Annotated in this window: 45 protein-coding genes and 1 pseudogene (2 of these 46 running past the window's edge); 36 read left to right on the forward strand and 10 right to left on the reverse strand. The window is 73.6% G+C overall.

Annotation, left to right across the window (positions count from 1 at the left end):
• From EV699_RS12695 to EV699_RS12705, 3 genes are all read left to right on the forward strand, one after another.
• Window positions 1-1124 carry the 3' portion of a phospholipase D-like domain-containing protein gene (locus EV699_RS12695; protein WP_132543267.1) on the forward strand. The gene continues 109 nt to the left of window position 1, outside the view, so the window shows 1124 of its 1233 coding nt (coding positions 110-1233); the start codon falls outside the window, past its left edge; the stop codon is at window positions 1122-1124.
• A 396-nt stretch (window positions 1125-1520) separates the two neighbouring features.
• Window positions 1521-2174, forward strand: a complete 654-nt coding sequence (locus EV699_RS12700) for a class I SAM-dependent methyltransferase (protein ID WP_132543269.1) — start codon at window positions 1521-1523, stop codon at window positions 2172-2174.
• 112 nt (window positions 2175-2286) lie between these two features.
• Complete coding sequence (locus tag EV699_RS12705; RefSeq protein ID WP_132543271.1) at window positions 2287-2589, forward strand: EthD family reductase; 303 nt, start codon at window positions 2287-2289, stop codon at window positions 2587-2589.
• Window positions 2590-2622: 33 nt separating this feature from the next.
• Here the strand turns inward: EV699_RS12705 and EV699_RS12710 are convergent, their stop codons facing one another.
• From EV699_RS12710 to EV699_RS12730, 6 genes and pseudogenes are all read right to left on the reverse strand, one after another.
• A complete protein-coding gene (locus tag EV699_RS12710; RefSeq protein ID WP_132543273.1) occupies window positions 2623-3465 on the reverse strand; it encodes a hypothetical protein in 843 nt (280 codons plus the stop codon).
• Between the two features lie 264 nt (window positions 3466-3729).
• Window positions 3730-4638, reverse strand: a complete 909-nt coding sequence (locus EV699_RS12715; protein WP_165904131.1) for a sulfotransferase domain-containing protein — start codon at window positions 4636-4638, stop codon at window positions 3730-3732.
• 93 nt (window positions 4639-4731) lie between these two features.
• Window positions 4732-4890 (reverse strand): annotated as a pseudogene (locus tag EV699_RS20230) (tautomerase family protein); the annotation flags it as partial.
• A 55-nt stretch (window positions 4891-4945) separates the two neighbouring features.
• Window positions 4946-5359: a VOC family protein gene (locus EV699_RS12720; protein ID WP_132543277.1), complete on the reverse strand. Its 414-nt coding sequence runs from the start codon at window positions 5357-5359 to the stop codon at window positions 4946-4948.
• A 106-nt stretch (window positions 5360-5465) separates the two neighbouring features.
• Window positions 5466-7463 carry a transglycosylase SLT domain-containing protein gene (locus tag EV699_RS12725; RefSeq protein ID WP_132543279.1) on the reverse strand — a complete coding sequence of 666 codons (1998 nt, stop codon included), beginning with the start codon at window positions 7461-7463 and terminating at the stop codon, window positions 5466-5468.
• A 4-nt stretch (window positions 7464-7467) separates the two neighbouring features.
• Window positions 7468-8145 (reverse strand): transglycosylase SLT domain-containing protein, encoded by a 678-nt coding sequence (locus EV699_RS12730; protein ID WP_132543281.1) that lies wholly within the window; start codon window positions 8143-8145, stop codon window positions 7468-7470.
• Between the two features lie 203 nt (window positions 8146-8348).
• On the opposite strand from EV699_RS12730, the gene pap reads away from it, so the two are divergent.
• On the forward strand, window positions 8349-9890 hold the full coding sequence (pap, locus tag EV699_RS12735; protein ID WP_132543283.1) for a polyphosphate:AMP phosphotransferase: 1542 nt from the start codon (window positions 8349-8351) through the stop codon (window positions 9888-9890).
• A 37-nt stretch (window positions 9891-9927) separates the two neighbouring features.
• Window positions 9928-12120 carry a polyphosphate kinase 1 gene (gene ppk1 / locus EV699_RS12740; RefSeq protein WP_132543285.1) on the forward strand — a complete coding sequence of 731 codons (2193 nt, stop codon included), beginning with the start codon at window positions 9928-9930 and terminating at the stop codon, window positions 12118-12120.
• 68 nt (window positions 12121-12188) lie between these two features.
• Here the strand turns inward: ppk1 and EV699_RS12745 are convergent, their stop codons facing one another.
• Window positions 12189-12857, reverse strand: a complete 669-nt coding sequence (locus EV699_RS12745) for a Bax inhibitor-1/YccA family protein (RefSeq protein ID WP_132543287.1) — start codon at window positions 12855-12857, stop codon at window positions 12189-12191.
• A 91-nt stretch (window positions 12858-12948) separates the two neighbouring features.
• Window positions 12949-14655, reverse strand: coding sequence for a 2-isopropylmalate synthase (gene leuA, locus EV699_RS12750; protein WP_132543289.1), 1707 nt, complete (start codon window positions 14653-14655; stop codon window positions 12949-12951).
• A gap of 348 nt (window positions 14656-15003) precedes the next feature.
• Between leuA and EV699_RS12755 the strand changes: the two genes are divergently transcribed.
• A complete protein-coding gene (locus EV699_RS12755) occupies window positions 15004-15606 on the forward strand; it encodes a hypothetical protein (protein WP_132543291.1) in 603 nt (200 codons plus the stop codon).
• 11 nt (window positions 15607-15617) lie between these two features.
• Here EV699_RS12755 and EV699_RS12760 read toward each other — a convergent pair whose 3' ends face one another.
• Window positions 15618-16256, reverse strand: coding sequence for a protein-methionine-sulfoxide reductase heme-binding subunit MsrQ (locus tag EV699_RS12760; RefSeq protein WP_132543293.1), 639 nt, complete (start codon window positions 16254-16256; stop codon window positions 15618-15620).
• 149 nt (window positions 16257-16405) lie between these two features.
• Between EV699_RS12760 and EV699_RS12765 the strand changes: the two genes are divergently transcribed.
• Window positions 16406-18916 carry a mechanosensitive ion channel family protein gene (locus EV699_RS12765; RefSeq protein WP_132543295.1) on the forward strand — a complete coding sequence of 837 codons (2511 nt, stop codon included), beginning with the start codon at window positions 16406-16408 and terminating at the stop codon, window positions 18914-18916.
• A gap of 86 nt (window positions 18917-19002) precedes the next feature.
• Window positions 19003-19257, forward strand: coding sequence for a CDGSH iron-sulfur domain-containing protein (locus EV699_RS12770; RefSeq protein ID WP_132543298.1), 255 nt, complete (start codon window positions 19003-19005; stop codon window positions 19255-19257).
• Window positions 19258-19267: 10 nt separating this feature from the next.
• Here the strand turns inward: EV699_RS12770 and EV699_RS12775 are convergent, their stop codons facing one another.
• The gene (locus tag EV699_RS12775) at window positions 19268-19714 is read right to left on the reverse strand and encodes a YiiD C-terminal domain-containing protein (protein WP_132543300.1); all 447 of its coding nucleotides are present in this window, start codon (window positions 19712-19714) and stop codon (window positions 19268-19270) included.
• A gap of 122 nt (window positions 19715-19836) precedes the next feature.
• Here EV699_RS12775 and EV699_RS12780 point away from each other — a divergent pair, with 122 nt between their 5' ends.
• The 28 genes from EV699_RS12780 to EV699_RS20235 form a co-directional block, all read left to right on the forward strand.
• Window positions 19837-20442, forward strand: a complete 606-nt coding sequence (locus EV699_RS12780) for a nitroreductase family protein (protein ID WP_132543302.1) — start codon at window positions 19837-19839, stop codon at window positions 20440-20442.
• A gap of 24 nt (window positions 20443-20466) precedes the next feature.
• Window positions 20467-21510: a hypothetical protein gene (locus EV699_RS12785; RefSeq protein ID WP_132543304.1), complete on the forward strand. Its 1044-nt coding sequence runs from the start codon at window positions 20467-20469 to the stop codon at window positions 21508-21510.
• Window positions 21500-22735, forward strand: a complete 1236-nt coding sequence (locus tag EV699_RS12790; protein ID WP_132543306.1) for an OmpA family protein — start codon at window positions 21500-21502, stop codon at window positions 22733-22735. Before EV699_RS12785 ends, EV699_RS12790 begins: the two co-directional genes overlap by 11 nt.
• A 192-nt stretch (window positions 22736-22927) precedes the next feature.
• The gene (locus EV699_RS12795; protein ID WP_132543314.1) at window positions 22928-24343 is read left to right on the forward strand and encodes an undecaprenyl-phosphate glucose phosphotransferase; all 1416 of its coding nucleotides are present in this window, start codon (window positions 22928-22930) and stop codon (window positions 24341-24343) included.
• Between the two features lie 82 nt (window positions 24344-24425).
• Window positions 24426-25466, forward strand: coding sequence for a phosphoribulokinase (locus EV699_RS12800; protein ID WP_243662657.1), 1041 nt, complete (start codon window positions 24426-24428; stop codon window positions 25464-25466).
• The gene (locus EV699_RS12805; protein ID WP_132543317.1) at window positions 25463-25699 is read left to right on the forward strand and encodes a hypothetical protein; all 237 of its coding nucleotides are present in this window, start codon (window positions 25463-25465) and stop codon (window positions 25697-25699) included. Before EV699_RS12800 ends, EV699_RS12805 begins: the two co-directional genes overlap by 4 nt.
• Before the next feature lie 156 nt (window positions 25700-25855).
• The gene (locus EV699_RS12810; RefSeq protein WP_132543319.1) at window positions 25856-26452 is read left to right on the forward strand and encodes a Pvc16 family protein; all 597 of its coding nucleotides are present in this window, start codon (window positions 25856-25858) and stop codon (window positions 26450-26452) included.
• Window positions 26449-27219 (forward strand): hypothetical protein, encoded by a 771-nt coding sequence (locus EV699_RS12815; RefSeq protein ID WP_132543321.1) that lies wholly within the window; start codon window positions 26449-26451, stop codon window positions 27217-27219. The genes EV699_RS12810 and EV699_RS12815 overlap by 4 nt, the downstream gene beginning before the upstream one ends.
• Before the next feature lie 34 nt (window positions 27220-27253).
• A complete protein-coding gene (locus tag EV699_RS12820; protein WP_132543323.1) occupies window positions 27254-29140 on the forward strand; it encodes a phage tail sheath family protein in 1887 nt (628 codons plus the stop codon).
• A gap of 12 nt (window positions 29141-29152) precedes the next feature.
• Window positions 29153-29602: a phage tail protein gene (locus tag EV699_RS12825; RefSeq protein WP_132543325.1), complete on the forward strand. Its 450-nt coding sequence runs from the start codon at window positions 29153-29155 to the stop codon at window positions 29600-29602.
• A gap of 93 nt (window positions 29603-29695) precedes the next feature.
• Complete coding sequence (locus EV699_RS12830) at window positions 29696-31690, forward strand: phage tail sheath family protein (protein ID WP_132543327.1); 1995 nt, start codon at window positions 29696-29698, stop codon at window positions 31688-31690.
• A gap of 3 nt (window positions 31691-31693) precedes the next feature.
• Window positions 31694-32332, forward strand: coding sequence for a phage tail protein (locus EV699_RS12835; protein WP_243662658.1), 639 nt, complete (start codon window positions 31694-31696; stop codon window positions 32330-32332).
• Between the two features lie 119 nt (window positions 32333-32451).
• Window positions 32452-33828 (forward strand): CIS tube protein, encoded by a 1377-nt coding sequence (locus tag EV699_RS12840; RefSeq protein ID WP_132543329.1) that lies wholly within the window; start codon window positions 32452-32454, stop codon window positions 33826-33828.
• Window positions 33828-34004: a hypothetical protein gene (locus EV699_RS19970; RefSeq protein WP_165904128.1), complete on the forward strand. Its 177-nt coding sequence runs from the start codon at window positions 33828-33830 to the stop codon at window positions 34002-34004. The genes EV699_RS12840 and EV699_RS19970 overlap by 1 nt, the downstream gene beginning before the upstream one ends.
• A complete protein-coding gene (locus tag EV699_RS12845; protein ID WP_132543331.1) occupies window positions 33997-35082 on the forward strand; it encodes a phage late control D family protein in 1086 nt (361 codons plus the stop codon). The genes EV699_RS19970 and EV699_RS12845 overlap by 8 nt, the downstream gene beginning before the upstream one ends.
• Window positions 35079-35744 carry a phage baseplate assembly protein V gene (locus EV699_RS12850; RefSeq protein ID WP_132543333.1) on the forward strand — a complete coding sequence of 222 codons (666 nt, stop codon included), beginning with the start codon at window positions 35079-35081 and terminating at the stop codon, window positions 35742-35744. The genes EV699_RS12845 and EV699_RS12850 overlap by 4 nt, the downstream gene beginning before the upstream one ends.
• On the forward strand, window positions 35741-37411 hold the full coding sequence (locus tag EV699_RS12855; RefSeq protein WP_165904129.1) for a hypothetical protein: 1671 nt from the start codon (window positions 35741-35743) through the stop codon (window positions 37409-37411). Before EV699_RS12850 ends, EV699_RS12855 begins: the two co-directional genes overlap by 4 nt.
• Complete coding sequence (locus EV699_RS12860; RefSeq protein ID WP_132543337.1) at window positions 37408-37794, forward strand: GPW/gp25 family protein; 387 nt, start codon at window positions 37408-37410, stop codon at window positions 37792-37794. The genes EV699_RS12855 and EV699_RS12860 overlap by 4 nt, the downstream gene beginning before the upstream one ends.
• A gap of 7 nt (window positions 37795-37801) precedes the next feature.
• Window positions 37802-39985 carry a putative baseplate assembly protein gene (locus EV699_RS12865; protein ID WP_132543339.1) on the forward strand — a complete coding sequence of 728 codons (2184 nt, stop codon included), beginning with the start codon at window positions 37802-37804 and terminating at the stop codon, window positions 39983-39985.
• A gap of 6 nt (window positions 39986-39991) precedes the next feature.
• Window positions 39992-42169, forward strand: a complete 2178-nt coding sequence (locus EV699_RS12870) for a phage tail protein (protein ID WP_132543341.1) — start codon at window positions 39992-39994, stop codon at window positions 42167-42169.
• On the forward strand, window positions 42159-43766 hold the full coding sequence (locus tag EV699_RS12875; protein ID WP_132543343.1) for a hypothetical protein: 1608 nt from the start codon (window positions 42159-42161) through the stop codon (window positions 43764-43766). The genes EV699_RS12870 and EV699_RS12875 overlap by 11 nt, the downstream gene beginning before the upstream one ends.
• On the forward strand, window positions 43759-45735 hold the full coding sequence (locus tag EV699_RS12880; RefSeq protein WP_132543345.1) for an ATP-binding protein: 1977 nt from the start codon (window positions 43759-43761) through the stop codon (window positions 45733-45735). Before EV699_RS12875 ends, EV699_RS12880 begins: the two co-directional genes overlap by 8 nt.
• Before the next feature lie 16 nt (window positions 45736-45751).
• On the forward strand, window positions 45752-47314 hold the full coding sequence (locus EV699_RS12885) for a hypothetical protein (RefSeq protein ID WP_132543347.1): 1563 nt from the start codon (window positions 45752-45754) through the stop codon (window positions 47312-47314).
• 80 nt (window positions 47315-47394) lie between these two features.
• Entirely contained in the window at window positions 47395-48699 is a 1305-nt protein-coding gene (locus EV699_RS12890) for a hypothetical protein (RefSeq protein WP_132543349.1), read from the forward strand.
• The gene (locus EV699_RS12895; protein WP_132543351.1) at window positions 48696-52706 is read left to right on the forward strand and encodes a serine/threonine-protein kinase; all 4011 of its coding nucleotides are present in this window, start codon (window positions 48696-48698) and stop codon (window positions 52704-52706) included. The genes EV699_RS12890 and EV699_RS12895 overlap by 4 nt, the downstream gene beginning before the upstream one ends.
• Window positions 52707-52880: 174 nt before the next feature.
• Window positions 52881-54362, forward strand: coding sequence for an eCIS core domain-containing protein (locus tag EV699_RS12900; protein WP_132543353.1), 1482 nt, complete (start codon window positions 52881-52883; stop codon window positions 54360-54362).
• Between the two features lie 31 nt (window positions 54363-54393).
• Complete coding sequence (locus EV699_RS12905; RefSeq protein ID WP_165904130.1) at window positions 54394-56628, forward strand: eCIS core domain-containing protein; 2235 nt, start codon at window positions 54394-54396, stop codon at window positions 56626-56628.
• Window positions 56625-57671, forward strand: partial view of an eCIS core domain-containing protein gene (locus EV699_RS20235; protein ID WP_243662659.1) — the beginning only. It continues 3408 nt past the right edge of the window; the window shows 1047 of its 4455 coding nt (coding positions 1-1047); its start codon is at window positions 56625-56627; the stop codon falls past the right edge of the window. The genes EV699_RS12905 and EV699_RS20235 overlap by 4 nt, the downstream gene beginning before the upstream one ends.

Genomic DNA, 57671 nt, shown 5'->3' on the forward strand with positions numbered 1-57671 from the left:
CACTACTGCAGGCCCACCAACGACTCGGGCAGGGTGCGGTTCAAGTGGTTCTCGACGTGTCGGCACGAGTAAGCCGCCTGGGTTACGGTGAGCATAAGGCAGTTGATATCCTGACTCAGGCTGGCGTTATGGTGCGTCAACATGTTGGCTTGCGCATTGGTGCGTTGATTTGTGATGAATCTGGTTGGAGTTTCGCCACTTCTCCAAGCTTAGTAGAGGCCGACCCAACTGCTGACAGCGAGGCCTTCAATGCCATAGCCCTGACGTCTGCACAAGTCATGATATTGCGTGCGGAACTTCCGTCTACAGGCAAAGGCGATAATCCTTCTCCCGCAATGAAATATCCAGTGGTTGGTTGTGATTTCGTGGGCGAGGACACGCTGAAAATAGTCAAGCGGGCACTCGAAATTGCGCCACCCCAACAGTTTGATTTGGCGCGCCAGACACAAGTGTATGCCGCGCTTATTCAGTTTGTGGAACTGACTTTCGAGGGTTTCAATATTCAGAGTCGCCGGATCCAGTTGCCTAAGACGTTGCCGTTGATCGCCAGCCAGAACAAAGCATTGAAAAATCGCGTGACTGCTTCGCTCAAAGTGCTGGACAAGATTGAGAAACCCAAGGCGCTTCAGGATATCACCGAACAGATGGAAGAGTTGCGTCAAGCTTATCTGGTACCTGTGGGGCAGGCTGGTCGCGTAATGCTGAAATCAAAGCGGCAGAATTTTGAGAGTGAGCTAGCAAAAATCGAAGAACGTTTGACTGAATGCAAAGAAGTCCTGAAGAAAGATTTGCAGGACGCTTTAAGCAAAGTCATCGATGCCATTATTCCCGATTTATCGCGAGCCGTGTTGGTTGATCAGCCACCGCGCTTTCGCGGCTTATTTTCTGACACGGAGGAATCGGCTGCCATCTATGTAAGAGAAGAATTGGCCAAGTCGTTTCCTACTGCTGAAGAATTGATTTCCGGGATGAAGATTCACAAGTTCTACAAAGACGTCACCTATGAAACACTCAAGAACAAGGAATTTAGTGATCGTGTAATGAAGGAAATCCCTAAATCCTTATTGGATGGTTCGCTGTTGCAGGAAGGTGTGGCGGCCCAAGCCGGGGTGGCAACGTCGTGATCGATTTCTGACGAACTACAATATGGTTTCGAGCATGTACTGGTGCCTGATATGGGCAGCGTCACCCTAGCTTCGGTACGCTATTCTAATCGCGCCTTGGCTGGCTCGGAGAGTGGTGCTTATCACGTGCGTTTCCAAACGGCTTATCAGTGCAGTAGGTTAAGTTTTATTTCATTCAGCCTAACCTACCGCATCCATATTAGGAATCATAAACCGGTTATTTCTTGGTCGTGAATCTTGCGTGGCACAATTATCAAAAGCGGTAAACATTGGGCTGCGCTTGCGAAGCCCAGCCTACGAACTTCGGACGCCAATACACATAATTTGCGAGATTCCCTTTTTTGTAAGGATGTTCCGTCCGACAACACCGCCGAACACCACCATCAGGCCCCACACATGAGCACCGCGTCCCCCGAGATGCAGGCGTACTACGCCGCACGCGTGCCGTATTACGACGCCGTTTACCTCAAGCCGGAGCGGCGCCGGGACATCGAATTCCTCGCCGGGCACCTGCCGTCGCGGTTCGCGGCACGGGAGGTCATCGAGGTGGCCTGCGGTACCGGGTACTGGACGCAGCACCTTGCGCCCCGGGTCGCGCGCATGGTCGCGACGGACGGGACCGCCGAGCCTCTGGCGTTCGCGCGCCTGCGCCCGGGGAGCGCAGGCGTCACGTATCGCCAGGCCGATGCCTACGCCCTGCCACCCGACCTCGGCCTGTTCGACGGCGCCTTCGCGGGGCTTTGGTTCTCGCACGTCCCCCTCGCGGCGCGCACCCCGTTCCTCGTCGGCCTGCATCGGCACCTGCGCCCGCGGGCGCGCGTCATCCTGATCGATAACAACGACATCCAGCTGCGCGACTTCCCGATCACGGAGACCGACGCGGACGGCAACACCTACCAGCACCGGACCTTGCGCGACGGCTCGGTGCATCGGGTGCTCAAGAACTTCCCGGGCGAGCGTGCACTGCGCGACCTCGTCGCCCCCTTCGCGGACGCGGTGGACTACCGGGGCCTGGAGAACTTCTGGCTCCTCGAATACGAGTTGCGCTGAAGTATCGGGCGGGCGCCGCCGCTGCCACGTGCCGACACGCCCGGGCGCGGCTACCTTGTGCAGGCACCGGGCCGCTGCGCCCGGTTCCGACCCCCTGCAACGAGGCGACACCATGGCGACCCTGCTCGCGCTGTACGCGCAACCCACCGACCCGGCGGCCTTCGACGCCTACTACTTCAGCACCCACGTGCCGATCGCCAGGCGCGTGCCGGGGCTCCTGTCGTACCGCGTCGGCCGCAACCCGGGGACGATCGCCGGCACGCCGTGCTACCTGGTCGCGGCGCTCGAATTCGCCTCGCTCGAGGCGATCCAGGCGGCGCTGGTCTCGCCCGAGGGCCAGGCCGCCGCGGCCGACCTCGGCAACTTCGCCACCGGCGGGGTGACGCTGCTGAGCTTCGACGAGCAGCCGGTGTGAAGGGGGCGGGCGGCGCGGACGCCGCCCGCTGCGTCAGGCGTGCCGCGTGCCGCCGCGGCGATGCTGCGCGACACCGAGGTAGGCGAGCCCGGAGGCGAACAGCAGCCCGGTCGCCGGCACCGGGATCGCCATCACGTTGGCGGTGATGCGCACCGAGTCGAGGCGGATGCTCGCGTAGCCGCCGTTCTCCTGCAGCTCGATGATCGGCTGCGTCTCGTAGATGTCGATCCGGTACGTGGGGCAGCCGGGGGTGTCGCAGTTCGGGTCCTCGTAGTACTCCTCGTAGCCGACCAGCACGTCCTGGTAGCCGACGATGACCTCGTACGCCGATGGTTCGCTCTGCGCGTCGATGCCGCCGCTCAGCAGCGGCGCGAGTGCGCCGGCGACGGTGAAGATCTCGTTGAAGAAGATCAGGCCGCCGCCGAATTCCAGGGGGTCGAAGCCGTCGACGAAGGCGCGGGCGTTGGCAGGGCCGAAGGTCGACACGGTGCCCGACCCGGCCAGCGTGATGTTGTAGCCGGTGATCATGTAGCCGGGCTGTGCCTGGAAGGCGAAGCCGGCGTTGAAGCGGCCGGTGCTCGGCTGGTAGTCATCGAACAGGCCGTGCGTCGGGTCGTCGATGCTCATCTGGTTGTTGAACAGGATCTCCATCCCGTTCGCCACCGGCTGGAGGGTGAGGCTGCCGACCGGGATGTGGGTGTACTGGATGCTGCCGAACGGGTTGTGGCCGTCGTCGGCGATGACGAAGGAGAAGGTGTCGCTGTCGTACTGCACCACGACGTTGCCGGTGCTGACCGATGTCGGCAGCGCGTGGGCGGAGAGCGTCGCGGTCGACGCGAAAAGGGCGCACAGCAGGCGTAGCGAAGCGTTCTTCATTGTTGTTATCTCCTCTCGGATTCCCTGGAATGCCCGGCACCGATGGCGGATCGGTGGCACGGACGTCGTCGCTGCGGCGGACGGCGCCCCCGATGCGGTTCGGGACATACCTTCCGCCGTCATGCCGCCGACGGCGACGGGCAGGCCCGCGTCGCGGTCGACAGTCCATTGCCGGGCGACGGGGCCCCTCACGCCCCGTGCCGCCCGTCGTCGGTCCGGCGTGCGGGCGGCATCATCCCGGCCGGCAGCCGGTGCGCGCCGCCTTCAGTCGAGCCCCTGACCCGTCGCGAGCCAGTGGGCGCATTCGGGGCCGAGTTCGCGGCGGGCCCGCGCTTCGTATTCGGCCACGTCCGCGACGCTGAGGCTGTCGTTCCAGCGGCCGTTGACGCCCTGGTGGATGAACACCTGGGCGCCGGCGTCCCAGAAGGCGCCGCCGAGCGGCACGCTCCTGGTCGCGTTGCGCTTCATCCAGTCGAACGAGCAGCACTCGAGAATCGCCGGCCAGTGCGCGGGGTCGACCGGGATGTCGAGGAAGCCGGCGATCCGGCGCATCTGCCCGGGCAGGTCGTACTTGAGCGCCGCGTAGTGCACGAACAGCACGTTGGGCAGCTCGCGGATCGCCCACCAGCTGCGGACGTTGTCCCAGAACGGCCAGAACGGGTGGCCGTCGCGGTCGAGCCAGTCGCGCCAGTACTGGCGGATGTCGGACGGGGGCGGTTCGATCGGCGGGCCGATGCGCCCCGGGGTGTCGTTGAGCGCCTCGTACCACAGGCGGTTGGCGTTGGCGTGGTGGTTGTACAGGCTCCAGACCACGTCGCGGCCATCGCGGCCGATGTACACGTACTTCGCCCTGGGCGAGAACACCAGTGCATCGACGGGGAGGTGTGTCTTCAGGAAGCGCCGGTGCGTCTGCGCCTCGACCAGCGGCAGCTTCACCGCCTTGGGCGGCACGCGCAGGTCGAGCCAGGGCGACATGTCGGCGACGGCGAGTTCGGGGTCGGGCCCGAGCAGCATCTGCGCGATGATCTGCTGCATCCAGGTCGTCCCCGACTTGGCGTAGGTGGCGATGACGATGTCGTCGTCGCGGAAGCGGAAGTCGTTCCAGATCGTCGAGTCGAAATGGTGGTTGTGCAGCTCGCGCGTCTTGCGCGGCCAGGCGATGGTTTCGGTCATGAGGCCTCCGGTGGCGCCGTCGGGGTTGGCGGGCGTTGGCGACGCCGCGGCCATGTCCTGCTGGCGCTTCCAGTCGTCGCTCAGGAGCCCGGCGTAGCCCCAGTCGGCCTCGTCGATCTCCTGGATCACCACGTGGGTGTGCTCGGGGCGCTTGCCGAGGATGCGCACCAGCGCGTCGGTGACCTCGCGGACCAGTTGCGCCTTCTGCTCGCGCGAGGCGCCGCGGGTGATCTGGATGTTCACGTACGGCATGGCGCGCTCCGCGTCGCTGCGGGCAGTGCGCTCCGGCGCTGGCGGCGCGGCGCGCTCATGCGCGCTCGACCGTCAGGCCGACCTCCTGCCCGTACGACAGCTCCAGCGTGTGGCCGTCGGGGTCGCGCAGGAACGCCCAGTAGCCGACCGGATAGGCCGAGTCGGTCGGGCCGCTGATCAGGCTGCCTTCGCTGCGGGCCTCGGCGCACAGGCGGTCGACCTCCTCGCGGCTGCGACAGCCGACGCCGAGATGCGCGAACGGCCGCAGCACCGTGGTGACCGCGTCCGCCTCGATGAGGACGATCACGAACGGCCGGGTCTTGTCCGACAGCCAGACGACGCGCCTGCCCGATTCGGCGTCGGTACGGCTGTGCACCACCTGCATCGCCGCGTAGCGCGCGTAGAAGGCGAGGCTCCTGTCGATGTCACTCGCCTGCAGGGCGACATGCGTGAGTCCGATGTCATTCATGGGAAACCCCCTGTACCCAGGCGGGATGCCGGCGCCGCCGCGGGCGGGCGGCGTCCCGGCGCCGCCGTATCGTGGAACACGCCGGCGGGAAAGTCGATGCGACGGCTCAGAGCGGTTCGTCGGGCGTCGTCGCGGCGGGGGGCGGGGGGGCGGGCGCCGGGGCGACGCGGGTGAACGCGGCCATCGAGCGCGGCTGCAGGCCGAGGCGCGCCTCGTAGATGCCCATGTACTCCCACACCCGCTTCACGTACTGGCGGGTTTCGCCGAAGGGGAGCGTCTCGACCCAGACGTCGGCGTCCTGCTCGCCGTTCACCGGCAGCCAGCCGTCGACCCGCCGCGGACCGGCGTTGTAGGCCGCCGTCGCCAGCACCGGGTTGCCGCCGTAGCGGTCCTGCAACTGGCGCAGATAGATGGCGCCGAGCAGCAGGTTGCTGCGCGGGTCGAGCAGGGTGCCGGGGCCGCGGTAGCTGAGGCCGGCGCGCCCGGCGAGCTGCTTGGCGGTGTCGGGCAGCAGCTGCAGCAGGCCGAGCGCGCCGGCGCCGGAGCGGGCGTCGGGCTGGAACACGCTCTCCTGGCGGGCGACCGCGAACACCCAGGCGGGGGCGATGTTGGCGGTGCGCGCCGCCTCGTCGACCGCCGGCAGGTACGGGGTCGGGAAGCGCAGCGTGAGGTCGTCCCACTCGCCGGCGCGGGCCAGGTAGACGATGGTCTGGCCGTACCAGCTCCACTCGGCGGCGAGCTGCGCGGCGGCCACCTGGCGTTTGGCGTCGCTGCCGCGCAGCGCCCAGTCCCACTCGCTGCGGGCTTCGGGCAGGCGCCCGAGCAGCAGCAACTCGCGCGCGCGCAGGATCGGCGGCTGCGCGGCGAGCGCGCGCATCTCCTCCTCGGCGGGCGCCAGCGGGCGGTTGACGATGCGGAACACCGCCCCCAGGCGCAGCGAGGCGAGGAAGCCGTGGTAGTCGCGCAGCGTCGACAGGTCGCGGTAGATCGAGTTGGCGTCGTCGCGCCGGCCGATGCCTTCGAGCGCGCGGGCGCGCCAGTAGCGCCACACCGGCTGGGCGCGCTGCTCGGACGGCTGGCGGTCGAGCGCGCGCAGCGTGCCGAGCCAGTCGCCGCGGCGCAGCAGCACGCGCACCCGCCACTCGCGCACGCTGTCGTCCTCGAGCGCGGGGTCGAGCGCATCGAGCCGCGCCAGCGCGGCGGGGTGGTCGCGCGCGGCGATGTGGATCGCCAGCTTGCGCCTGAGCGGCGCCAGCCGGTCGGCCGGCACGGTGCGCCGCTGCGCGATGGCGTCGAGCGCCGGCAGCGCCTCGACCGAATCGCGGTCGATCCAGCGGTCGAGCGTGGCGGCGACGATCTCGGCGATGCGCTCGGACCCCACCACCTGCAGCGCGGGCTCGCGCAGGATCATCGCCGGCGCCTGGTCGACCGCGAGCCAGATGCGCGCCCAGTCCTGGTCGGCGGCGTCGAGGAAGGGCAGGGTCTGGCGCGCGGCGGCGGCCTGGCGCGCCTGCATCGCCGCGCTGAAGCGCTGCCAGGCGATGCCAGCCGGCAGCCCGCGCGCGGCCCAGCTCTGGGCGACGCCGAGGCAGAGCTCCGGCAGGGGCTGGCCGCGCACCCACAGGACGTCGAAGCCCTGCAGCGCCGCGGCCAGGCGGTCGCGCTGCAAGAGCGCGGCGCGGTAGGCGCATTCGGGTTCCGCCTCCGGGCCCGGTGCGTAGTCCTGGATGATGTCGTCCCAGCGTCCCTGTGCGGCCAGTTCGGTCACCCAGCGCGTGCGCAGGCGCGCCGCGAACGGGGTGTCGGGGTAGCTGGCGAGGAACTGGCGCACGTCGTCGGCGCTGGCGGTCGCGAGCTTGTCGATGAACTCGCGCAGGCGCAGGTAGGGCAGCAGCGGGTAGTCGCGCAGGCGGGCCTTGAGCGCCTGCAGGCGCGCCGCGTCGCCGGCCTTGAGCGCGGCTTCGGCGTCGAGGAAGGCCTGGCGCTGCACCTTCAGCGTCGCCTCGGTGGGCGGCGTGCTGGCAAGGGCGGGGCCGGTGCAGGCGAGCAGCACGCCCAGCAGCCAGGCGTGCAGGCGCGGCGCCCGGGCGGCGCGCGGCGGCATGGGCTCAGTACTGGCCGCGGTAGCGGTCGTAGTAGCCGAGCACGCGGGAGACGTAGGTCTGGGTCTCGGGAATCGGCGGAATCGTATAGCCACTATTCACCACGCGGTTCTCGCCGGCGTTGTACGCGGCCAGCGCGAGCGAGAGCTGCTGGAACTGATCGAGGAGCTGGCGCAGGTAGCGTGCGCCGCCATGCAGGTTCGCCAGCGGGTCGAAGGCGTTGCTGACGCCGAAGCGCTCGGCGGTGGCCGGCATCAGCTGCATCAGGCCCATCGCACCGGCGCGCGACACGGCGAGCGGATCGTAGGCCGATTCGGCGCTGATCACCGCATGCAGCAGCGCCGGCTCCAGGCGGTAGGCCTGCGCCACGGCGACGATGTCGGCCGCGTACTGGCGGCGACGCGCCTCGCTGATCACGCGCGCCGGCTGGCGGTCGCCGTAGCTGATGCCGGGCGGGAACTGGTCGGTGGCGGGGACGACCGCGGTGCGGGTATCGGATCGCGACGGCGCCGGTGACGGCGCCACGTAGCTCGGCGTGGCCATGGTCAGCCTGAAGCGCGGGTCATTCGGTATGTTGCTGATGTGGAGCACACCCTTCTGGTCGACGAAGGTGTAGATGTCGGCCAGACTTGGCGTGCTCGCGCCCAGACAACATAACAACGCGGCGACGCTACGTCGTTGCATGCGGAGCTTCCTTACGATAAGGGCGCGACCGCCGCTGACGGACGACGAGGCAGGGTGGCGCGGCGCGGGTCTCGGCAATGCCGCCCGCTGCCGGGCGGCCCGCAGGACACTATAGGATGCCCGCAGGCGGAGCAAGCCGGGAGCGGACGTGCGCCGCCGCCCGGGGCGGTCATGGAAACGTCATTACTGGGGAGGATCATGCGGTGTTCCGAACGGCGGAGTTGAACCGGACGCTTGCGCGCGACGACTACGAGCGCCAGGTGGCGGTGTTGCGCGAGGAACTCCTCGGCCTGCAGAGCGAGCTGCAGCGTGCCGACTTCCCGGTGGTGGTGGTGTTCGCGGGTGTCGACGCGGCGGGCAAGAGCGAGACGGTGAACAAGCTCAACGAGTGGCTCGACACGCGCTGGCTGACGGTGCGCGCCTTCGACCGCCCGTCCGACGAGGAGCTCGAACGCCCGTTCTACTGGCGCTTCTGGCGCGAACTGGCGCCGCGCGGGCGCATCGGCCTGTACCTGAGCGCGTGGTATTCGCAGCCGATCCTCGACTACGTGTACGGCACGGCTGCCGCCGAGCGGCTCGACGAGCATCTCGAACGCATCCAGAACTTCGAGCGCGCGCTCGCCGACGACGGGGCGCTGGTGCTGAAGTTCTGGATGCACCTGTCGAAGGATGCGCAGAAGAAGCGCCTGAAGAAGCTGGAGAACGATCCGCTGCAGGCCTGGCGGGTGACGGCGCGCGACTGGGAGCACTGGCGCCTGTACGAGCGCTTCATCGCCGCCGCCGAGCGCACGCTGCTGCGCACCGGCACCAGCGCGACGCCGTGGAAGATCGTCGAGGGCTGGGACGAGCGCTACCGCGCGGTCAGCGTCGGCGTGATCCTGCGCGACGCGATCCGCCGGCGCCTGCAGGAGCGGCGCATGCTGAAGGCGGTGACCGACGGCGTGACCGACGACACGCTGCAACTGATGGTCGAGCGCAGCATGCTGCCGGGACAGCCGACGGTGCTGTCGGCGCTCGACCTCGGCCGGACCATCGACCGCGATGTCTACCGCGAGCAACTGCTGCAGCAGCAGGGGCGGCTCAACCAGCTGCAGCGCAAGGCCAGGGCGCGCGGGGTGACGACCCTCCTGGTGTTCGAGGGCTGGGACGCCGCCGGCAAGGGCGGGGCGATCCGCCGCGTGACCGCGGCGATCGACGCCCGCGACTACCAGGTGGTGCAGATCGCCAAGCCCAGCGACGAGGAACTGGCGCACCACTACCTGTGGCGGTTCTGGCGGCAGCTGAGCCGGGCCGGACGGATGACGATCTTCGACCGCTCGTGGTACGGGCGCGTGCTGGTGGAGCGCGTCGAGGGCTTCGCCGCACCCCACGAATGGCGTCGCGCCTATGCCGAGATCAATGACTTCGAGGACCACCTGATCGAGCATGGCATCGTGCTGCTGAAGTTCTGGCTGCACGTGAGCCCGGAGGAGCAGCTGCGCCGCTTCGAGGAGCGCCGCACCATTCCCTACAAGGCGTGGAAGCTCACCGAGGAGGACTGGCGCAACCGCGACCGCTGGGCCGATTACGAACTGGCGGTCAACGACATGGTCGAGCACACCAGCACGCGGCGCGCGCCCTGGGTCCTGGTCGAGTCCAACGACAAGAACCACGCGCGCATCAAGGTGCTGAAGACCCTCTGCGATCGCCTGGAGAAGGCCGTGAAGAACGGCGGCAACGACAAGCCCAACGGCAAGACCAAATAACCGCGCCCCGGCGCGGCACCCCCTGAGGAGTCCGAGTATGAATGAACCGGTGAAACTGCCCCTGTCGCTCGACGGCGCGAAGGGGCAGGCCGCGGCGCCCGCCCGCGCCGAGATCGACCTGAATTCGCCCGAGTTCTACCTCAACCGCGAGCTGACCTGGCTCGAATTCAACCGCCGCGTGCTGCACGAGGCACAGGACGCGCGCACGCCGCTGCTGGAGCGTGTGAAGTTCCTCGCCATCGTCAGCTCCAACCTCGACGAGTTCTTCATGAAGCGCATCGGCGGCCTCAAGCAGCAGATCGGCGCCGGCGTGAAGACCCTGACGGTCGACGGCCGCAGTGCCCGGCAGCAGCTCACTGAGACTTACGCCACCGTGCGCGCGCTGGTCGAGGAGATGAACGTGCTCGCGCTGGAGCTGCACAAGCTGCTGAAGGAGCACGAGATCTACGTGCGCAGCTACAAGCGGCTGAACCCGGCGCAGCAGGCGGAGCTGCGCGATTACTACATCCGCAACATCTTCCCGCTGGTGACGCCACAGGCGATGGACCCGGCGCACCCCTTCCCGTTCATCTCCAACCTGTCGCTGAACCTGCTGGTGTGCGTGCGCTACCCGAACGACGAGCAGAACTCGCTCGCGCGGGTCAAGGTGCCGATCGGCATGGGCATCCCGCGCTTCCTGATGCTCGCCGAGGGGACCTTCTTCGTGCCGCTCGAAGACGTCATGGCGAACAACCTCGACCTGCTGTTCCCGGGCATGGAGATCGTCTCCTGCGAGCTGTTCCGCGTCACCCGCAACGCCGTGGTCGAGCGCGCCGAGGAGCAGGCCGAGGACCTGCTGGTGCTGATCGAGTCCGAGCTGCGCGACCGCAAGTTCGCGCCGATCGTGCGCCTCGAGGTGGTGGCCAACATGGACCCGGTGCACCGCGGCATGCTCGCCGCCGAACTCGGGCTCGACGAGGCCAACGACGTCTTCGAGGTCGGCGGCATGATGGCGATGCGCGATCTCTTCCAGGTGGCCGGCCTCGACCGCCCCGAGCTGCACGACGTCCCGCACGCGCCCCTCGACCACCCTAAGCTCGCCGGCGCGCTCAACGTGTTCCACGCGATCCGCGATGCCGGCACGATCCTGCTGCAGCACCCGTATGAATCCTTCGCGACCTCGGTGGAACGCTTCGTGCGCGAGGCCAGCCGCGACCCCAAGGTCCTGGCGATCAAGATGACGCTGTACCGCACCTCGGCGGACAGCAAGATCATCGAGTACCTGCTCGACGCCGCACGCAACGGCAAGCAGGTGGCGGTGGTGGTGGAACTGAAGGCGCGCTTCGACGAGGCGGCCAACATCCGCTGGGCGAGCCGCCTGGAAGTCGCCGGCATCCACGTCAACTACGGCGTGGTCGGCCTGAAGACGCACAGCAAGGTGGTGTTCGTGGTGCGCCGCGACTACTCCGGGCTGCGCCGCTACGCGCACATCGGCACCGGCAACTACCACCCGGGTACCGCGCGGCTCTACACCGACCTCGGCATCCTCACCTGCGACGACGTGATCGGCGAGGATCTGACCGAGTTCTTCAACTATCTCACCACCGGCTTCACGCCCAAGCGCAACTACCGCAAGCTGCTGCCGGCGCCGAAGCTGCTGAAGTCGTCCCTGCTCGAGAAGATCGAGCGCGAGATCAAGCTGCACGCCGGCAAGGGCGGCGGCCTGATCCAGTTCAAGATGAACGCGCTCGAGGATGCCGACATCACCGCCGCGCTGTACCGCGCCTCCCAGGCCGGCGTGCGCGTCGACCTGATCGTGCGCGACACCTGCCGGCTGCGCCCCGGGCTGCCCGGCCTGTCCGACAACGTGCGGGTGGTGAGCATCGTCGGGCGCTTCCTCGAGCACGCGCGCATCTTCTACTTCCGCAACGGCGGCCACGAGGAGTACTTCATCGGCTCGGCCGACGCGATGAAGCGCAACCTCGAAAGCCGCGTCGAGGTCGTGACGCCGGTCGAGCACGCCGAGGCCCGCGCCGAGCTGCGCGCGATCCTCGACACGCAGCTGAACGACCAGCGCAGCGCCTGGGAAATGCAGGCCGACGGCAGCTACGTGCAGCGGCAGCCGAAGGCCGGCGCCGAGGCGCGCGGCTCGCACGAACTGCTGGTCGAGGCCGCCGAGAGGCGCCTGCGCGAGGCGAACCGGCTGAAGAAACGCCGCCCCAAGGGCATCGCCCGCCGCCCGGGCCACTGAGCCGGGCAACGAAAAGCCCCGCGAACGCGGGGCTTTTTTGATGGGGGGGGGAGCGCCGTGGGGCGAGGTCAGTCGTCGCCGCTCAGCACGCCGAGCAACTGCAACAGGCTCGTGAACAGGTTCAGGATGTCCAGGAACAGCGCCACCGTCGCCATGATGTAGTTGGTCTCGCCGCCGTTCACGATGCTGCTGGTGTCATAGAGGATGAACCCCGACATCAGCAGCACCACCAGCCCGGACACCGCGAGCTGCAGCCCCGGCATCTCGAAGAAGAACGCGGCGAGGCTCAGCACCAGCGCGGTGATCAGGCCGACGAACAGGAAGCCGCCCATGAAGCTGAAGTCGCGCCGGGTGGTGAGCACGTAGGCCGACAGCGCGAGGAAGATCGTGCCGGTCAGGCCGGCCGTCATCAGCACCAGTTCGGCACCGTTGGGCAGGGCCAGATAGGCCGACAGCATCGGGCCGATCGAGAAGCCGGCGAAGCCCGTGAAGCCGAACACCGACACCAGGCCCCAGGCGCTGTTACGCAGTTTCATCGTCAGGAACAGCATGCCGAGCATGCCGACCAGCGTGACCAGGAAGCCGAGCGGCGGCGCTCCGACCGAGACGGCCACGGCGGCCATCGCAGCGCTGAACAGCAGCGTCATCGACAGCAGCGCGTAGGTGTTGCGCAGGACCTTGTGCGTCGCCAGCGTTTCGCGCGCCGGGGAGACGATCACGGGTTGGGTGCGGATCATCGCGGGGGTACCTCCTTCAAAGTATCTGACGAGCGCATCGACCATAGCAGATGGCAGAAGGTTCCCCGCGATGATCGCGCGCCGCTTCGCATCACGCCGTCGCCACCGCCGCCGTGGCACGGCTCAGGCAGGCGTTCACCGCGCTCACCACCGCCTTCAGCGAGGCGGTGACGATGTTGGCGTCGAGCCCGACGCCGAACACGCTGGTGCCGTCGACCTGCACTTCCACGTAGGCGGCGGCCTGCGCGTCGGCGCCGCGCCCGGTGGCGTGCTCGTGGTAGTCGACCAGTTGCACCGCGAGCCCGCAGTCCTGCTCCAGCGCGGCGACGAAGGCGGCGATCGGGCCGTTGCCGCGGCCGCGGATGGTGCGCTCGCGCCCGTCGTAGCGGATCACCGCGAGCAGTTCGTCGGCCGGCTCCACGCCGTGCGCCGGCACGTCGCTGTGCTCGATCAGCGCGAGCGGCGCGCCGCCGTCGAGGCGGTACTCGCGCCGGAACGCCTCCCAGATCTCCGCCGCCGACAGCTCCTTGCCGGTGCTGTCGGTGATGCGCTGGACCACCTGGCTGAAGGCCATCTGCAGGCGCCGCGGCAACTGCAGGCCGTAGTCCTGCTCCAGCAGCCAGGCCACGCCGCCCTTGCCACTCTGCGAGTTGACGCGGATCACCGCCTCGTAGGTGCAGCCGAGATCGGCCGGGTCGACCGGCAGGTAGGGCACGTCCCAGCGCTCGTCGCCCTGGGCCTGGCGCGTCGACTGCGCGGTGAAGCCCTTGCGGATCGCGTCCTGGTGCGAGCCCGAGAAGGCGGTGAACACGAGGTCGCCCGCGTAGGGGTGGCGCGGATGCACCGGCAGCTGGTTGCAGTACTCGACGGTGCGCACGACGTCCTTCATCGCCGAGAAGTCGAGCCCGGGGTGGATGCCCTGCGAATACAGGTTGAGGGCGAGGGTGACGAGATCGACGTTGCCGGTGCGCTCGCCGTTGCCGAACAGGCAGCCCTCGACGCGATCGGCGCCGGCCATCAGCGCGAGCTCGGCGGCGGCGACGGCGGTGCCGCGGTCGTTGTGCGGGTGCACGCTGATGATCACGCTGTCGCGGCGCGAGATGCGGCGGCAGAACCACTCGATCTGGTCGGCGTAGACGTTCGGCGTCGCCATCTCGACCGTCGCCGGCAGGTTGAGGATCACCGGGCGTCCGGGCGTCGGCTGCCAGACGTCGAGCACCGCCTCGCAGATCTCCAGCGCGAAGTCGGGCTCGGTGAAGCTGAAGGTTTCCGGCGAGTACTCGAAGGTCCACTCGGTCTCGGGCTGCTCCGCCGCGCATTCGGCGAAGAGCTTCGCCCCCTTGACGGCGAGCGCGATGGTGCCGGCGCGGTCGAGCCCGAACACGGTCTCGCGGAAGATCTTCGAGGTGGCGTTGTAGAGGTGCGGGATCGCCCGCTTCACCCCGCGCAGGGATTCGAAGGTGCGGCGGATGAGGTCCTCGCGCGACTGCGTGAGCACCTGGATCGCGACGTCGTCCGGTACGCAGCCGCCCTCGATCAGGCTGCGCACGAAGTCGAAATCGGTCTGCGAGGCCGAGGGGAAGGCCACCTCGATCTCCTTGAACCCCATGCGCACCAGCAGATCGAAGAAGCGGCGCTTGCGCGCCACGTCCATCGGCTCGATCAGCGACTGGTTGCCGTCGCGCAGATCGGAGGTGCACCAGCGCGGCGGCCGGGTGATGGCACGGTTCGGCCATTGCCGGTCGGGGAGCGTGACGGGGGCGAACGGGCGGTACTTGCGGGCAGGTTGCTGCAACATGGTGCGTGATCTCTCGTCGTATCGTGGAAGGCCGGGAACTGCCGATACGGCGTGGCTACGGTCGCCGGGCTGCCGTCAGGCCCGACGACCGCGACGCAGTCGCAGCGTTTCGTCGAAGCGGCAGGCGTAGGCGAAGCGATCGGGGCGTATGCTGGGGAAAGGCGAAGGCATGGGGAGCAGCTCGACTGTCGATGACCGGTTGAACGACGTTTGCCCGACCCCCTCACGGGGCCGGGTGACTCAGTCGCAGGTTGTCGACAATCAGCTGGAAGATCATGTATCGGAGAACAACACAGCGCGCGCGGGGCTGTCAACCCGCGCATCGACATCTGTCGGGAGCGAACACGCATGCACACGGGTATCGGTCGGATTCTGGGCGCGCTGGTCTTGTCGGCGGCCACGGCCACGGCGGGCGCGGCGCCGATCCCGCGCGCGGACTACACCGCGCTGATGCGCATCGACGGGCTCGCGCAGCCGGTGCGCGTCTCGCACCGCCAGGGCATCGTGCGCACCGAGGCCACGGTGCAGGGGCGCCAGCTGGTGGGCCTGCTCGACCTGCGCTCGGGGGCGATCACCGTGCTCGGCGCCGAGGGCGGGCTCAAGCTCGCCACCACGCTGCCACCGGGCAGCATGCCGCAGGGGCTGCCGGTGCTCGACGTGCGCCGCGTCGACACCTCGGACGTGCTCGGCCGCGCCAGCGTGCTCGGGCGCGACTGCACGGTGTACCGGGTGCGGGAGCGCGGGCGCGACCTCGGCACCGCCTGTCTCGATCGCCTCGACATCCCGCTCGCCTTCGATGCCGTCGTGGACGGCCGTCGTGCGCGCGGCGAGGCGATCTCGCTCGCCACCACCGCACAGGCGCCGGCGTTGTTCGAGGTGCCGAGCGACTACCAGCCGCTGCGCCTGCCGGCCGGGCTGCCGGCGATCCCGGGGCTGACCGCGCCGCGCTGACCGGGTGCTGCTCACGCCGACGCGGCGCGTGCGCGGGCGGCGGCGTTCAGGCGCGGCACCAGCACGCGCCGGTACACGCGCCAGCCGAGCAGCAGCAGCAGCGCCGCCGCGTAGAGCAGGGGTTCGCGCAGGTCCGCTTTCACCAGCCACAGGTAGTGGAGCACGCCGAGCACGCCGATCGCGTACACCGCGCGGTGCAGCCGCTGCCAGTGGCGCCCGAGGCGCTTGATCATGCGCCGCGTCGAGGTCGCCGCGAGCGGGATCAGCAGCACGAAGGCCGTGAAGCCGACGGTGATGTAGGGGCGCTTGGCGACGTCCTCGGCGAGCCCGCCGAGGTCGAGCTCGAGATCCAGCACGAAATAGGTGGTGGCGTGCAGGCAGGCATAGAAGAAGGTGTACAGCCCCAGCATGCGCCGCAACTGCAGCGGCCACTGCCAGCCGCTGATGCCGCGCAGCGGGCTCGCCGTCAGCGTGAGCAGCAGCAGGCGCAGGGTCCAGTCGCCGGTGAAGTGGGTGATCGTCTCGACCGGGTTCGCGCCGAGCCCGCCGCCGAGCGCGCGGGCCGAGAGCCACGCGAGTGGCGCGAGCCCGGCGAGGAACGCCGTGGTCTTGATGAGGTCTGTCGTGCGGGTGCGTTCGCGGGGTGTCATCGTCGGCGGTCGTGGTGGAAGCGATGCCCGACGATACGGTGGTGGCGGGCGTACGGATGCGGGCGCGGGCATCGTCACCCCCTTCGACTGTGCTAGCGTAGCGCGCTTGCGCGCCCCGTGCGCTACCCGTTTTTACGAGTCCGTTCAACATGCTGCAAAAACTCATGCGCGTCGTCGCGCAACTCGCGCTGGTGCTCGCCCTGAGCGGTGGCGCACTGGCCCTGGCCCAGAACGAGTCGCCGCCGCCGGCCCGCCCGGTGGCCGAACTGCTCAACGAATGGAAGGGCGCGCTCGACCAGATCGGCCGCCGGCTCGCCAGCGGCCAGCTCGAAGTGCCCGATCTCGACAAGCTGCGCGCCGATGCCGAGCGGGTGCGCACCGCGGTGCAGGCGGCCCGCCCGGACGCGCAGGCCAAGGCGGCCGCCGCGCAGCAGCTCTTGGAAGCGATGGGGCCGGCGCCGGCCGAGGGCCAGCCGGCCGAGGCCAAGGACGTCGCCAAGCAGCGCCAGCAGTTGCAGGCCGATCTCGCCGCCGCCGAGGGGCGGGCGAAGCAGCTCGAAGTGACCGAGGCGCGTGCCAACGCGGCGGTGACCGACATCGCCAAGGCGATCCGCGACCGCGTGGCGCAGAGCCTGCTCGCGCAGGGGCCGTCGCTGTTCGAGGCCGACGTCTGGAAGCTCGGCAGCCAGCAGATCGTCGCCGGCCTGCAGGCGCTGGCGGTGCAGCCGCTGGAGCGCTGGCGCGGCGGTGACGTCGGCGCGCAGGCGCGGGCGTCGAGCGGCGTGCTGGTGCTGATGTTCCTGGCGCTGGTGGCCGGCGGGTGGACGCGCGGCTGGCTGCTGCGCCGCTACGGCCGCGACCCGCTGGTCACCGACGCGGGCTACGCGCGGCGCAGCGTGGCGACGATCGCCGAGGGCTGCGGCCGGGCGCTGCTGCCGAGCCTGGCGATCGTCGCCGTCGCCGCCACCTGCCGTATCGTCGGCCTGGTCGACGATGCGACGATGCCGGCGCTCTACGGCGTGGCCGCCGGCGCGATCTTCTTCCTGCTGGTGACCGGCCTCGACCGCGCCGCGCTCGCCCCCGACCTGCCGGCGTGGCGGCTGCTGCGGATCAGCGATCGCGCGGCGCGGCGTCTGAGCTGGCGCGTCAACCTGAACGCGGCGGTGATCGCGCCGCTGCTGTTCCTGTCGATGGCGGCACCGGTGCTCGACCTCGGCGACGAGAGCCGCGCGATCCTGGTGTTCATCGGCAGCCTCGCGGTGGGGCTCGCGCTGCTCACGGTGATCCAGCGCCGCGCCTGGGAGGTGGCGGCGCCGGCGGAGGCCGGCGAGGCGTCGGCCGCTGCCGCGACGCCGCCCAAGGAAGCGGCGGAGAAGCGCGGCCTGCTGGCGCCGCTGTGGGTGCTGCTGCGGGCGCTGGTCGGGATCGGCGCGGTGGCGAGCCCGCTGATCGCCCTGTTCGGCTATCCCAACCTCGCGCGCTACCTGATCGAGAACCTGGTGCTCACCGGCATCGGCGTCGGCCTGCTGCTGGTGCTGCGGCGGGTGCTCGCCGAACTGATCGATCGCGCGCTGATCCTGCGCGGCCGCCCGGGGCCGCTGGCACGCGCCTTCGCGCTCACCGAGCAGAGCGCGCAGATGGTCGACTTCTGGCTGATGCTGCTGATCGACACGGTGCTCACCGGCGTCGGCGCCATCCTCGCGCTGCTGCAGTGGGGCGTGCGCTGGGCCGACATCGCCAACGGCCTGTACAGCCTGCTGTTCGGCTTCAAGGTCGGCGGCGTCACGCTGTCGCTGATCGACCTGCTCACCGCGATCACGCTGTTCAGCCTCGTGCTCGCGGCGAGCCGCATGGCGCAGCGCGTGCTCGAGGAGCGCGTGCTGCCGCACACGCGGCTCGACGTGGGGCTGCGCAATTCGTTCAAGAGCGCGGTCGGCTACGTCGGCCTGGTGATCGCGCTGGTGGTGGCGGTGACCACGCTCGGCATCGACCTGTCGCGGATCGCGCTGCTCGCCGGTGCGCTGTCGGTGGGCATCGGCTTCGGCCTGCAGAACATCGTCAGCAATTTCGTCTCCGGGCTGATCCTGCTCGCCGAGCGCCCGATCAAGGTCGGCGACTCGGTGGTCGTGGCCGGCAGCGAAGGCGTGGTACGGCGCATCAACGTGCGCGCCACCGAGCTCGAAACCGCGCAGCGCGCGACGGTGATCATCCCCAACTCCACGCTGCTGTCGCAGGCGGTGCTCAACTGGACGCACAAGGACACCTTCGGGCGCGTCGAGGTGCAGGTCGGCGTCGCCTACGAGGCCGACCCCGAGCAGGTGCGCCGCATCCTGCTGGAATGCGCCACCAATCACCCGGAGGTCAGCCGCTGGCCGCAGCCCTCGGTGCTGTTCAAGGCCTTCGGACCGAGCTCGATGGATTTCGAGCTGCGTGCCTACCTGGCGAACGTCGACCTCAAGGGCGTGGTCGGCAGCGACCTGCGCTTCGCCATCGTGCGCGCGTTCCGCGAGGCCGGCATCGAGATCCCGTTCAACCAGAGCGAGGTGCGCCTGCGCGACCTCGACCGCCTCGGCGAACTGCTCGCCACCGTGCGCGGTGCCGATGCCGAGCCGGCGGCGGCGCCGACCATCGTGATGCCGCGCGAGGCGCGCGGCGGCTGAGTGGCGGGCCGGCCCGCGCGTGCTAGCGTGGACAGGGGCGCGTCGCGCGCCCCCGCCATCCGCAGCACGCCCGGAGAGCCACCGCCATGAGCCTGTTCGACCGCCAGAGCCCGTACATCCTCGACCTCGAACCCGGCAGCCGGGTGTTCATCTGCCAGTGCGGGCACACCGGCAACCCGCCGTTCTGCGACGGCACCCACAAGCGCCACCCGGGTTTCGCGCCGTCGGCGCAGGTGGTGCCGGCCGACGGCAAGCTGTTCGTCTGCGGCTGCGGCCACAGCGCCCGTCGCCCGCTCTGCGACGGCACCCACAAGAAGCTGCGCAAGCCGCCCGCGGCGTGAGCGCCCCCGGCTAGGCCGCCCGCCACGCCACGTAGCGCCCGCGCAGGCGTACCGCCGGCGCCTCCGCGGCGTGGATCACGGCTTCGAGTTCCCAGCGCGCCCGGCCCTTGCGCCGGAAGGCGTCGACGAAGGCCGCGACCGCGTCCGCCGCCGGTCGTGCGCAGACGGCGACGATGTCGCCGCTCACCGGGCGCAGGTAGTCGAGTTCGCTGTGGGCGATGACGACCTGCGCGTGCTCGCCAGCGTCGAGCAGCGTCAGGTGCGTCAGCGACCAGCCCGACAGGGTGATGATCGAGGCGAGGGCGCCCGCGAAGGCCGTGCCCTTGTCGTTGGTGTTCGGCGCGAGCGGCGCGCGCAGGGCGAGCCCGGCGTCGTCGTAGCGGTCGAGGCGCACGCCCATCGCCTGGGTGAGCGGGATGTGACGGGCGAAGAAGGCGTCGAGGTCGTGGTCGGGCATGCTGCTCACGGGCGGTGGCGGGGACGCGCGGCACGCTTTCGCCGTGCCGCACAAAGATGGTAAACGGGAAGGGTTCTTATTGCCGCCCGCCGTTTCCGTGCCCCCCCGACCGAGGCCTGCCGATGTTCGAAAAGCCCGCCACCACCACCGTCCCGATCGCCGAACTGCTGGCACGCCGCTGGAGCCCACGGGCGCTCGACCCGCAGCGCCCGGTCGCGCGCGAGCACCTGCTCGCGCTGCTCGAAGCCGCGCGCTGGGCGCCCTCGTGCTTCGGCGACCAGCCCTGGCACTACGTGATCTGGGACCGTTTCCGCGACGCCGAACGCTGGGCGCAGGCCTTCGCCACGCTCACCGAGGGCAACCGCGGCTGGGCGGGCCGGGCGCCGCTGCTGCTGCTCGCGGTGGCGGCGACGACCTTCCGCCACAACGGCAAGCCGAACCCCTGGGGGCCTTACGACACCGGCGCGGCCAGCCTGTCGCTGTGCCTGCAGGCCAGCGCGCTGGGGCTGGTGGCGCACCAGATGGGCGGCTTCGACCGCGCCGCGATCGCCACCGTCGCCGGCCTGCCGGACGGCTTCCTGCCGCAGGCGATGATCGCCGTCGGCCACCCCGGCGCGCTCGAGCTGCTGGACGCAACGCAGCAGGCGAAGGAGCGCGCCCCGCGCACGCGCCTGCCGCTCGACCAGATCGCCTTCGAGGCGGGCTGGGGCACGGGCGTGTCCGCCTGAGCGCTGCCGACCGGAACCGCTGCAATGGCCGTCACCGCTGCCGCCGATCCCGTCGATGACGTGATCCGCTACCTGTTCCGCGCGCTGCTGTTCCTGCTGCTGCTGGCGGTGCTCGCCGGCCTGCTGTGGCCGGCGCTGGTGGCCGCGTTCCGCGCGAGCCCCTATCTCAACGGGCTGATCCTCGTGCTGTTCGCGTTCGGCGCGACGTTCGCGCTGCGCTGCCTGTTCGGGCTGCGGCGCGAGACCCGGGCGCTCGCCCGGGTCGCCGCGCTCGCCGGCGAGGTGCGCGCCGGCACGCGGCCACGCGCCGAGGCCGACGAACTGATGACGGCGGCGAGCCTCGGTGCCGTCGGTGCCTTCCTGGTCAGCGTGCGGCGGGTGCTGCGCACGGGCGACGCGGCCGGCACCTTGCCCTACCTGCTCGATTCGCTCGCCGCCCGCGGCGAGGATCGCCGGGCGCTGGTGCGCTACCTCAGCGCGGCGCTGGTGCTGATCGGCCTGATCGGGACCTTCTACGGCCTGCTGGTCACCATCGATGGCGTGCGCGGGGTGCTCGGCGGGCTCGCCGGCGGCGAGGGCGCGGCCTGGCTCGATGCCTTGCGCGAACGCCTCGCCACCCCTCTCGCAGGCATGGGCACGGGTTTTGCTACTTCCTTGTTCGGTCTGGTGTGCTCGGCGGCGCTGGGTTTCCTGGAGCTGCAGCTCTTCCATGCGCAGAACCAGGTCAACAGCCGCCTGGAATCGCTCGTCGTCGTCGACCTGGTGCCCTTGTGGCAGGGACCGGCGGCGCTCGCCGGCAGCGGCGGCGAAGCCGCGCCGCGCTATCTGGTGGCGCTGGCCGAGGCCATCGTGGAGCGCCTCGACCGCGTCGCTGCACTGCTCGAGAGCAATGCCCGGCGCGACGACGCCGGGCGCGTGATCGCCCAGGTCGGGCAGCTCGAGGCGCGCGTCAACGCGCTGTCGCAGGGCGTGCAGGACATCGAGCGCGAGCGCACCGCGGAGCTGCGCCACCAGCTCAAGGTGATTTCGCAGTACCTGGCGCGCGGCGGCGGCGGCGATGCGCCGTAGGCTCGACGCGCCCGGCGGCTACGATGTCTGGCCGGCCTTCACCGATGCGTTGTCGGGGCTGGTCGTCGTGCTGGTGTTCCTGATCACGGTATTCGTGATCGGCGAAACCCTGCTGTCGCGCGAGGTGAGCGGCAAGAACGTCACGATCGACGCGCTCGAGGCGAGCGTCGCGCGCCTGGAAGCGCTGCTCGGCGGCGCCGAGCAGCGCGCGCGCGGCCTCGAAGGGCGCGTGGGCGAACTCGAGGAAGGCATCGCCGAGCGCGACCTGGCCACCGCCGACCTGCGCGCGGAACTCGGCGCCGCCGAAGCGCAGCGCCTGCGCCTCGCCGCGGACCTGGAGCGCATGCGCCGCGAGCTCGAGGCCAACCGTGCGGGGCGCGAGCGCGAGGCGGCGGCGGCGAGCGAACGCGCACAGGGGCTGGAGGCCGCTCTCGCGCAGGCGCAGACCGAGCGGCAGCGCGAGGGCGGCGCCGCGGCGGCGCAGGTGGAGGCGCTGGGTGCCCGCGCCGAGCGGCTCGCCGCCGACGTGGAGCGCCTGGAACGAGCGCTGGCCCTGCGCGGCGACGAACTCGCGCAGGCACGTGCGGCTGGCACCGACGCCGAAAGGCGCGCGCAGGGGCTGCAGGCCACGCTCGACGCGCAGGCGACCGAACTCGCCGCGCGTGCCGCGCGCATCGATGCCCAGCGCGAGGAACTGGCGACGCGCGCCACGCGCATCGAGGAACTCGATCAACAGATCAAGGCCCGCCTGGTCGAGCGGGTGGAGGAACTCGAACGCTACCGCAGCGACTTCTTCGGCCGGCTGCGGGCGCTGTTCGAGGGCAACCCCGACATCAAGGTCGTCGGGGACCGCTTCGTGTTCCAGTCGGAGGTGCTGTTCGGCTCGGGCGAAGCGGCGCTGTCCGACAGCGGCAAGGCGGATCTCGACAAGTTCGTCGCCGTGTACCGTCAGCTCGCGGCGAACCTGCCGGCTGACCTGCCGGTGATCATCGAGGTGCAGGGGCACACCGACCGCGTGCCGATCCGCGCCGCGCGCTTCCGCTCGAACTGGGAGCTGTCCTCGGCCCGGGCGCAGGACGTCGTGGACTATCTGATCCGCCAGGGTGTACCCCCGGAACGGCTCGCCGCGGTGGGCATGGGCGAACACCATCCGATCGAGGCGGGCGACTCGCCCGAGGCCCTGCGGCGCAACCGCCGCATCGAACTCAAGATCACCAGCCGCTGAGCCGCCGGCGCACGGTCGAAAACGATTGTGGCAACAGGCCGAATCGTACACCCGCGCCGGTAGCCGTAAGGCGATGTTGACGATACCTTCCACTGGCCTCCGGAGGAGGCAGGGTAGCCGGCGAGTGCCGGCGCGTGGGGTGGGCAAGCGGCTTGCACCACGAGGAAGCCCGCAGAATCAGGTCGGAGTCTCATGGCAAAAAAAGGCATTCTTCAAGAGCATTCCACCGCCGTCGCCTTTGCGATGCGGGTGCTCGATCTCGGTGCGATCCTGCTCTCGGCGTGGATCGCGCAACTGCTCTTCGCGCCCGATGACGACGCGCAGGGCCGGCTGCTGCGCGCCGGGGTGATGGCGCTGCTGATCGCCTTCATCGTGTTCGATCACGCACAGGTCTATCGGGCGTGGCGCGGATCGAAGCTCACCGAAGAGCTGCGCACGCTGCTCAAGGCCTGGGCCTTGACCTTCGCGGTGCTCGCCGGCGTGCTGCTGCTGACGTCGCACGGCGGCAGTGACCACTACCCGCGCAAATGGCTGGTGGCGTGGTGGTGCCTGGGGATGGGGGCCTGCGTCGCCATGCGCATGCTGCTGCGCCTGGCGCTGCGCGCCATCCGCGCGAGCGGACGGAACACGCGCACCGTGGTGGTGGCGATCGCGAACGATTTCGGCCATTCGGTGGTGGAGCGGGCGCAGGCGGCGAAATGGGCCGGTTTGCGTGTCATGGGCTACTTCGACGACCGCGAATCGGTGCCGGGCGAAGCGATTGCCGGCGTCGAATGCCTGGGCAGCCTGGAGGGCCTGGCGCCTTACGTGGAGGCCCACAACATCGACCAGGTGTGGATCGCGCTGCCGTTCCGCGCCGAAGACCGCATGCGCTACATCGTCGACGCACTGCGCCATTCCACCACCGACATCCGCCTGCTGCCGGACATCAACGGCTTCAACCTCCTCAACCACTCGATCGGCGAGGTCATCGATCTGCCGGTGATCAACCTGTCGTCGACGCCGATGGTCGGCATCAACCGTCTGGTGAAGGGACTGGAGGACCGGTTCCTCGCGGCGCTGATCCTGCTGCTGATCAGCCCGCTGATGCTCGTGATCGCCGCCGGCATCAAGCTCACCTCGCCGGGGCCGGTGTTCTTCCGCCAGGAGCGACTCGGTTATGACGGGCATCCGTTCCGCGTGTGGAAGTTCCGCAGCATGAAGGTGCACACCGAGAACGGCGGCCAGGTCACCCAGGCCACGCGCTCCGACCCGCGCATCACGCCGTTCGGCGCCTTCCTGCGGCGCACCAGCCTCGATGAGCTGCCGCAGTTCTTCAACGTGCTCGACGGCAGCATGTCGATCGTCGGCCCGCGGCCGCACGCGGTGGCGCACAACGAGCAGTTCAAGGACCGGGTCGACCGCTACATGCGCCGGCACAAGGTCAAGCCGGGCATCACCGGGCTGGCGCAGGTCGAGGGATACCGCGGCGAGACCGACACGCTGGAAAAGATGGAGCTGCGGGTCAAGAAGGATCTCGAATACATCGAGAACTGGTCGCTCGGGCTCGACCTCAAGATCATTTTCCTGACCATCTTCAAGGGCTTCATCAACCGCAACGCGTATTGAGCGGGGCCGGCCCCGCGCGCTTGATCCGCCCGCCGCGTGCTGCGCACACTGTCCGCAGATCCCGTCCCGCGGAGCCCGCCCCATGATGTCCCCCCCTCCCGACGTGACGCCGGGCGTGCGCTTGCGTTCGCCCCCCTTGCGCAGCCTGCTGGGACGCGGCGGCCCGCCGATCATCATCGGCGTGGCCGGCGACAGCGGCAGCGGCAAGAGCACCTACACCAACGGCCTGCGCCGCATGCTCGGCGACGACATCGTCGGCACCATCGCGATGGACGGCTACCACAAGGAGGATCGAGCGACCCGGATCGTCAGCGGGCGCTCGCCGCTCGATCCGGAGATGAACCACCTCGCGCTGCTGCGCGAGCACCTCGAAGCCCTGCGCCGCGGCGAAACCGTGGGCATTCCGCGCTACGACCACTCCAGCGGCACCTTCCTGCGGCCGCAGCCGTTCAGGGCGCCGCCGATCCTGGTGCTCGAGGGCCTGCACGCGCTGTACCCCGAGTTCGCGCCGCTCCTCGACTACACGGTGTTCGTCGATCCCGCGCGCGACATCAAGTGGCGCTGGAAGATCGCGCGCGACACGCAGTACCGCGGCCACGAGGTGCACCCCCTCGCCGAGGAGATGCGCCGGCGCGAATCGGCCTACCGGCGCTGGATCGAGTTCCAGAAGACCGACGCCAACGTGGTCATCAAGATCCATGCGAGCAAGCTCGCGTACCTGGCCAATCACGAGTACTGGGGCAAGCCGCCGGCGGACGCCTACCACATGGAGCTGATCTTCCAGCCCATGCATGCGCCGCTGCCGAACCTGCGCCTGTCGTTCAACCTGGCGCGCATGCTCGGCGAGGATCCACTGCCGTTCGCGCTGTGCGTCGTGCCGCGCAGCTACTGGGGGCGGCGCGCCAACGCCATCCACCTCGACGGGCTGATGCCGGCGCGCGCCGTGGGCGTGCTGCAGCGCCAGATCATGCGCTTCACCGGCATCACCATCGACCCCGCCGACCTCGTCGGCGTGCGCAAGCACGAGCGCATGCCGGCGATCCTGTTCACCCAGCTGCTGGTCACCTGGCCGATCCTCGAGCACGTGGCCTATCTGCTGCAGAGCCGCATCGACGCGGCATGAGCGCCGACCGCCGTGCGCTGGCCGCCGCCGCGCTGCTCACGCTGGCGATGGCGGTGCTGATGATCTGGCTGGTGAACGTGGCATGGGCCCGGCTGCCGTCCTGGCTGATGCTGCCGCTGTGCCTGCTCCTCGCCGTCGCCCTGATCGGGACGCCGATCTACGCGCTGCTGAAGTGGTCCGAGGCGCGGCTGGCGCGACGGCAGCGTGACCAGCAGGTGCCGCCGCGACGCTGAGTGCATCGCGCGAGCCCGCCGTCACCGCCTTTGACATTCTGCATATCAGGTCTACGGTTGGGCATGCCCGGTGCGCGCCGGCCGTGCGCCTGCGCCGGAAAGTGAGCGGCCGTGCGGCTGCGGCAGGGGTGAACGGATGCTGACGGAGGTGGCGCAGTGGCGGGATTCGCGGGAATCGCGGCGGCAGGGCGCAGCATCGAGCGTTTGCTCGAACACGCCTTCCGCCAGGACGAACCCATCGCCGGACGCCATACCCGCGCCGTGCTGATCCGCACCGCCGACCTCGAACGCACCGCGCTGCCGACCGCGATCGGCACGCCGGCGCTGTCCATCCTGCCTTACCGCGTCACCCACAACGCCGCCACGCGCGCGGCCTGGTCGGCCATCGGCAGCATCGAGGGGCGCGCGCGGCTGCCGCTCGACCTGCACGTGCTGCTCACGCCCTGGGCCGACAACGCCGAGGCGGAACTGCGCATCCTCGGCCGGGCCATGCAGGCGCTGGAGATCCAGCCCATCCTCGCCGGGCCGCTGCTGGCGCCGATCACCGACTGGGCCACCAACGAGGTGGTGCAGGTCACCTTCGAGGTCCTCGAACCGGATGCGCTGATCCACCTGTTCGATGCGCTGCCGATCGAGTTCCGCCTGAGCGTGTCGTACGTCGCCCGGGTGATCCGGGTCGATGCGCGCCAGGCCCGCCCCGAGCCCGAGGCCACCACGGTGGTGCTCGGCGGCCAGCCGGGGCTCGCGCCATGAACGTCGTGCTCGACGCCCGCTACGCCGAGATCCTGCAGCGGCTGGCGCTCGGCGTGGAGCCGCGCGACGCCCTGCGCAACGCGCGCGTGCTGCACCCGCTGCAGGTGGCGCTGGAGAACGGCCCGCCGGGGGCGCGGCTCGAGCGCCACGCCTCGGCGCTGTTCGCGCTGCGCTGGCAGGCCGGGCAGACGGCCTCGCTCGACTACCGCCTCGACGATCCCACGCGCCGCTACGTGCCGCGGCGCCTGCGCGTGCCGGTGCTGACGGCGGCCGACTTCGCCGCCGACCCGACCCGCACCCCGCTGTTCGCGAGCCGCCCCGGCCTGTTCCCCGGTGCCGCGTACGACCTGTCGCCGACCGCGACCGGCCTGCGCGGGCGCGTGCTGCGGGCGGACCAGCCGTTGCGCTGGGCGCGCATCACCGTCACCCGCACGGCCGGCACCGCGGTGCTGGCGCGCGCGCACGGCGACGACCGCGGCGACTTCGTGCTGCTGCTGCCGGCGAGCGTGCGCAGCGGCGAGCTGGTCGAGACGATGTCGCTGCGCGTGCACGTGTTCGGCCCGGCGGTCGCGCCGGAGCCGGCCGACGCCGGCGTCAGCGCCGATCCGCTGTGGGACCTGCCGGTCGAGCCGGTGCCCCTGCCGCCGGCGCCGGACGAGGTCACCCCCGGCCTTGCGCTGCCGCCGGGCTATGTCGAGTTGCTGGCGCAGAACGTGGACTTTCCACTTGGCAGGATGCGCAGCACCCCTGCGTTCCTGATTCCCTGAACGGTCGCGCATCCCGCGCGCGAAGGAGCGGCCCATGCCCGAATACCTGGCTCCCGGTGTCTACGTCGAGGAAGTGAGCTTCCGCTCCAAGTCGATCGAGGGGGTGCCCACCAGCACCACCGGCTTCGCCGGCATGGCGCGCTTCGGGCCGGTGCATTACCCGCGCGGGCCGAGCAGCTCGACGCCGCGCCTGATCACCAGCTTCACCGAGTACGAGAGCGTCTACGGCGGGCTCGATCGCCTCTACGTCGGCCCGACCGGGCAGGACGAGCGGCTCGGCTTCCTCGCCCACGCCGCGCGCGCGTTCTTCGCCAACGGCGGCCAGCGGCTCTACATCTCGCGGGTGTTCGTGCCGCGCGCGACCGACGATCTCGACGACTACCCCGGCTGCGCGCGCCGCGCGGTCAGCGTGCTCGACATCCAGGCCACCTGGCGCGCGCGCTGGCCGGGCAGCCACGGCAACGTGCTGGTCGAGACCCGCGCGGTGCGCAGCAAGAACGTCGCGGTCAACTTCGGCGCGCTGTTCCCGGCGCCGGACCCGCGCAACGCCTGGGGCGTCCAGGCGCGGCGCGCCAAGGCCGGCGCGGTGGTGGAGATCATCGCCGGCGGCACGCCGCCGGTCGGCAACGCCCCGCTCAGCGCCGCCACGCTCGCGGTGGTCGAGGTCGACGCCGAGGGGCGGCAGAGCTTCCGCCGCGGCGCCGCCCTGGTGGTGCCGGCGGCGACCGACGTGATCCAGCTCGTCGAACTGCAGGTGACGGTCACCGAGAACGCCGAGAGCGTTCGCGTCTACGACGAACTCGGTGCCGACCCGCAGCAGAAGCGCTACCTCGGCCACATCCTGCAGCGCGACGACCCGGAGGACGAGAACGCCGCGGTGTGGCTCGACTACGAGCCGACCACCTCCGCCGACCCGCAGGCGGCCTTCCTGCCGGCGCTGCTGATGGTGGCGCTGCAGGGCAACCCGTCGCCGCGCCTCGCCGGCGGCCATGACGGCCTGCTCGCCGAGCCCGACGACCTCGCCGGCGAGGAGGCCGATCCCGACGATGCCAGCCGGCCCGCCACCGGGCTCGCCGCGCTCGGCGAGATCGACGACATCGCCATCGTCGCGCTGCCCGATGGCGGCACCTACGACGACGACACGCTGTGCGCGCAGGCGGCCGACCGCCTGATCGGGCACGCCGAGCGCCTGCGCTACCGCATCGCCGTGGTCGACGCGCCGGTCGGCAGCTCGCTCACCGAGATCCGCAGCTTCCGCGGCCGCTTCGACAGCAAGTACGCGGCGCTCTACCACCCGTGGATCCAGATCCTCGACCCGCTCGAGCGCTCCAGCCAGGGCGCGCCGCCGCGCCGCCTGCTGCTGCCGCCGAGCGGCTTCGTCACCGGCATCTACGCGCGCAGCGACGTCGAGCGCGGCGTGCACAAGGCACCGGCCAACGAGGTGGTGCGCGGCCTGACGCAGTTCGAGATCAACATCAACAAGGCCCGCCAGGACGTGCTGAACCCCGAGGGCGTCAACTGCCTGCGCTTCTTCGAGGGGCGCGGCAACCGCGTCTGGGGCGCGCGCACGATGAGCTCCGACCCGGAGTGGAAGTACGTCAACGTGCGCCGGCTGTTCATCTACATCGAGCACTCGATCGACAAGGGCACGCAGTGGGCGGTGTTCGAGCCGAACGGGCCGCGGCTGTGGGCGAACATCCGCCAGACCGTCGAGGACTTCCTGCTGGTGCTGTGGCGTGACGGCGCGCTGCTCGGCGACAAGCCCGAACAGGCCTACTTCGTGCGCTGCGACCGCACCACGATGACCCAGAACGATCTCGACAACGGCCGCCTGATCTGCCTGATCGGCATCGCCCCGGTGAAGCCGGCCGAGTTCGTGATCTTCCGCATCGGTCAGTGGACCGGCGACGCGAAGCAGTAAGGAGACGCGACCATGGCCACGTTCCGCGACAATCCCTACGGCGCCTTCAACTTCCTCGTCGCCCTCGGCACCGGTGCCGAGGAGACGGTGGTGGGCGGCTTCTCCGACGTCAGCGGCCTCGGCTTCGAGGTCAGCTACTCCGAGTACCGCAACGGCAACGAGAAATTCAACACCGTGCGCAAGGTGCCCAACACCCACAAGGTGGACGACGTCACCCTCAAGCGCGGCCTGATCGGCTCCACCGACCTGTTCGAATGGCTGAAGACCGTGCGCGACGGCACCCCCGAAGTGCGCCAGGTCAGCATCACGCTGCTCGACGAGGCGCGCCAGCCGGTCGCCACCTGGACGCTGCGCAACGCCCAGCCGAAGAAGTGGACCGGCCCGACGCTGGCCGCGAAGGGCGGCGGCGAGGTGGCGATGGAGGAGCTGTCGCTGGTCCACGAAGGCCTCGAGTACAAGTGAGATGAGCACGCCCCCGCGCGCCGTCGTCCCTGAGCCGCCGACCCCGCCGCGGAGGGGGGTAGTGTCGTCGGCTGCTGCGACTGCGGTGAACGGATGAGCGCGCGCCTGCCCGTGCCCACGATCCCCGGCGTGCACTGGGAGAACGTGCCGCCGGCACCCGTGCTCGCCGGCGTGCGCATGGACGTCTGCGCCTTCGTCGGCGTGGCCCCGCGCGGGCCGGCGCGGCTGCCGGCGCTCGCCGAGCGCGACGACGGCCGGCCGTGCCTGGCGGCGGCGGGCGCGGGGCTGCGCAGCGTCTACGCGGCGGTCGAGAGCTTCGACGCCTACCGCGCGCTGTACGGCGGCTTCGAGGGGCCGGGGCTCTTGCCGTACGCGGTCGCCGCATTCTTCGAGCAGGGCGGGGTGCGGGCGCTGATCGTGCGCATCGTGCCGACCGCCGCCGCACTCGCCGACGGCATCGCCCGCGGCACGCTCGACGGCGTGACGGCCGCCGGCGCGCCGGTGACGCTGCGCGCACGCGACGAAGGCAGCTGGGGCAACGGCCTGCGCGTGAACCTCGGCTACCGGAGCGCGCCGCTCGCGCTGGTCGCCCCCGACCTGACCGGGTTCGAACTGCTGCAGGCCGGCGATGCGCAGGTCGGCGACCTGCTGCGTCTGCGCCTGCCCGGCGGCGTGCTGGCGCTGCGCTTCGTCGCCACGATCGTCGCCACGCCGCACCCGAACGCCGCCGGCGAGCGCCTGTGGGCGGTGCTGGACGCGCCGCTGCCGGCGGTGCCGGTCGCCGCCGAGCGGGTCAGCGGCACGCTGCAGGCCGACGACGGCGCCGGCCGCGTCGAGCGCCACGACGACCTCGGCTTCGATGCCCGCCATCCGCGCTGGCTCGCCGACGTGCTGGTGGCCGAGTCGACGCTGCTGTGGCCGGAGACCGCGTGGAGCGATCTCGGCCTCGTGCCCGTCGACGCCGAACTGCCGGAGCCCGTCGCGCTCGCCGCGACCGCGCCGTTCGCCGGCGGCGCCGACCGCTACGCCGAGATCGTCCCCGAGGACTTCTTCGACCCCGGCTGGACGCCCGGCGACGAGGAGCCGGGCGCCGGCGTGCAGGCGCTCGCGCAGGTCGAGGAACTCGCGCTGCTGGTGGTGCCCGACCTGTACTCGCCGGAGCCGCTGGTGGCGGTCGACCCGGTGGTGCCGGTGGTGTCGCTCGCCGGCGCCGACTTCGCGCCGTGCTTCGACCTGCCACCGACCGCGCCGCCGGCGCTGCCGCCCGCGGCCGAGCTCGACGGGCTGCGCCTGGACCCGCGGCTGCCCGCCGACCGTGAGCGCATCACCGAACTGCAGCGCGCGCTGGTCGACTTCGCCGACACCGAACGGCGCTTCATCGTGCTGCTCGACGTGCCGCCCGGCCTCAGCCAGGCCGCCATCCTCGCGTGGCGCGGCGCCTTCGCCAGCGCCTGGGCCGCGGCCTATCACCCCTGGCTCACCGTCGCCCGTCCCGACGATGCGCGCGATGCGCTGATCCGCATTCCGCCCGCGGCGGTCGCCGCCGGCATCGTCGCGCGCGAGGAGCGCGAGCGCGGGGTGATGTTCGGCCCCGCCAACCGCATCGCCGCCACCGTGCTCGGCCCGGTCGAGCGCCTCGACGATGCCGCGCACGGCGTGCTGCATCCGGTCGGCATCAACGTCTACCGCGCCGAGCGCGACGGCGTGCGCCTGTCGGCCGCGCGCACGCTGTCGCGCGATCCGCAGTGGCGGCAGTTGTCGGTGCGCCGGCTGGTGACGCTGATCGCACGCACGCTCGAACGCGAACTGCAGTGGCTGGTGTTCGAGCCGCACACCGCCGCCACGCGCAGCGCGGTGCGCCAGCAGCTCGACGCCTTCCTCGGCCGCCTCTACCGCGCCGGGGCGTTCCGCGGCGCCACCGAGGCCGAGGCCTACTTCGTGCGCTGCGACGAATCCGTGAACCCGCCGGCGGTGGTCGACGCCGGGCGGCTGATCGCCGAGATCGGCGTCGCCCCCGCCGAACCGCTCGAATTCATCGTGCTGCGCCTGGCCCGCGACGGCGACGGCGCGCTCGTCGTCGGAGCCTGAGCCATGGAACTCGCCCGCACCTTCCGCTTCCGCGTGTCGCTGCGCCGCGCCCCGCAGATCGAGTCGGGCAGCGGCAGGCCCGGTGATACCCCCGGCGGCGCGCCGCTCGGCGACGGCGGCTTCCAGGAGGTCAGCGGGCTCGACCTGGAGATGGACGTGCAGGAGCTGCTCGAAGGCGGGCGCAACGACGGCGTGATCCGCCGCGTCGGCCGCGCCAAGTATTCGCCGCTGGTGCTGAAGCGCGGCATGTTCTACGGCGGCGCGGGCGGCGGCCTGTCGCTCGGCATCAGCGCCAGTGCGAGCGCGAGCGTCGGGGCCGGCATCGGCGGCGGCGGCGCTGGGCTGAGCGCGAGCGCGAGCGCGAGCCTGAGCCTCGGGGTCGGCACCGGCGGCGGCGGGGGCGGCGTCAACCGCGAACTGTGGGAGTGGCTGCAGGGCGTGACCAGCGGCGTGCGCCCGGTGGCGCGCTACGACGGCGTCATCGAGGTGCTCGGCTACGGCCAGGACGTCGTCGCCACCTGGGTGTTCGACCGCGGCCTGCCGGCGCGCATCAGCGGCCCCAGGCTCGACGCCAAGACCGGCGACATCGCCATCGAGGAACTGCAGATCGCCCACGAAGGGCTGCGGCTGGTGGCGTCATGAGCCGCGCCGTCGTGACCGGCCACACCGGCAGCGGCCGCCGGCCGCTGCCCTCCGGGGACCGCTTCGAGACCGGGGTGCCCGGCCGCGCCTGAGGCGTGTCCGGCACCGGGAGCCCGACCATGCCGCAGCTGACCAAGGCCACCCTGTTAGCGATCGACAGCGACGGCAATCCGCTGTCGGGCGAGCAGCCGATCCCGGTGCAGTTCAACCCGGCGACGCTGCGCCTGTCGCTGACCAACAACAACAGCGGCAGCGCCTCCACCGGCGACCAGGCCCGGCAGTTCCTCGGCTCGAACTCCACCGAGCTGAGCTTCGACCTCGAGTTCGACACCGCCGACGAGGGCAGCACCGAAACGCCGCGCTCGGTGCGCGAGCGTACCGCCGACATCGAGCGCTTCGTGCTGCCCCCCGGCGAACCCGGCTCGAAGGAGTCCCCGCCGCGGGTGCGTTTCCACTGGGGCGACCTGACCATCGACGGGCTGATCAGCAGCCTGTCGATCGACTTCGACCTGTTCGCCGCCGACGGCAAGGCGCTGCACGCGAAGATGGGCGTGACCATCCGCGAGCAGGACGCCAAGTACCGCCTGCTGCCGAACGCCGGCGCGCGCGACAACGCCCCGGCGCCGGGCGCGGGCCTGCCGGGCTCGGCGGGCTTCTCCGCCGGCGTCGGGCTGTCCGCCTCGCTCGGCCTGTCGGCGTCGCTGGGGCTGTCGGCCTCGCTCGGCTTCTCGGCGTCGGCCGGAATCTCGCTCGGCGCCTCGGCGCAGATCGGCGTGGCACTGGAGGGCGAGAGCGCGGTGGGCTTCGCGGCGCGGGTCGGTGCCGACCCGGCGGCCTGGCGCGCGCTCGACTTCGGCGGGGGCGACCCGCTCGCACTGTCCGCCGGCGCCGAGATCGCCTTCGACACCAACGTGCGCGTGAACCCCGGCGTGGGCACCGCCACCGGCGTGGCGAGCGGCGCCGGGGCGGGCGTGGAGGCGAACACCGGGCTCGCCGGCGGCGCCGGGGCCGGCCTCAAGCTCGCCGCGGCCGGTGGCGTCGGTGCGGCGCTGGCGCAGGCCGACGCGAGCCGTACCGCGAGCGCCGCGGCGACGACCCGCGCGGCCTTCGGCGAAACCCCGGCGCCCGCCGCGTCGGCGGCCGCGGGCACGGCGGCGGGCAGCATCGCCACGGGGGCGCCGACCAGCGCCACGGCAACTGCGTCGACGGCCTCGGCGGCGCGTGCAGCCGTGGTGGCGCCGCCGCGGCCGGCCCCGCCGGCGCCCGACCCGCGCGCCACCTCGTTCGGCTACGGCGTGCCGCTGCGCCCGACGCTGACGCCGGCCGGCAGCGAGCGCAGCGGCGCGCTCGCCGGCGCGGTCGCGCTGCGCCGCCCGGCACCGCCCGCGGCCGCGCCCGATCCGACACAGCCGGCCTGGCGTGGCGGCGTATCCATCACCACCCCGGCGACAGCTCCGCGCGGGGGGCCGTGCGGCTGCCGCGGAGGGTGCCGCTGATGCCCGTGCACATCGAGGAACTGCAGACCGACGTCACCACCGAGGCTCCCGCCACGCCGCCCCCGGCCACGCCCGCGGCCGACGAGGACTGGCAGCAGCGGGAGCGCGCGCGCGCCTGGATCGAGCGGCTCGCCGCCGATCGCGCGCGCACCTGCGCGGAGGGCTTCGATGACTGACCCGCTGTACTACTCGACCGCCCCGGTCTTCTCGGTGGACGGCACCGTCAAGGGCGAACTCGCCCGCGACCTGCTGCGCCTCGAGGTCGAGGAGGACACCGCCGGCCTGCGCACGCTGATGGCGAGCTTCATCGCCCAGGGGCCGCAGTCCGGCGAGGCCGCCGAGGTGCAGCTCTACCTCGACGGCGCGGTGCTCGACTTCGGGCGCCGGCTCAGCGTGTCGATCGGCCCGCCCGATGGCGCGCGGCGCATCTTCGACGGCGTGATCAGCGCGCTGGAGGCCGATTTCGCCGGCGGGCGCGTGCCGCGGGTCGCGGTGTTCGCCGAGGACGCGCTGATGAAGCTGCGCATGACGCGCCGCTCGCGCACCTGGGAGCGCATGAGCGACGCCGACATCGCGAGCGAGATCGCGGGCCTGCACGGGCTGTCGGCGGCGGCCGATGCCGACGGTCCGACCTGGGACGTGGTGCAGCAGTGGAACCAGAGCGATCTCGCCTTCCTGCGCGAGCGCGCGCGGCTGATCGGCGCCGAGCTCTGGTGCGCCGACGACACCCTGCACTTCGCCACGCGCGACCAGCGCACCGCCACCGAACTGACGCTGGTGCAGGGCGGCGACCTGCTCGGCGCACGCCTGCGCGCCGACCTCGCGCACCAGCGCCTGTCGGTCAAGGTCGGCGGCTTCGATGCCGGCGCGCGCGAGCGCATCGACGAGGAGGGCGCCGAGGACGCGGTGCAGGCCGAGGTCAGCGGCGGGCGCACCGGCATCGCGGTGCTCGGCGAGGTGTTCTCGGAGGCGGCGACCTTTCGCGTGCGCGAGGTGCCGCTCGAAACCGCCGAAGCCCGCGCCATCGCCCGCGCCGAGTTGCTGCGCCGCGCCCGGCGCTTCGTCACCGTCGGCGGCACCACCCGCGGCACGCCCGACCTGATGGTCGGCAGCCGCCTGCGCCTGGAGCGCGTCGGTCCGCCGTTCGAGGGCGACGGCTACTACGTGACGCGCGTGCGTCACACCTACGACCTCACCGACGGCCATCGCACGCATTTCGAGGCCGAACGCGCGACCATCGGGGTGACGTCATGAGCGGAGCCTGGCGCAGCGACGGCGACGCCCGCCGCCATTTCGGCGTCTACCCGGCGATCGTCACCGACATCGTCGACCCCGACAGCCTCGGCCGCATCCAGGTCAAGTTCCCCTGGCTCGGCGAGGCTGGCGACGCGGTGCGCGCGTGGGCGACGCTGCTCACGCCCTACGCCGACGACGACCAGGGCTTCCTGGTGTTCCCGGCGGTCGACACCCAGGTCGTGGTGGCCTTCGAGGCCGGCGACCTGCGCCGGCCCTACATCGTCGGCTCGGCGTGGAACGGCGCCGAGGCGCAGCCGGAGAGCCCGCAGGCGGCCAACAACAAGCGCCTGATCAAGACCCGCTCCGGCAGCCTGCTGGAGTTCGACGACACCGACGGTGCCGCCAAGGTCACGCTGTCGATGGCGAGCGGGCACGTGCTGGTGCTGGACGACGCCGCCAACGAGGTCAAGCTGACCCACGCCAACGGCTGCACCGTCACCCTCAGCGTGTCGGGGCAGGTGCAGATCACCGCCAACAGCACGGTCGAGGTCACCGCCTCGGCGGTGAACGTGCACGCCGCCACCGCGACCTTCGACGGCATCGTCAACTGCACCACGCTGGTGGCGTCGTCCGGCGTGGTGTCGCCGTCGTACACGCCCGGCGCGGGCAACATCTGGTGAGCGCCGTGGCCGTCAAGCACCCCTGGCTGCTGCTCGGCCCCTGGTACCGCTGGGCGGTGCCGGGCCGGCCGAGCGCCGGGCGCGGCTCGCGCCCGCAGATCCAGAAGTACGACAGCTCCAAGCTGGTCGATACCTTCCTCGCCGACCCGCAGCGCAGCCTGCGCTACACCGACGAGGACCGCGTGCACGTGGTGCAGACGCTGGCGCCGCTGGTGCCGGCGCTGTGGAACGGCCTGCGCCGGCGCCTCGCCGACACCCACTACGCGCCGAGCGCGACGCGCAAGCTGTTCCTCGACCTGCACAAGCGCTTCTACCTCTTGGTGTGCGAGCTGCACTGCGACGCCGCCGGCCTGCCCAGCGTCGACCGCAACGACGTCTGCGAGGCCGGCTTCGTGCTGCGCCGGCGCGTGGTGCGCGGGCTGACGCCGGCGGCGCTGGACGCGGTGAAGCCGGTGATCGAGGGCCTCGCCAGCGCGCGCGCCGAGCTCGGGCTGCTCGACGGCATGGCGCCGGCCGACGAGCGCGGCTGGCTCGCCCGCGCGCTCGGCGGCGCGGTGTTCGACGCCGGGGTCGCCGGCGCGCGCGAAGGGCGGCGGGCGCTGGCCGAGGCGCGCCTCGGCGAGCTCGGCGCGCAGTTCGACGCCTGGGTGGCCACCTACGGCATCAGCAGCGAGCTGCAGGGCTGGCGCGTGCTCGCCGACCGCGTCGGGCGCTGGGAGGCGGTCGGCGAGACCCCGGAGCAGACCTTCGAGCAGGTGCTGCCGCTGTACCCGCGCGTGCCCGATCCGCGCCAGCCCGACACCGGCTACGGCCGCACGCTGTACTTCGGCCTGGTGCCGACCGGTGCGGCCGACGTCGACGAGGCCGGCAAGCCCAAGCTCGACGCCGACACCCGCTACGAGCTGCGCGCCTTCGTGCGCCGGCGCAAGCCCGGCTGCCCGCAGCCGAGCGGCCGCCCGCCGGGCAAGCCGGTGTGCAAGGGCCAGGTGTACTGGAGCCTTTCGACCGAGACCTTCCAGCTCGCCGCGCCGTTCGACCTCGACGGCACCAGCCACCAGCCGGTCAACGTGCCGCTGCCCGACCTCAACGCGCTGCGCGCGCAGGCGGCGAGCGCCAGGCCCGAGCACGCCGCGCTGCGCCTGGTGGCGCCGCCGGACTCGCAGCTCGAGTTCACCGCCGACGACGCCGCCAACGTCGTCCCCGGGCTGCCGTCTGGGCAGATCTGCTCGTTCTCGATCCCGCTGATCACGATCGTCGCGACCTTCGTCTTCAAGCTCTTCCTCGGCCTCGTGGTGCTGATCTTCAACCTCTGGTTCCTGCTCGCGTTCCGCTTCTGCTTCCCGCCGAGCATCTCGCTGTCCGCCGGCGTCAGCGCCGAGCTCGACGCGCGGCTGCCGTCGATCGAGGCCGATTTCGCGGTGTCGCTGGAGGCGGACTTCGAGGCCGACTTCTTCGGCCCGCCGCCCGACGACGCGCTCGAGCAGCAGATCGACCTGCACTTCGACGCCAACGCCCGCGCCGCGACCGTCGACCCGCTGGCGCCGGTGGCGCGCGCGCGGCTGGTCGGCGGCGTGGCCGGGGCCTCGGCCAAGGCCGGGCGCGGCGAGATCGCGCCGCTCGCCGGGCTGGAGTACGAGGTCGCCGTGCAACCGGAGACGCCCGCATGAACCGTCTCGACCGCCTGGGCCGCGGCTTCGCCTTCCCCTGGGTACCGGACCGCGAGGGCCGGCTGGTCTGGCGCAGCGGCGACGACAAGCTGCGCGAGGCGATCCGCCTGATCCTGTCGACCGAACCCGGCGAGCGGGTGATGCGCCCCGGCTTCGGCTGCGGGCTGCGGCGCTACCTGATGCAGCCCAACACCACCGCCACGCGGGCGCTGATCGCGCGCGAGGCGCAGCTCGCGCTCGGGCGCTTCGAGCCGCGCATCGCAGTGCAGGCGGTCAACGTCGACCCCGGCGAGGACCCCGCGCTGGTGCTGATCCGCGTCGCCTACGTGCAGCTCGCGGACGGCCGGCGCGACAACCTCGTCTACCCGTTCTACCTGGAGTGACGCCGCCATGACGCTGCAGAGCTCGGTCATTCCCGGTCCGGTCCTCGACGATCGCGACTGGCAGCAGTTGCGCGACGACCTGGTGCGGCGCATCCCGGTGTACACGCCGGAGTGGACCGACCACAACGCCTCCGACCCGGGCATCACGCTGATCGAACTGTTCGCGCACCTCGCCGAGGGCGTGCTGTTCCGCTTCAACCAGATCCCCGAGGCGACGCGCCTCGCCTGGCTCAACCTGCTGCAGATACCGCCGCGCCCGGCGACCCCGGCGAAGGCGATGGTGGCGCTGTCGACCGCGCAGTCCGCCGGCGTGCTGGTGCCGCTCGGCGCCGAGCTCGCCGCCGGCAAGCTGCCGTTCGAGAGCGAGACCGAGGTCACCGCGTGGCCGCTGTCGGTGCGTGCGCTGGCGAAGGCGCGCGCCGCCACCCCCGACCCCGACACCGAGCCCGAGGCGCACGCCTTCGCGCTGCGCGCGATCGACAGCCTCGGCGACGGCCCGGTCAACCCGGCGTACTACGAGGCGCGCACGCTCGACCCCGAGGGCGCCGGCGAGCCGGTGGACTTCACCACCACGGTCGACGGCACGCTGTGGATCGCCGTGCTCGGCGAGCGCGGCGCCGAGCTCGCCCGGCTCGCCGACGCCACGCTCAACATCGGCTTCGTGCCGACCGCCGAGGTGCCGGCGCTCGCCGACGTCTCGGCCTGCCCCGGCGTCGGCGCCGGCGGGCCGCGTTACGCGGTCGAGTGGCGCATCTCCACCGCCACCTTCGACGGCGACGAGCCGCGCTACCGTGCGCTCGCGGTGGTCGGCGACACCACCGCCGGGCTCACCCGCGAGGGCGTGGTGCGGCTGCGCCTGCCGCCGGCCGGCGTCGCCGTCGGCGACTTCCCGGTCGACGACCCCGACCGCCTCGGCACCGGCGCGCTGCCGCCGGTGCTGGCCGCGCCGGACCAGGCCAAGCTGCTGTTCTGGCTGCGCGCGTTCCGCGTCGACGGCACCGGCATCGGCGCGGTGAGCTGGGTCGGCGTCAACGCCGTGCAGGCGCTGCAGGCGCGCACCGCGCGCCCCGAGCTGGTCGGCACCGGCAGCGGCCAGCCGGGGCAGCGCCTGCGCCTCGCGCAGCGCCCGGTGCTGGTCGACAGCCTCGCGCTCGAAGTCGAGGAGGCCGACGGCTGGCAGCCCTGGCAGACGGTCGACGGCTTCCACGCCAGCGGCCCGCTCGACCGCCACTACGTGCTCGACCCGGTCGCCGGCGAGGTGGTGTTCGGCGACGGCATCCGCGGCGCGCCGCCGCCGCTCGGCGCGCGGGTGCGCGCGGTGCGCTACCGCGTCGGCGGCGGCGCCGCCGGCAACGTCGCCGCCGGCGCGATCGACAAGGTGGTCGCGATCGGCGGCGTCAAGGCGAAGAACGCGCTGCCGGCCTACGGCGGCGGCGATGCCGAGAGCCTCGCCGCGGCGCTCGGGCGCATCCCGCTCGAGCTGCGGGTGCGCGACCGCGCGGTCACCGCCGAGGACTTCCGCGCGCTCGCCCGCGCCGTGCCCGGCGTGGCGCGCGCCGAGTGCCTGCCGCGCGTCGATCCGGCGCACCTCGGCGTCGAGGCCGCCGGCGTGGTCAGCGTGGTGGTGTGGCCGGCGAACGACCCGGCGCATCCGAACGCGCCGCTGCCCGACCGCCGGCTGCTGCGCGCGGTGTGCGAGTACCTCGACGCGCGCCGCCTGGTCACCACCGAGCTCTACGTGATCCCGCCGGTGTACCGGCCGGTGGCGGTGACGGTGGGGCTGCAGGCCAAGCCCGGCTACGGCATCGACGCGGTGCGGCGCTGGGTCGAGACGGTGATCCGCCAGTACCTCGCGCCGCTGCCGCCGTACGGGCCGGGCGGGGAGGGCTGGCCGCTCGGGCGGCGCGTGCACGGCCCCGAGCTCGAAGCCGCGGCGCTGCAGGTCGAGGGCGTCGAATACCTCGAAGGGCTGGAGGTCGCCGAGCGCGTGACCGCGACCGACGGCAGCGTGAGCTGGGTGTCGGGCACCGTGGTGCTCGCCGCACACGAGGTGGTCGAGCTGGTCACGATCAGCGTCACCCAGGGCGCGCCGGCCGCGGTCGGCGCCGACCTGCCGCCGCCACCCACCACCGACGAGCAGGGGCAGCCGGCCGCGCCGGTGCCGGTGCCCGTGCTGCGCGACGAGTGCTAGCCGGCCATGCCCGCGCCGCGCGCCTTCCTGCACATCGCCGGGCCGGACCTGTGGCGACGCTGTGGCCACGACGGCACCGCGCTGGTCGGCGACGTCGTCGGCCTGGCCTGGGAGGACGTGCCGGGTGACGGGGCCGTCGGCCCGGTGCCCGCGCTCGCCGCCGCGCTCGCCTTCGACGCCCGCTGCCGCCTGTACCGCAGCCGCCCCGAACTCGGCCAGCTCGAACGCCTGCGCTGGGCGGCGGCCGATCCGCTCGCCGGCGGCGTGCCCGCCGCCGAGCCGGTGGCGCTGTTCGCGCCGCCGCCGGAGCTGCTCGGCGGCGACTTCGCCCCGCTCGCGCCGCCGACGCCGCCGGCGCCGCTCGGGCTCGCCGTCGATGCCGCCGGGCAGTTGTTCGTCGGCCTCGCCGATGCGCCCTGCGTGCTGGTGTACGCCCCCGACGAGCGCCGCCTGCTCGCCCGCCACGCGCTGCCGGGGCGCCCGCTCGGCCTCGCCGCCGCCGGCCTCGCGGTCTACGCGCTGCACGCCGGGCCCGTCGGCCTGGTGCGGCTGTCGGCGCACGGCGGCGTGCAGCCGCTGCCGCTGCCGGCCGGCTGCAGCGCGCCGTCGCGCATCGCCGCGACCGCCGACGGCGCGCTGTTCGTGCTCGATGCCGCCGGCACCGAGGCCGCGCAGGTGTTCGCGCTCGCCGGCGGTGCGCCGCGGGCGCTGCCCTGGGCCACCGACCTGGTCGCGGTGCGGGTCGACGACGCCGTCGAGCTCACCGTCGCACGCCGCCCCGGCGAGACCTTCCGCCGCCTGCGCCTGGGCGCCGACGGCGGCGAGCAGCCGCCGCTGAAGGCGCGCGGCTACGACGGCCGCGGCATCGCGCTGACGCCGGACGGGCGCATCGTCTACTGGACCGCGCGCGGGCCGCGCCATGCGGTGCCGGCGCGGCTGGTGTACCGGGCGCAGGCGCGCGTGGTCGGCTTCCGCCTCGACGGCGAGCGCTACGGCCAGCGCTGGGGGCGGGTGTTCGTCGAGGCCTGCGTGCCCGCCGGCGCGCGCCTGTCGCTCGCCTGCATCAGCGCCGACGAGCCGATCGAGGACGCACCGACGGTCGAACGCACGCCGCCGGTCAACCTCGCCGACGACCCCTCGCGGCTGCCGCCGCACCCCGAGGCCTCGCCGCCGCTGCCGCCGCTCGCGCTGCTGCCGACGCAGGTCGGGGGGCTGCTGCACCGGCGCGCCGACGGCCCGCCGGACGCCTTCCCGCCGCCCGCCGAAGGCGAGGCGGTGCGCTTCGTGACGCTGGAGGCGCCGGTGCGCGCCGCGCCCGGGCGCTTCCTGTGGCTCTCGCTGCAGTTCGAGGGCGACACCCGCGTCACCCCGCGGGTGCGGGCGCTGCGCGTGGAGCGCGACGCGCACGACTGGCTCGAACGCCTGCCGCGCGTGTTCGCCGAGGACGCCGTCGCCGCCGATTTCCTGCGCCGCCACCTGGCGCCGTTCGCCGGCCTGCTCGGCGAGGTCGACGCCCGCGCGCAGGCGCGCCACGCGCTGCTCGACCCCGCCGGGGCGCCCGAGGAGGTGCTGCCGTGGCTGGCGAGCTTCGTCGGCCTGGTGCTCGACGAGCGCTGGCCGCCCGCGGCGCGCCGCCAGCTGATCGCCGAGGCCGACTGGCTGTTCCGCTACCGCGGCACGCTGCCGGGGCTGACGCGCTTCATCGAGCTCGTCACCGGCAGCCGCGCGCTGCTGGTCGAGCAGTTCCGCCTGCGCGGGCTCGCCGCCGGCCCGCTCGACGCCGAGGGCGGCGCCGTGCTCGGCGCGGGGCTGCGCGTGGGCGGGGCGATCGGGCGCAGCGCGCAGCCGCAGGCCGGCGCCGCCGAGGTCTACCGCCGCGACGCGCACCGCTTCACGGTGATCGTGCAGGCCTGGCTCGACGCCGAGACCGCGGCGGTGCTGCGCGACCTGCTCGAGGTGCACCGCCCGGCGCACACCGTCGTCACCGTCTGCGGCGTCGCCGGCGGCATGCGCGTCGGCGTCGGCCTGCACCTCGGCCTCAGTTCGCTGCTCGGCCCGGGGGCTGCCTGGGGCGGGCTGGTGCTGGGCGCGGCGACGCTCGGGCGCGATCGCGTGCTCGGGCGGCCGCGGCCCGGCTTCGATCCCGGCGCGAGCCGGCTGGGGGAGACCGGCCATGTCGGCTGACGACGGGCGCAGCAGCATCCGCCGCTGGCGCAACCGCTACCGCGGCGTGGACCGCGAGCAGCGCGCGCGCCTGGAGGGCATCCGCCGCCGGATGAACGAGCAGGCGCTCGGCCTGGCGATCGAGGAGCTCGGGCTCAACCACGAGTTCGTCTGCCTGCGCGAGGTGCGCGTGCCGGTGCTGCTGCACGTGCAGGAACCCGACGCCAAACTGCTCGCGGACTGGAGCCGGCTGATCGCCTACGGCATCGCCGCGCGCATCGCCGAGGGCGACGACGGCGTGGTGCGCTACCCGAGCCGGGTCGCGGCGATGGCCGACTTCTGCGCCTGCGTCGCCCGCGGCGACCACCGCCGCGCCTGGGCGTGGCGCCGCTTCGGCCTGAACGTCGACGGCCCGTCGGCGGCCGAGCGCGTGCTGCACTGCCTGCTCGAGGTCGACTCGCTGACGCTGCCGGCGCTGAAGCACCTGGCGGCGGCCGGCACGCTGGCGCCGGTGGCGGCGCAGCTCGGCCCGGCCGACTGGCAGGCGCTGGTCGCGAGCGCGATCAGCGGCAGCGAGGTGCCGGTTCTGGAGGCGCCGCCGCAGGGCGCGGCGGCGCAGGCGTGGATCGCCGCGCCGGCGTCCGCGGCGTTCAAGCGCCTGGTGCGCGCGATGCTCGCACGCTCGCTGCTCGCCGCGCCGCTGACGCCGCTGGTCGCCGCCGCGCTCGGCCGCGAGGGGGAGGGCGGACCGGCGCTGGCGCGCACCCTGGTGGCGCTGATCGCCCTCGAGACCGAGCCGCTGGTGCTGTGGAACGGTGACTACGAAGCCTGCCTGGCCGAACTCGCGCGGGCGCTGACGAACCTGCCACCGCCCGCGGCGCCGGCGCCGCCTGCCCCCGCTGCGGCAGCGCCGCGGCAGCGCACCGCGGATGACACGCCGGCGACGGCCGCGAAGGCCGGCGACGACGCGCGCGCGGCGCCGGAGCCGCGTGCGCCCAAGCGGCCGGTGCTGCACGAGTCGCGCCGGCAGCGCCCGCCCGACGAGCCGCCCCGGCTCGCCGGCCTGAGCGACTGGGTGGCGCCGACCGCGGCGGTGCCGCCCGACGCTTACGTGCCGCGCGTCGATGCCTGCACCGAGTGGGGCGGCCTGCTGTTCCTGCTGAAGCTGATCGACGAGATCGACCTGCCGCGGCGCGCCGCCGAGGACGCAGCCCTGGCCGGGCTGTCGCGGCGCTGGGTGATGCACGCGCTGGCGCTGCGGCTGGTGCCGGTCGCGCCCGACGACCCCGCCGCGCTCGCCTTCTGCGGGCTCGCCCCCGACCGTGCGCCGCCCGACCCCTGCGGCGAGGTCGACGCGGCCGCCCGGGCCTGGCTCGACGCCGCCGCCGCCGAGGTGGTGCAGACGCTGCATGCGGTGCTGCCGACGGTGCGCGTGCGCCCCGAGGAGCTGGTGACCTTCGTCTGCCGGCGGCGCGCGCGCGTGGTGGCCGACCCCGGCTGGATCGAACTGCACTTCGAGCTCGACCGGGTCGAGGTCGAGGTGCGCCGGGCGGGGCTCGACCTCGACCCGATGTACGTGCCCTGGATCGGCGCGGTGGTGAGGTTCCTGTATGCCTGACGCCGCCGCCCTGCGCCTGCACGCGGAAGCGGGCCTGCTCGCCGGGCGGCTCGCCGGCGTGCTGACGGGCGCCTTCCCGCAGGCCACCGGCGCGGTCGCCGAGGCCATCACCTGGCTCGACAGCGCCTTCCAGGCCGCGCGCGCCGGGCGCGACCCGGCCACGCTCGGCGGCGGCGCGCTCGCCCGCCCGCCCGCCGACGGGCCGCACCCGCTCGACCGCCTCGCCGGCGCGCTCGCGCTCGGCGCCACCGACGTCGACCTGCTGCTGCTCGCCGGCATGGCCGAGGTCCACGAGGGCTACGCGGTGGTGCTGCGCACGCTGCACCCGCGCGGCGAGGCGCTGGCCTCGGTCGGGCTCGCCGCGCACCTGCTCGGCCCCGGCAGCGAGGCGCGCGCGGCGCTGCGCCGGCGCCTCGAAGGCGGCACGCTGCTGCGCGCCGGGGTGCTGCGCCTGAGCGGCGAGGGGCCGTTCTTCGAACGCTCGCTGCTGCCGGCCGAGGGCCTGTGGAGCGTGCTCGGCGGCGGCCACGACTGGCCCGCCGGGCTGCGCCCGCTGGCGGTGCCGCTCGCCAGCGGCGGCCTCGCGCGCTGGTTCGCGGGCGCGCAGACCGCGGCGGTCGCGCTGCGCGAGCGCGCCGCCTGCACGCTGCTGGTCAGCGCCGAGACCGAGGACACCGCCGCCGCGCGCGCCCGCGCGCTCGCCGCGCACGCCGGGCGCGACGCCGAGGTGCTCGCCTGGCCCGCCGGCGCCGACGCCGCGCTCGAGGCCCTGCTCGGCGCGCACGCGCTGGCGCGTGGCGTGGTGCCGGTGCTGGTGCCCGCCGTCGCCGATCCCGCGGTGCCCGAGCTGCCGGCGCTCGCGGCCTTCCCCGACGCCGCGCTGGTGTGCGTGCGCAGCGGCGGGGTGCAGCCGCGCGGGCCGCGCCCGCTGCTCGCGCTCGCGGCCGAACGCCCGCGGCCCGCCGAGCTGCGGACGATGTGGCAGGAGTCGCTGCCCGAGCTGAAGCGCCAGGCGCCGACGCTCGCCACGCGCTACCCGCTCGAACCGCACCAGGCCGAACTGGTCGCCACCGACCTGCGGCTGCGCGCGGCGCTGGTCGGCCGTGCGCCGACGCTCGCCGACGTCGCCGAGGCGGTGCGCGGGCGCGCCCAGGCCACGCTCGCCACCGGCGTGGCGCGGCGGCGGCCGCGGGCGCGCTGGAGCGACCTGATCCTGCCGGCCGACCGCCTCGCCCAGTTACGCGAGGCCTGCGCGCGGCTCGCCCACCGCGAACGCGTGCTGGAGCGCTGGCGCTTCGCCGAGACGCTCGGCGGCGGCAGCGGCGTGCGCCTGCTGTTCGCCGGGCCGCCCGGCACCGGCAAGACGCTCGCGGTCGACGTGCTCGCCTCCGAACTCGGCCTCGACGTGCTCGCGGTGGACCTGTCGCGGGTGGTGTCGAAGTGGATCGGCGAGACCGAGAAGAACCTCGCCGGGGTGTTCGCCGCCGCCGAGCAGGCGCAGGCGGTGCTGTTCTTCGACGAGGCCGACGCGCTGTTCGGCCGGCGCACCGAGGTCAGCGACGCCCACGACCGTTACGCCAACCTGGAGACCGCCTATCTTCTGGCGCGGCTCGAACGTTTCGAGGGCCTCGCCGTGCTCGCCACCAACCTGCGCCAGAACCTCGACCCGGCCTTCCTGCGCCGGCTCGAGTTTCTGGTCGAGTTCGAGGAACCCGACACCGCGCAGCGCCTGGCGCTGTGGCGGCTGCACCTGCCGGCGGCCGCGCCGCTCGCCGCCGACGTCGACCTCGAGGAGCTCGCCGAGCACTACCCGCTGGTCGGCGGGCACATCCGCAACGCCGCCTTCGCCGCCGCCTTCCTGGCCGCGGCCGAGAACACCGCGATCGCGCGCGCGCATCTCGTGCACGCCATCCGGCGTGAATACGAGAAGGCCGGCCGCGCCTTCCCCGGGGATTTCACGGAACGCTAGCCGGAGGACCACCCACATGGCCGCACCCGTTTCGCTACTCGAATTCGCCCAGCAGCAACAGGCCGCGGCCGCGCCGGCGCTCGCCGCGGCGCAGGCCGCCGCCGCGCAGGCGCGCGCCGCGCTCGCGCTGGTCCGCGACCGTCGTGCCGCCGCCGCCAGCGCCGGCGCGGCGTTCGCCCGCGAGGCCGCGGCGCTGCGCGCCGAACTCGCCGCGATCGTGATGCCGGCCGACGGCGAGCCGCTGCTGGAGGCGCTCGAACGCACCCTCGCGGCGCAGCAGGCGAACGCCGCCGAGGCGCTCGACGCCGAGCGCGCCGAACGCTACGCCGCGGCCGAGGCCGCCCGCGCCGAGGCGGTGCTGAGCGCCACCGCGCGCCGCGCCCGCGCCGCCGAGGCCGCGCTCCCCGGCGCCGAGGCCGACGCCGCGCGGCGCGACGCGCTGCGCACCCGCCTCAACGGCGCGGAGTTCAGCGACCTGCGCACGGCGGCCGACGCCGCGCTCAACACCGCCCCGGCGAACGCCGCGCTGACCGCCGCCGATGCGCGGGTGAGCGGCGAGTTCCCCGCCGCGCTGCTGACCCGGGCGCTCGCGCGCCTCGCCCGCGCGCAGGCGCGGACCACCCGCAGCGGGCTCGCCGACGTCGCCGCCGCGGCCGCGGCGGCGAGCTTCGGCACCACCCACGACGGCACCCTCGGCCAGGTCGCGATCGCCACGCGCGCGCTCGAAGGCGCCGAGGCGCTCGCCGCGACCCACGCCGGCACCGCCGCCGAGCGGCTCGCGGTGGCCGCGGCGCGGCTCGCCGCGATCCCGCAGGAGCCCGCGCTCACCGCCGCGCAGGTGGCGCGCATCACCGATGCCGCGCTCGACGCCGCGCGCACCGCCGCCGCCGACGGCGAGGCCGCCCTCGATGTGCTGCGCGATGCGGTCGACACCGCGCGCGCCACGCTCGCCGGGCTGCTGCTCGACGCCTGGCGCGTCGACATCGACACCGACCCGGCGAGCGTGCCGGCGATCGTCACCGCGCAGGCCGACCTCGCCGCCGCCGAGGCCGCGCTGGCGCCGGTCGAGGCCGCCTGGAACGCCCCCGAACACGCCCGCGACGCCGCGGTGACGCTGCTCGCCGAGCGCGTCGCCGCGCTCGCCGCGGCCGAGGCGGCGGCGAGCGCCCGCGGCGAGGACCCGGCCACCGACCCGGCGGTGATCGCCGCGCGCGTCGCCGTGACCAACGCCGGCAACGCGCTCGACGCCGCCGAGGTCGCCTGGCGCGCGTCGCCGAAGGCGGTGCTCGGCGTGTGGTGCGCGACCGTGCCGGATACCGCGTGGCGGCGGCTCGCCGACCTCGAGGCCGCGCGCGCGACGCTGACGCAGCTCGCCGGGCAGGACCCGGCGGCGCTCGCCACCGCGCTCGGTGCCGCCGAGGACGCGCTGCTCGCCGCGCTGATCGCCGCCGACAAGGCCGCGCGCGGCGGCGAGTGGCTGCAGCAGGAGGCCGCGCGCGACGCCGCGCGCGAGGACTTCGAGAACGCCGCCTTCGCGCGCGCCGTCTTCGCCGGGCTGCGCGCGGGCGTGGCGCCGTAACCCGAGAACCCCGAGGCACGTGCTCCCGCCGCCGCGGCGGCGGGTTCCATCAACACGATTCTTCCGGAGAGGGACCGAACATGGCCGTCGAGCAAGACACGGGTTTCACCGCCCTGCCGGACAACCCCTTCGAGGCGCCGCGCTACCACTTCGGCATGCTGCTCGGGGTCGACGACTTCGAAGCGGAGCAGGGCCACCACCGCGGCAAGCACCGCCTGCACCAGTCCTGGCTGCACGGCGGCGGGGTGGTCTGGGGGCTGGGGGTGAGCCTCGACCTGGCGCGCGGCGAGATCCGCGTCGCCCCCGGGCTCGCGCTCGACGGCAGCGGGCGCGAGCTGCGGCTGGACGCGCCGGCGTGCGTCGGCCTCGGGCCGTGGTTCGACCGCCACGCCGACGACCCCGACCTGGTGGTCACCGAGGACGGCAGCGCGCGGGTGTTCGACGTGCACGTGCTGGCGCGCTTCCGCGCCTGCCTGGCGCGGCCGGTGCCGGCGCTGCGCGAGCCCTGCGACGGCGCGACCCGCGACACCGCGTACTCGCGCTTCGTCGAGGGGCTGCAGCTCGAACTGCGCCCCGCCGCGGCGCCGGCCGTGCCGCCGCCGGCCTCGCACCGCCTGCTGCTGCTGCTCGACCGCGAGGCGCCGCGCCCGGCCGAGGGTGGCGGTATCGACCCCGACGACGCCGCGCTGCTCGCCGCGCGTGACGCCGCGCTCGCGCTGGCGCCGGCCGAACGCGCGGCGGCCTGGCGCGCGCTGCTCGCCGAGGCCGCGGCGCGCGATGCCGCCGACCGCGCGCCGCCGGCGGTCGCCGAGGACACCCCGGCGACGCCGTACGCGGTCGCCGAGCCGGCCGATCTCGCGCTCGGCGAGGTGCTCGGGGTACGCCTCGAACCCGCGCCGGGCGGCGGCTGGACGGTCACCGCCGGCACGGTGCGCATCGGTGCGCGGGCGACGCTGCTGCCGACCGCGCTGTTGCAGGGCCTGGTGGCCGACGCGCCGCCGCCACCGGTCGACGCCGGCGGCCCGCGCTTCGACCCGGCGGCGAGCGTGCTCGAGGACACGCGCCTGACGCTCAGCGTCGGCACGCCGCTGCTCGACACCACGGTGACCGCCGCGGCCTTCGCGCTCAGCCAGTTCGATGCCGCCAGCGGCTGGACCGTGCTGCCGACCCCGGTGCCGGGCTATGACCCGGTCGCCGGCACCGTCACGCTCGAACCCGCGGCGGCCTTCGCCGGCACGCTGGTGCGGGTGATCGCCCGCGGCACCGGCCCCGAGCCGCTGCTCGGCGCCGACGGCGTGCCGCTCGCCGGCGCGCGCGGCGGGCCACCCGGCAGCCGCGACGAGGGTCACGATTTCGTACAGACGATCACGAGGACGCAGCCATGAACACGCCTGTCGACGCCGTGAGCGCCATCGTGGTCGTGGGCGGGACCGAGGGCATCACGCTGATCCCGGCCGATTCGCCGCTGACCCGGCTCAACTACTTCGACGGCAAGTTCCTGCGTGCCGCCGACCTCACCGCCGAGCAGGACTACCTGCTGCGCCTCGACGCCGCCGGCAACCGCGCCGGCGGCGCCGGCGTGGTGCACGGCTTCGACGTCACGCTCGGCAGCGGCGACACGCTGAGCCTCGGCGCCGGGCTCGCGATCGCCCCCGACGGCAAGGTGCTGCAGCTGCCGCGCACGGTCGACGTCGGCATCGCCGCGCTGGTCGCGGCCTCCAACCCCGGCGGGGCGGCACCGGCGGTCGGCGCCGGCGGCGGCGACGGCTTCGGCGCCTGCGCGCTCGACACCACCCAGCCGCCGGCGACCGCGCTGCCGGCGCAGTCGCTGTACCTGCTGCTGCTCGAGCACGCCGAGGCGCTGTGCGGCGAGGAGGACGTCTACGGCTCGCTGTGCGAGGCGGCATGCGCGACCACCACGGCGCGCCCCTACCGCCTCGAGGGCGTGCGCCTGCGCGCGCTGCCGCTGCGGCTGACCACGCCGCTGCCCGACACCGACGCCGCCGCGATCACCGACCTGCACCTGCGCTCGCGGGTCGCCGCGAGCTACTTCGCCGACGAGCGTGCGCTGGTCGGCGACCTGCGTTCGGCGGCCGGGCTCGCCGCGGCCACCTGGTGCCTGGGCGCACCGGCCGCCGGCGGCAGCGGCGTCGCCCTCGGCGTGCTCGCGCGCGCCGGCACCACCACGCTGTTCCTCGACGCCTGGACCGCGCGCCGCGAGCGCATCGAGGCGCCGCCCTACCGCTACTGGCAGGGCCGCCTCGGCCAGCGCCCGCTGGCGGTGTTCCTCGCCCAGGTGTTCCAGTTCCAGTGCCAGCTGCGCGATGCGCTCGCCAACCCGGCGCCCGGCGGCGACGGCGACCCCTGTGCCGGGCCGCGTGCGCTGCTCGCCGAGGCCGACGCGGCGATGGCCGCGGTCGAGCGCTACTACGCCGAGGTCGCGACCCACCTGGCGAGCCTGCCGGTGCTCGACACCCGCGTGTCGCTGCGCGCGCCGCCGCTCGCCGCGGTGCAGGCGCTGCGCCGGCGCTTCGAGGGCGTGAGCGCCGGCGCGGCGACGCCGACGGCGCAGCTCGACCCGGGGACGCTGTTCGCGCGCGGCATCGTCAACCTGCCGAGCGCGGGCTTCCTGCCGGTGGTGCCGGGCGCGGGCACGCCGCTCGAAGACCAGGTGCGGGCGCAGACCGGCGACGGCGTCGAGCTCGCCTTCTGCGCCGCGCGCCCGGACGAGATCGCGCAGATCTTCGACGAGGCGCGCCACCTCGACCGCATCTCGCTGCTCAGCGGGCTCGACACCCCCGCGGCGAAGCCGAAGGTCGACATCTGGGTGCCCGACGGCCAGTTCGTCGCCACCGCACCGGTCGCCACCGGGCCGTACTTCGCCGCCAGCATCAGCGAGCTGCGCAACGGCCAGGAGGTCGCGCGGCTGAGCGGCGCGGCACGCCTCGAATCCCTGGCGAGCGGCGGCGTGGCGGTGCACTTCGCCGGCGCCGACGATCCGGGCGCCGACCTCCCGTCGCCGGGAGGGAATGCGAGCCTCGGCGACGCGGCCGGCGGGCGCCTCGGCGCCGTGGTCGCCGCCAACGCCGAGCGGGCCGCGGCGGCGAGTACGCCCGCACCCGCGGCCGCACCTGCACCCGCGGCCGCAGCCGCGACCGACAGCGGCGGCGGCACGCGCCCGGTGCGCGTGGTCACCGATGCGGACATCGCCGGCGTGGCCGGGCGCGCGGCGGTGACCGAGCGCAAGATCGTTTCGCGCGAGACCGCCGCGGCACGCCTCGTCGCGGCGGCGGCGGTGCGCGATGCCGCGGCACCGGCTGCCGCCGCGGCACCTGCGCCGGCAGCCGCGGCCGCGCCGACGACCGGCAGCACCGCTTCCAGCGCCGGCACCGCCGGTACCACGACGAACACGACCGCCGCGAACGCGAGCTTCAGCAGCACGCGGGCGGCGACCACGGTCGCCACCCGCGCGCTGCTCGACGGCGCGGTCGCCTGGGTGTCGCTGCGCGTCGAGCGCGACCCCTTCACGCTCGACGGTGGCGGCTCCTGCCCGTTCGGCCTGCGCTTCGTGCGTACCCGGCTCGGCGACGTCGTCACCCTCGAGGACCTGGACCTGCGCGGCGAGCTGCTGGTGCGCGCGGGCAAGACCTCGGCCACGCGCACGCTGGTCGGCACGCTGACCGGGCTGTACTCGACCACCCGCGACCCGGACGCCGCGCCGGGCGGCAGCGAGCCCGAGAACCAGGTGGACCAGGGCACGCTGTCGCTGGCGGCGCGGGTGATCCTGACCCGCACCGCCGGCGGCGCGCGCGTCGAGCTGCGCCTGCTGATGCCGGGCGAGAGCACCGCGCAGATCGTGCTCGACGCCGCCTGGGCGGGCGCGGCGCTGACCATCGACGCCGGCGCCGGCGTGATCACGCGCAACAGCGACACCGGCGCCGAGACGCGCCAGGACCTCTTCCGCGCGCACCTGGTCGAGACCGCCGGCATCGGCGAGGCCTCGCACCCGCTGCACGTGCGCGCGGTCGCGGCGCTCGCCGAGCTGGGGCGCCACCTCGACGAGCCCGAGCTCGCCGACGCCTGGCTGCGCCAGCTGTTCCCGACGCCGCCGGCGCCGCCCTCGGTGCTGCGCGCGACGCGCGACTGGGTGATGTTCACGCGCCGGCGCGAGCGCCAGTGCGCCGCCGTCGCGGTGCAGCCGGTGCCCGACCGGCGCTACCGCGTGCTGCTGCTGCGCGACGCCTCCGCGGCGCGCGTGGCGGGCCTGCGCCGGGCGCTGGCGCAGGGCGACGCCGCCACGCTCGCCCGCCTCGGCCTGGTGGCCGCCGGCGAGGTCGCCTTCGCCGCCGGCCTGCCGGCGATCGTCAGCGATCCCGCCGCGCTCGCCGCGAGCCTGCAGGTGGCACAGGCGGAGGCCCAGCTCACCTACATCGCGCTCGCGATCGTCGATGCGAACGCCGAGGCCGAGGCGCAGTCGCTCGGCGAGGCGCGCATCGCGCGCATCGAGCGGGCGATCGCCAGCGTGACGACGCCGGCCGACGAGCGCGCCGCCGAGGTGTTCGCGCCGCTGCCCGACGGGCTCGACGCCGACGGCGCCGACGGCGTGATCGTGATCGCCACCGACGCGGTGGTGACGGTGTGCCTGACCGTGCTGCGCGCGGCGAACTTCGATGCGTGGGCCGCGGCGATGCGCTTCGCGGCCTCCGGCAACTTCGCCACGGTCACCGGGCAGGGGCTCGCCAGCATCGTCGCGAGCGCGACCTTCGCCGTCGACGACACCTTCACCGGCAACGTCGATGCGCTGCGCGCGGCCTGGAGCGGCGCCGGCGGCGGCCTGATCCAGCGTGCCGGGCTGGTGCTCGCGGCCAGCGCCGAGGGGCAGATCCCGAGCCGCCGCACCCAGGCGCAGACGGTGATGGGGCTGATCGGTGCCGACTCCTCGCTCGACGTGCAGCTCGCCCCGCAGGCGCCACCCGGCGGCTGCGGCGTGTGGCTGATCGCCGCGCCGGTGGGGGCGACGGTGCGCAGCGCGCTGGTGCTGCAGGGGAGCTTCGACAACGACATGTTCTTCCTGCCGCAGAACGGGCCCAACACCTCGGTCGAGTTCCGCGACAACGTGCTGTCGGGCGATGCGCTGCGCAGCTTCTTCGCCGCGCTGTCCCCGAACGTGGCGGTGTCGCGGATCCGGGTGGCGACCATCGGCGCGCTCGACGGCGGTGCGCAGACGCGGCTGCAGGGCGTGGTCGGCGCGCTGACGGCGGCCGGCCGGCCGGCGCCCGACGCGACCCGGCTCAGCGTCCGCGCGCTGGATACCGCGCAGCAGGCCGAGCTGCAGCGCGTCGGCCGCAACACGACGGGCTTCGACGAGGTGATCTTCTTCTCGCCGAACTAGCCCGCGCAGGACCGCCACCGCACCGCCGCCTGCCGGCGGCGCGGTGGCGGGGCCGCCGGCGCGGCAGGTGCCGGCGCCTGCATCCGCGGCCGCACCGGGGGGCGACGGGCGGCAACGGCGCCGCGCGGGGACACTGGCGGCGCAGCGGGCCGTGCGCCCCGGGAGGTGATCGAGATGAGCAGCGCCGCCCATGCCTGCGCCTGTCACCGCACCGCGGCCGCCCCGGGCGTCGGGGCCACGCCGGTGCGCCGTGCACCGGCGCCCAACCCGTTGTGGCGCCGGCTCGCGACCGGCGTGCAGCCGCAGTCCACGCTCGGGCACGCCGACGACCCCGCCGAGCGCGAGGCCGAGCGCACCGCCGCGGCGGTGGTCGCCGCGCCGGCCACCGGCCACCTGTGCAGCGCCTGCGCCGCCGAGCAGGCAGCCGGCGGTACGGTGCAGCGCAAGGCCGACGCGTCCCCGGCACCGGCACCGACGGGCGCGCTGCCCGACGCCGGCACCGGGCGCCCGCTCGCCGCCGACGTGCGCCACGACATGGAGGGGCGCTTCGGCGCCGACTTCGGCGGCGTGCGCGTCCACGACGGGCCACGGGCCGCAGTGGCCGCGCAGGGCCTGCACGCGCAGGCGTACACCGCCGGGCGCGACGTGGTCTTCGCCGCCGGGGCCTACGCGCCGCACACGGCCGTCGGCCGGCACCTGCTCGCGCACGAGCTGACCCACGTGCTGCAGCAGGGCGGTTCGGGGCGCGCCGCGCTGCAGCGCCAGCCGCAGGTCACCTGCTCGATCGACGTGATCAAGGCCGCGCGGGTGCTGCGCGGCGACCGCTCGGCGGCGATCGAGGTGCTCGACTGCTGCGAGTCGGGCCTGAGCCCGCTGCCGGCGGGCTGCACCTCCGACCTGATCGCGGCGGCGCGCTTCCTGCTCGGGCGCCGCGGCGGCAGCAGCGGCGGGCCGTCGTGCCCGCCGGGCTTCCGCCCCGCGCGCACGCGCGACTTCAGCGGCCGCTGCTGCCGCGACGGCATCGTCGCCGAGAACGAGCGCGAGTGCTGCCCGCCGGCGCGCATCGCCGCGAGCGCGATCTTCCCGCGCTGCTGCCCGAGCGGCACGCTGCCCGACGCCGCGCGCCGCGAGTGCGTCGAGCTGCCGCCGCTGCCGCTGCCGGACCTGCCGCTGCCGCGCCCGGAGCCGCCGGCCGAGCCCGAAACCCCGCAGACGCCCGAAACCCCCGAAACGCCGCCGCCGACGACCGTGGCACCGGTGCCGCAGCGCATCGGCTTCCAGTACGACCGCCCGGGCAGCGGCGGCGGCACGCTCGCCGCGAGCCTGACCGCCGCGGGGCGCACCGCGTTCGCCGCGCTGCTCGCGGCGCTGCGCGCCGACGCGACGCTCAGGGTGCGGCTGGTCGGGCGCGCCTCGGCCGAAGGCACCGACGACTACAACCTCGCGCTCGGCCACCGGCGCGCGGCGCTGATCGCCGCCGAGCTGGAAGCGGCCGGCATCGCGCGCACGCGCATCGCCGACCCGCCGACCGGCGCGCTCGATGCCGCCTGCGAGGCCGGCGCCGGCCCGGGGCTCGCGAGCTGCGGCGAGCACGGCGCGGCGGCCTGGGCGAGTGCCGACCGCGAGGTGCGCGCCGAGCTGTTCGTCGCGCCGTGAAGCCCGCCCGCACCCGCCCGCCGGTCGCGCCATGAACGGGCGCGGCGGGCAGCGTGCGGCGGCGGGTGGCCGGCACGCGGCACCGGCGCCGGTGCCGCGCGCGCCGGCCCGGGGTGCGGCCAACCCGCACTGGCAGCGGCTCGCGCACGCACCGCTGCCGGTCACGACCACCGCGGGGGATGCCGCCGAGCGCGCGGCCGATGCGCTCGCCGCGCATGCCCTCGCCGCGCCCGATGAACGCGCCCCGCCACCGGCGGACCCGCCGGGTGCCGGCGCACCGCGCGCGCGGCCGGCGGGCGCTGGTGCGGGGGAGGCGCTGGGGCTCGCGCGCAGCGGCGTCGCCGGGGCGGGGGAGGCGCTCGCCGCGCCGCTGCGCACCGAGCTCGAAGCGCGCTTCGACGCCGATTTCGGCGCGGTGCGCGTGCACACCGGGCCCGCCGCCGATGGCGCCGCGCGCGGCCTCTGCGCGCTCGCCTACACGCTGGGCTCGCGCATCGCCTTCCGCACCGGGCGCTTCGCGCCGGCGAGCGCGGGCGGCCGGCACCTGCTCGCGCACGAACTCGCGCACACGCTGCAGCAGGCCGCGGGCCGCCCCGTGGTGCAGCGCGCGGCCGACCCCGAGTTCGGCGTCACCCAGGTGCAGCCGGAGCCGGAGCGGCGCACGCAGGGCATGGCCAACCGCGTGTTCTTCGGGTTCGACCGCGACGATTTCAGCGCGGACGTGCCCGCCGAGGTGGCCGAGCGCGAACGCCTGGAAGCCTGGGCGGACGCGCACGCCGGCACGCACGTGCGCCTGGTCGGCCGCGCCAGCCAGGAGGGCGACCCGGATCACAACCGCGGTCTCGCGGCGCGGCGCGCGGCCACGGTGCGGCGGGTGCTGGCGGCGCACGGCGTCAGCGTCGACGGCGTGCGCGTCGACATGAGCTACCGGCAGTCGCCGATCGACTACCGCTTCTACCGCTCGGTGGAACTGATCACCGCGGCCGATGCCGCCACCGGCTGCGCCGGCTTCACCGCGGCGCAGCAGCAGGCCGACGCGACCGCGTGCGAGGACGCCTTCACCGAGGCGCAGCGGCGCGCCAGCGCCATCGCCACCGCGGCGCTGGCGCGCCTGTCCGCCGCCACCGACCCGGCCGCCGCACCGGCGCCGGACCGCGATGCGGTGCTCGCCACCCGCTTCCCCGGCATCGACCGCGCCACGCTGCTGCCGCGCTTCGAGAGCGTCGTGAACCGCGTCGGCGCGGTGGCAGCGAGCGACGGCCACGCCTGCCGGCACCGCTGCGCGCCCGGCTGCGAGCGCGCGGCCTCGGCCGGGGCCGGCGGGCCGCTGACGCTGTGCGCCGCGTTCTACCTGCCCGGCTACTACCGCGGCGCGACGATGAGCGAGCACGAGCGGGTGTTCCTGGTGCTGCACGAGACCACGCACTCGGCGGTCGAGCCGGGCAGCGCGCCGGCGCAGAGCATCGGCGTCGACGTCGCCTACTCGAGGACGCGGCTGTTCGGCGTGCTGAACGGCAGCGAGGCGCTCGGCAACGCCGACAGCTACGTGGTGACGCTGCTGACGCTCGCCCGCGCCACCGAAGGCGCGCCGGCGGTGCTCGCGAGCGTCGGCGCCGCGCCGACGGACACCGTCGCGCTGGCGACGCCGCCCGGCGAGCCCGGCGACCGTGCCCGCAGCGCACGGCGGGCGATCGGCTACGCCGGGTCGTGGCTCAACTACGCGGCGTTCTGGACGCCGACGGCGTATGACTTCGTCGCCGCGTCGCTCGCGCGCTGGGACCCCGGTCGCCTCGGCCGCCTCGGCCATTCGGTGCTCGAACTCTACGCGCCGCTGTTCGAGCTGGAGCACCCGGGCGCGAGCGCCGTGGCGCCCGAGCACCTCGCGGTGGTGAGCGCCTTCCAGGCCGAGGTGCCGGCGCGCGGCTTCGCGCTGCCGCCGGTGCGCGCACGCGCGACGACGCGCGACCGCACGCGCCTCGCCGGCGTCTACGACCGCCTGTCGCGCATGCTCGACGGCGCCGGGCAGGCGCTCAGCATCGACGCCGCGGCGAGCGGCGACGGCGCGTGGGCGTCGGCGCCGGGCCTGCCGGGGCTCGGCACCTCGGTGCACCTGGCCGACGGCTTCTTCGCGCTGACGCCGGCGCTGCAGGTCCGCCACGTGCTGCGGCTGATGGCGCGGGCGCTGGCCGACGTCGGCGCCGGGCGGGTCGAGGCCTACGTGGAGGCGGCCGACGCCATCCACCGCCTGCGCGGGCTGGGGCCGTGAGCGGCGCACGCGCGGGCGGCAAGGCGCCGCCGGCCGAGGGCAAGGGCAGCGAGCGCGGCCGCGCGCCGGCGCCGGCGGCGACGCCCGCGCCGGCCGTCCCCGCCACCCCGGCCGCCGCCGGCCCGGGGTGGCGGCAGCTCGCGCTCGGCCGTACCGGCGCGGCGGCGGGCGGCGGCGCCGACCCGCATGGCGACGACGCGCTCGCACGCGCGGCGGCGGGCCTCGCGGCCCCGGCGCGGCCGCTCGACCCGGCCACCCGCGGCTACTTCGAGCACCGCTACGCGGCCGACCTCTCCGGCGTGCGCCTCCACGACGGGGCGGCGGCGCAGGCGGCGGCGGGGGCGCTGCACGCCCGCGCCTTCACCGCCGGGCAGGACATCGTGCTCGGCGCGCGCGCCGGCGGCGCCGACGCACGCGAGGTGCTCGCGCACGAACTCGCCCACGTGGTGCAGCAGGGCAGCGGCGCGGCACGGGCCCCGCGTGCAGCGCGCGCGCTCGGCGCGCCCGGCGATGCGGTCGAGCGTGCCGCCGATGCGGCGGCGGCGGCGGCGCTGCGGCCGGGCGTTGCGCCGGTGCGGGTCGGCGGCCACGCGGCGCCCGGCACGCTGCGCCTCAAGCCCGACGACGCCAAGCCGGCCGACCCCGACGCGGCGTTCCAGCCGCTGTCGATCCCGGCGGAGTCGGCCGACGTGCTGGCGCAGCGCGGCGTCAAGGTGATCGCCAAGCTGAGCCAGCAGACCAACTACGTGCTGTTCATCGCCAGCGACGCGCTCTACGCCTACTCGTCGCAGGGCAAGCTGCTGCAGACCTTCAAGCTGACCGGGCCGCGCAAGATGGCCGGCTTCTACCTGCAGGACAAAGAAGGCAGCTTCGAGTACCGCGAGCGCGCCGACGGCGTCGGCAAGTGGGTGCGGGTCGGCTGGAACGTCGAGGACAAGGCCACGCTGGAGCAGTGGACCTCGCTGACCGACGCCGACATCGAGCGGCTGCTCGCCGGCAAGGTGCTGTTCCTGATCGGCCCGACCGAGACCGGCGGGGCGGGC

Source organism: Plasticicumulans lactativorans (assembly GCF_004341245.1).
GTDB classification, from domain to species: domain Bacteria; phylum Pseudomonadota; class Gammaproteobacteria; order Competibacterales; family Competibacteraceae; genus Plasticicumulans_A; species Plasticicumulans_A lactativorans.

Excerpts from the sequence above, each read along its gene's own strand:
- EV699_RS12770 (WP_132543298.1), top strand. The coding sequence starts at position 19,003 with ATGAGCCTGTTCGACCGCCAGAGCCCGTACATCCTCGACCTCGAACCC.
- EV699_RS12715 (WP_165904131.1), bottom strand. The coding sequence starts at position 4,638 with ATGACCGAAACCATCGCCTGGCCGCGCAAGACGCGCGAGCTGCACAAC.
- EV699_RS19970 (WP_165904128.1), top strand. The coding sequence starts at position 33,828 with ATGCCCGTGCACATCGAGGAACTGCAGACCGACGTCACCACCGAGGCT.
- EV699_RS12815 (WP_132543321.1), top strand. The coding sequence starts at position 26,449 with ATGAACGTCGTGCTCGACGCCCGCTACGCCGAGATCCTGCAGCGGCTG.
- EV699_RS12825 (WP_132543325.1), top strand. The coding sequence starts at position 29,153 with ATGGCCACGTTCCGCGACAATCCCTACGGCGCCTTCAACTTCCTCGTC.
- EV699_RS12725 (WP_132543279.1), bottom strand. The coding sequence starts at position 7,463 with ATGCCGCCGCGCGCCGCCCGGGCGCCGCGCCTGCACGCCTGGCTGCTG.
- EV699_RS12880 (WP_132543345.1), top strand. The coding sequence starts at position 43,759 with ATGCCTGACGCCGCCGCCCTGCGCCTGCACGCGGAAGCGGGCCTGCTC.
- EV699_RS12885 (WP_132543347.1), top strand. The coding sequence starts at position 45,752 with ATGGCCGCACCCGTTTCGCTACTCGAATTCGCCCAGCAGCAACAGGCC.
- EV699_RS12890 (WP_132543349.1), top strand. The coding sequence starts at position 47,395 with ATGGCCGTCGAGCAAGACACGGGTTTCACCGCCCTGCCGGACAACCCC.
- EV699_RS12835 (WP_243662658.1), top strand. The coding sequence starts at position 31,694 with ATGGAACTCGCCCGCACCTTCCGCTTCCGCGTGTCGCTGCGCCGCGCC.
- EV699_RS12805 (WP_132543317.1), top strand. The coding sequence starts at position 25,463 with ATGAGCGCCGACCGCCGTGCGCTGGCCGCCGCCGCGCTGCTCACGCTG.
- EV699_RS12745 (WP_132543287.1), bottom strand. The coding sequence starts at position 12,857 with ATGATCCGCACCCAACCCGTGATCGTCTCCCCGGCGCGCGAAACGCTG.
- leuA (WP_132543289.1), bottom strand. The coding sequence starts at position 14,655 with ATGTTGCAGCAACCTGCCCGCAAGTACCGCCCGTTCGCCCCCGTCACG.
- EV699_RS12705 (WP_132543271.1), top strand. The coding sequence starts at position 2,287 with ATGGCGACCCTGCTCGCGCTGTACGCGCAACCCACCGACCCGGCGGCC.
- EV699_RS12765 (WP_132543295.1), top strand. The coding sequence starts at position 16,406 with ATGCTGCAAAAACTCATGCGCGTCGTCGCGCAACTCGCGCTGGTGCTC.
- EV699_RS12830 (WP_132543327.1), top strand. The coding sequence starts at position 29,696 with ATGAGCGCGCGCCTGCCCGTGCCCACGATCCCCGGCGTGCACTGGGAG.
- EV699_RS12785 (WP_132543304.1), top strand. The coding sequence starts at position 20,467 with ATGGCCGTCACCGCTGCCGCCGATCCCGTCGATGACGTGATCCGCTAC.
- EV699_RS12870 (WP_132543341.1), top strand. The coding sequence starts at position 39,992 with ATGCCCGCGCCGCGCGCCTTCCTGCACATCGCCGGGCCGGACCTGTGG.
- EV699_RS12755 (WP_132543291.1), top strand. The coding sequence starts at position 15,004 with ATGCACACGGGTATCGGTCGGATTCTGGGCGCGCTGGTCTTGTCGGCG.
- EV699_RS12795 (WP_132543314.1), top strand. The coding sequence starts at position 22,928 with ATGGCAAAAAAAGGCATTCTTCAAGAGCATTCCACCGCCGTCGCCTTT.
- EV699_RS12895 (WP_132543351.1), top strand. The coding sequence starts at position 48,696 with ATGAACACGCCTGTCGACGCCGTGAGCGCCATCGTGGTCGTGGGCGGG.
- ppk1 (WP_132543285.1), top strand. The coding sequence starts at position 9,928 with ATGAATGAACCGGTGAAACTGCCCCTGTCGCTCGACGGCGCGAAGGGG.
- EV699_RS12710 (WP_132543273.1), bottom strand. The coding sequence starts at position 3,465 with ATGAAGAACGCTTCGCTACGCCTGCTGTGCGCCCTTTTCGCGTCGACC.
- EV699_RS12900 (WP_132543353.1), top strand. The coding sequence starts at position 52,881 with ATGAGCAGCGCCGCCCATGCCTGCGCCTGTCACCGCACCGCGGCCGCC.
- EV699_RS12820 (WP_132543323.1), top strand. The coding sequence starts at position 27,254 with ATGCCCGAATACCTGGCTCCCGGTGTCTACGTCGAGGAAGTGAGCTTC.
- EV699_RS12905 (WP_165904130.1), top strand. The coding sequence starts at position 54,394 with ATGAACGGGCGCGGCGGGCAGCGTGCGGCGGCGGGTGGCCGGCACGCG.
- EV699_RS12875 (WP_132543343.1), top strand. The coding sequence starts at position 42,159 with ATGTCGGCTGACGACGGGCGCAGCAGCATCCGCCGCTGGCGCAACCGC.
- EV699_RS12760 (WP_132543293.1), bottom strand. The coding sequence starts at position 16,256 with ATGACACCCCGCGAACGCACCCGCACGACAGACCTCATCAAGACCACG.
- EV699_RS12700 (WP_132543269.1), top strand. The coding sequence starts at position 1,521 with ATGAGCACCGCGTCCCCCGAGATGCAGGCGTACTACGCCGCACGCGTG.
- EV699_RS12775 (WP_132543300.1), bottom strand. The coding sequence starts at position 19,714 with ATGCCCGACCACGACCTCGACGCCTTCTTCGCCCGTCACATCCCGCTC.
- EV699_RS12865 (WP_132543339.1), top strand. The coding sequence starts at position 37,802 with ATGACGCTGCAGAGCTCGGTCATTCCCGGTCCGGTCCTCGACGATCGC.
- EV699_RS12860 (WP_132543337.1), top strand. The coding sequence starts at position 37,408 with ATGAACCGTCTCGACCGCCTGGGCCGCGGCTTCGCCTTCCCCTGGGTA.
- EV699_RS12850 (WP_132543333.1), top strand. The coding sequence starts at position 35,079 with ATGAGCGGAGCCTGGCGCAGCGACGGCGACGCCCGCCGCCATTTCGGC.
- EV699_RS12720 (WP_132543277.1), bottom strand. The coding sequence starts at position 5,359 with ATGAATGACATCGGACTCACGCATGTCGCCCTGCAGGCGAGTGACATC.
- EV699_RS12790 (WP_132543306.1), top strand. The coding sequence starts at position 21,500 with ATGCGCCGTAGGCTCGACGCGCCCGGCGGCTACGATGTCTGGCCGGCC.
- EV699_RS12780 (WP_132543302.1), top strand. The coding sequence starts at position 19,837 with ATGTTCGAAAAGCCCGCCACCACCACCGTCCCGATCGCCGAACTGCTG.
- EV699_RS12845 (WP_132543331.1), top strand. The coding sequence starts at position 33,997 with ATGACTGACCCGCTGTACTACTCGACCGCCCCGGTCTTCTCGGTGGAC.
- EV699_RS12800 (WP_243662657.1), top strand. The coding sequence starts at position 24,426 with ATGATGTCCCCCCCTCCCGACGTGACGCCGGGCGTGCGCTTGCGTTCG.
- EV699_RS12730 (WP_132543281.1), bottom strand. The coding sequence starts at position 8,145 with ATGCAACGACGTAGCGTCGCCGCGTTGTTATGTTGTCTGGGCGCGAGC.
- EV699_RS12840 (WP_132543329.1), top strand. The coding sequence starts at position 32,452 with ATGCCGCAGCTGACCAAGGCCACCCTGTTAGCGATCGACAGCGACGGC.